The following is a 49308-nucleotide window of genomic DNA, read 5'->3' as shown; positions in this document are numbered from 1 at the left end:
GGCGGGCTCGGGGGCCACGGTGGCCTTGGCGGCGCGCGTGTCCTTTGACGTGTTCAACGGCTGCGTCCGCTTGCACCCGTCGCGGTACACGGCGATGGCCTTGAGGCCGCGCTTCCACGCCTCCAGGTAGGCCTTCTCGATGTCCTCCACCGTCGCGTCCGACGGCATGTTCACCGTCTTGGAGATGGCGCCGGAGAGGAACGGCTGGCAGGCCTCCATCATCTGGATGTGGCCCATCCAGTGGATGCTGCGCTCGCCCTGGGCCGGCTTGAAGGCACAGTCGAACACCGGCAGATGCTCGGGCTTCAGGTGCGGCGCGCCCTCGATGGTGTCCTGCTTGTCCAGGTAGCTGATGATGTCCTGGGCCTGCGTCTGCGGGTAGCCCAGCTTCTCCAGCGCCAGCGGCACCGTCTGGTTGACGATCTTCAGCATGCCGCCGCCCACCAGCTTCTTGTACTTGATGAGCGCGATGTCCGGCTCGATGCCGGTGGTGTCGCAGTCCATCATGAAGCCAATGGTCCCCGTGGGGGCCAGCACCGTCACCTGGCTGTTGCGGAAGCCGTGCGCCTCCCCCTGCGCGAGCGCGCGGTCCCACGCGTCCTTCTGCGCGGCGAACAGGCCCTGGCTCACACCCTCCGGCGCGATGTGGTACGCGGCCTTGCGGTGCTTGCGGATGACGCCCAGCATCGGCTCCGCGTTCTTCGCGTAGCCAGCGAAGGGGCCCTGCTTCTCCGCCAGGCGGGCGCTCATCGCGTAGGCCTCGCCGCACATCAGCGAGGTGATGGCGCCCGCATAGTTGCGGCCCGCGGGCGAGTCATACGGCAGGCCCGACGCCATCAGCAGCGCGCCCAGGTTGGCGTAGCCCAGGCCCAGCGGCCGGTAGTCGTGGCTGTTCTTCTCGATGCGCTCGGTGGGGTAGCGCGAGTTGCCGACGATGATCTCCTGCGCCATCAGCAGGATGTCGACCGCGTGGCGGAACGCCGTCACGTCGAAGTCGCCGTCGATGGTGCGGAAGTGCATCAGGTTCAGGGACGCCAGGTTGCAGGCCGAGTCGTCCAGGAACATGTACTCCGAGCACGGATTGGACGCGTTGATGCGCGCCGTCGTCGAACACGTGTGCCAGCTGTTCACCGTGGTGTCGAACTGCATGCCCGGGTCACCGCACAGGTGCGCGGCCTCGGAGAGCTCCCGGAACAGCTCGCGCGCCTGGTAGGTGTCCACCGGCTGGCCGTCGCGCACCGACCGCGTCGTCCAGGTGGCGTCATCCACCACCGCCTTCATGAACGCGTCGGTGACGCGCACCGAGTTGTTCGAGTTCTGGAAGAACACCGACGAGTACGCCTCGCCGTTGAAGGACGCGTCGTAGCCGGCCTCGATGAGCGCCCAGGCCTTCTTCTCCTCGGCCGACTTGCAGCGGATGAACTCGAGGATGTCCGGGTGCTCGGCGTTGAGGATGACCATCTTCGCCGCGCGGCGCGTCTTGCCGCCGCTCTTGATGACGCCGGCGAAGGCGTCGAAGCCGCGCATGAAGGACACCGGGCCGGACGCGGTGCCGCCGCCCGCCAACAGCTCCTTGCTGCCGCGGATGGTGGACAGGTTGCTGCCCGTGCCGCTGCCGTACTTGAAGAGCATGCCCTCCGTGCGCGCCAGCGTGAGGATGGAGTCCATGTTGTCCTCCACGCTGTTGATGAAACACGCGGAGCACTGGGGCTGCGCCTCCACGCCGACGTTGAACCACACGGGCGAGTTGAAGGACGCCTTCTGGCGCAGCAGCAGGTGGGTCAGCTCCGCGTGGAAGGCCTCGCGGTCCGCGTCCCGCGTGAAGTAGCCACCTTCCACACCCCAGCGGGTGAGGGTGTCCACCACCCGCGCCACCAGCTTGCGCACGCTCGTCTCACGCTCCGGCGCGCCCGGCGTGCCGCGGAAGTACTTCGACGCCACGACGTTCGTCGCCAGCATCGACCAGGACTTCGGCACCTCGATGTCCTTCTGCTCGAAGACGGCCTTGCCATCCTCGCCGGTGATGCTGGCGCTGCGGTATTCCCACGCCAGCTCATCCGCGGGGTCCACGCCCGGCGTCGTGAAGAAGCGCTCCACCGTCAATCCCGTCGCCGCCACGCGCGCCTTCCGCCCGCCGCGCCGCTCCTTCCCGTTCACCGTGGACTTCGAGCTCAGCTCTTTATCCATGTCGCCACCCTCCACGAATTCACTGTGAGTTCTGATGCAAAATTTTGCAAAACGCTAACGTCGCGAGATCCCAATGGATCCGATGGATCAGCCCGGAGCGAAGCGCGGGTGACCTCGGAGTGGATTCGCGACGACGAAGCAGGGGCGCGCCCGGCCCCTCGGCTGTGCTTGGGGGGTGCCCGCCAGACTGCCGGACGAGGCCATGGATAGACCCCTGTAGCACCTCCGTCAAAGAATCTATCGGTACAACAAATGGTAGTCGTCAAAGTCATGCCCACCACAAATTGTGTGTAGTCGCGAAGTGGGCGCCCGGTGTCTGCCTGCCTGCCCTGCTGCTACTGCGTTCAGCGAGGGAGCCCGATCTAGAGGGCCGCGCCTGCCCTGGCAACACATGCTTTGCAGTGCCTGAGTCCAGATGGCGAGCCATGTAGCGTCACTTCAAGCCAAGCAAGCGTGATCACTGGGAGACGTTTGCTGTGAGTCTGTGCACGACTCGGGCGGGTGCAACCGTGCTGATCCGCTACGGACGGTGGAACCGCCCGGGGCGCGGTCCATTGGTGAACGAGGCCGTCGATTTTGGCCTGGACGCGCGTTAGGAGGCGGACATGGCTCCTCCCTACCAGCGCCACGTCTTCGTCTGTACCAACCGTCGCCCGGACGGAAATCCCAAGGGGTGTTGCGCCTCCAAGGGGGCGGAGGAGGTCCGCGCCGCCTTCAAGGCGGAGCTCGACAAGCGCGGCCTCAAGGGGCGCATGCGCGCCAACGCGGCGGGGTGCCTGGACACGTGCAGCTTCGGTGTCGCCGTCGTCGTCTACCCGGAAGGCACCTGGTACGGCGGCGTGAAGGTGGAGGACGTGAAGGACATCGTCGAGCAGCACCTGATGGAAGGCCGCCCCGTGGAGCGGCTGCTGATGCCCTTCTCTCGCAAGGCCCCGCCTCCGGGCTGAAGCGCGCTTATCGGTATTAACCCGAAATAATCGACGCCTGCCTCTGACTGCGTGAACCCGCAGACGAGCCGCGCGGAACCGACGTTGGGGAGCCTGGGGCAGGCCTGCTCCGGACCTGGGCCCGGCGTATGTCCAGCGCGGCGAGGAGCACATGCATGCGTCGCAGTTGGTGGGCCTCTGGCCTGATCGTCACCGCCTTGTCCATGGCTGGCTGTGATTCCGAAGTCCCGTCGTCCCACGTCCCGGACATGACGGCGTTCCAGGATGCGGCGCTGGCCGCGGAGTGGGCCGTGGGGGTCGCGTACTCCGTGGGGACGCGCGTCACCTATCAGGGGCGCCTCTATGAGTGCCGGCAGGCGCACACGTCCCAGGCGGACTGGACACCGGTGGCGGTGGCCGCGCTGTGGTTGGACCTGGGGCCCGCGGGCGGTGGTGAGCCAGATGCGGGCAGCGGTGGGACGGACGCGGGCACCGGCGGGGATGTCACCGCGCCCACCGTGGGCTTGAGCGCCAGCGCCACGCGCATCAGCGCCGCGGGGCCGTTGAGCCTGACGGCCACGGCGACGGACGACGTGGGCGTGACGCGTGTGGAGCTCCTGGAGAACGGCGCCGTCGTCGCCACCGGCTCACAGTTCAGCCGGGCCTTCAGCGGCTGGGAGCAGAACGGCACGTATGTCTACGCGGTGCGCGCCTACGACGCCGCGGGCAACGTGGGGACCACCACGCTCACCGTCGTCGTGGAGATTCCGGGCGGGCCGCCGCCGGGAGGAAAGCGCATCGTCGGCTACTTCACCGCGTGGGGCATCTACGCGCGCAACTACCACGTGTCCAACGTGCAGCCGTCCAAGCTCACGCACATCAACTACGCGTTCTCCAACATCTCCGGGGACGGGCGCTGCGTCCTCGGCGATCCGTTCGCGGACATCGACAAGGGCGGCGGCTGGCAGGGGGAGTGGAACCCCGGCCAGCTGCGCGGCAACTTCCGCGCGTTCAAGGAGCTGAAGCGGCAGCACCCGCACCTGAAGCTGCTCATCTCCGTGGGCGGCTGGTCCTGGTCCACGCACTTCTCCACCGTGGCGTCCTCTCCGGCCTCGCGCGCGGCCTTCGTGAAGTCCTGCGTGGACCTCTACATCCGCGGCCAGTACCCCGGCGTGGACCCCGTCAACGGCGAGGGCGTGTTCGACGGCATCGACATCGACTGGGAGTACCCCGTGGGAGGTGGTCTGCCGGGCAACAGCAACAGCCCCGCGGACAAGCAGAACTACACGCTGCTGATGCAGGAGTTCCGCGCCCAGCTCAACGCCGTCACCACGCAGACGGGCAAGCCGTACCTGCTCACCATCGCCACGGGCGCCTCGCCGGACCTGCTGGAGAACAAGCAGGAGACGAAGAGGCTGTCCGACGTGCTCGATTGGATCAACGTGATGTCCTACGACTACCACGGTGCCTTCGAGAGCACGGTGAACTTCCACTCGGCGCTCAATCGCGTCACGGGTGACCCGGGCGCGGCCACGGGCTTCTACACGGATGGCTCGGTGGCGAAGATGCTGGCGCTGGGCGTGCCGCCCGCGAAGATTGTCGTCGGCGTGCCCTTCTACGGCCGGGGCTGGGGCGGCGTGCCCAACGTGAACAACGGCCTGTTCCAGAGCGGCGTGCCCACGCGCGGCACCTGGGATGACGGCTCGTCGGGCCTGACGGGCGTGTTCGACTTCAAGGACATCAAAGCCAACTACGAGCGCGCCGGTTCCGGTTACACGAAGTTCTTCCATCCGGAGGCGAAGCAGGCCTACGTCTACAGTCCGTCCACGGGCATCTGGATTGGGTATGACGACGTGCAGAGCATGAACGCCAAGGCGGACTACATCCTGGACAAGAACCTGGGCGGAGCGATGTTCTGGGAGTTGAGCGGTGATGACGGCTCGCTGCTCGATGCGCTGGCGCGGAAGCTGCGCTGAGCATCTGACAGACATTGTGAGCGTGTCGTGAAGCCATACGCCGGGGGACTTCTGTTCCCCGGCGTATGGCGTTAGGGTTTGCCGCATGTCCTTCGCGGCGGCCCTCCTGCTGGTGGCGCTCTCCAGCTCTTCCGTGGCCGCCGAGCCGTGGACCGCCGTCGTCCGGGTGGCGTCCGACGAGGACACCGCCTTGCTCGGGCGGGTGCGGGGGCAGAGCAGCGACCTGCCCGTGCGGCTCGAGGTCTCTTCCGGCGCGCCGCTCGGGGGATTTCGCGAGGGCCCATGGCTGGCGGCGGAGCGGCTGGCCGGACGCCACCAGGCCCGCGCCGTCCTCTGGTTCGTGCGAGAGGGCAGCGACGTTCGCGTCCAGGTGGCCGAGTTCGACAGCCGGCGTCTGTTCACCCGGGCCGCGCGGTTGGGACAGTCGCCAGGCTCGCTGGAGTGGTCCACGGGGGCGGAGGCGCTGGCGCTGGCCGCGCGCTCCGCGCTGCGCGCGGTGGAGGCCGGTGCGCCGCTCGGTGTCGTGGTGGAAGTCGCGCCGCGCCAGGCCTCGAGCGGCGAGGAGGGCGTGGCGCCACCTCGGGAGGACCTGGGGCTGGCTTCGGCCGAGGCGCACCCAGCGCGCCCGCTGTGGCTCACGTTGGGGGGCCATGCCGCGCTGGATGGATACACGCGCATGGGGCACCAGGGGCTGGTGGTAGGCGTTGGCGTGCAGCCGGGCCGGTGGCGGCTGCGCGCGCAAGTCCTGGCCAGTGTGCCGGCCCGGCTTCGCGATGCCCGCACGGAGGTGACGTTGGGGCAGCACGCGGCGTCGGTGTGGGCGGGGCTTCCCTGGGCGGCGGCGGCGCGACTGGAGGTGGAGGCCGGGCTCGGCCTGGGGGCGGTGGTCTTCACGCGCCGGACGCAAGCGCTGACGGAGGAGGTGGAGGCGGCGCCCCCGGGCACGATGCTGGCCCTGCTCATGGGCCCCGAGCTTCGCGCGCGGTGGCGGATGGGGGCGCGTGTCGGCCTGGAGGCGAGCCTGGCCGCGGAGGTCCTCCTGGGGCGGCCCGAGCTTCGCTACGCCATCGACGGGAACTTCGTATCTCGCGGTGCGGGCTGGTCCGTCCGCCCTCGGCTGGGGCTGGTGATGGTGGTTTTTCTGTGAGCGCGGATGACCCGAATGGCCCGGTGCCGTCCTCCATGGCGGCAATGAGGAGCTCGGGCTCACACGCAGCGGACCCACGTCGTGCGGCGGTAGACCCTCGCATCCAGGCGGCCATTCAGGGCGAGCGCGAGGCAACCGGGGCGTTGTTGTTGGAGGTGCTCCCCCGGGTTCGCAACCTCGTGCGCTACCTGGTGCGAGGGGATGGGGACGTGGAGGACATCGCCCAGGAGGCGCTCATCGCCCTGGTGCGAGGGTTGCCGTCCTACCGCGCCGAGGGCCGCTTCCAGTCCTGGGCGGACCGGGTCGTTGCGCGGACGACGTTCGCATGGCTGAAGCGCTCCCGAGGCCGGGAGGCCCAGCACGCGGATGCTCCGGTGGAGCTGGTCGCGGTTCCCTCCGAGGAGGCGCTGCCGGACGAGTATGTTCATCGCCGGCACATGGTGACACTCCTGGACCGGCTTTCAGATGAGCAGCGGCATGCACTGGTGTTGCATCACGTGCTGGAGTTGAGCGTGCCGGAGATTTCGACGGAGCTGGGTATTCCCTTCGAGACGGTGCGCAGCCGGCTCCGCTTGGGGCGGGCGGCGCTGCGCTCGCTGGCGTCCGCGGAGGGTGACGGAGGGGAGGAGCGGGGATGAGTGACTTCAGGGACGAGGCAGATGACGCCCTGAACGCGCGGGTCCTGCCGTTGGACGAAGGCGCGGGGCCGGCCCGGCGCATCTCCCGGGAGCGGTCCGCGCAGATGGTGCTGGCCGCGCTGGAGGCAGGTGCGTTGGTGTCACGGCCCGCGCCCCGGCCACGCGGCAAGCGGCCTCCCGTGTGGTTGATGACAGGCGCGCTCCTCGTCGCGGGCGCCGCGGCCGCGGCGGTCTGGAGCTTCACACGCTCGGGCCGGGCGTCGACGTCGCAGCTTGAAGCGCCTGCGCTGGCAGGGCCCCCGGGGTTGAACACGGAGTCACGACGGAGCGGCGGCGCGGTGGTGGACGCGGCACCCTCGCGGCAGGACGCCGTGTCCGAAGTGGCTCCGCCCGAAGCGCCGGTGGTGCCTGCCGCGCCCATCGCTGCCGCCACGGTCGCATCCCAGCCGGTGCGTCCGCGAGCGCCAGCGGCCACCGTGAAGCCGGCTGCTCCGGAGGACCTCTTGCTCAAGGCCAATGGGCTCCGCTCGGAGGGGCGGTGGGCGGAGGCCGAGGCGCTCTACTTGCGCGTCATCCGCGCCGAGCCCGCGTCGCTCGCGTCCTATGTCGCGCGCGTCGCCTCGGGCTCGCTTCGACTGGAGCACCTGGGGGACGCGCGAGGCGCCCTGCATCAGTTCAAGGCGGCGCTTCACGTCCAGCCGCGCGGTGTGCTCGACCAGGAAGCGCAGCACGGCATCGCCGAAGCGCACCGTGTGCTCGGCGACCGGGACGCGGAGCGCGGCGCGCTGGAGTCCTTTCTCTCCAGCCATCCGGATTCGCCGCTCGTGCCCTCGGCCCGTGCGCGCGTTCGGGAGCTCACCGCGCCATGAACCGGCGATGGACGTTGGCTGTGCTGTTGGCGGCCTCGATGGGAAGCTGCACGCGGGGAGACCTGGTGGCCACGGTCCAGTCGCCGGACGCAGGCCCGGTGGGCTCCTCCGCGGATGCTGGTGGGCCGCCCGACGACTGGGAGGCCTACTGCGCGGGGCGCGGACCTCCTGTCGTCGTGGGGGATGCCGATACCGATTCGCAGGTGTGCAGTGGACGTCTGGCGGAACGAACCTTCCGTCACGCGCTGTGCACCTGTGAGGGGCTCGCCCTGGGCGCGTCCTTCGAAACGGATGCCTTTCGCGGCACCGTAGGGACGTATCAGCCAGGAGGCGCGGGGGGCGACGTCGGGGTGAATGGCGCGCTGTCGGCCAATGACGCGGTATCGGTGGGCGGCTCGCTGAGGATTGGCGGTGCGGGAGGAGCCCGGCTCGGGCAGACGTTCCGCGTGGGCGAGGCGTTGCACTGCGGGGGGCCGCTTACCGGCAACCCAGCCTCGGCCACCGTAGTGGGGGACGCCCGCGTACTCGGTGACGTCGCGTTGCCCGCCTTCAGCGTCGGCGGCGTGCTCACGGTTCCAGCGGGCCATGTGCTGGGGCCGGTGGACGCGGCCGAGGTCCGCCGCGAGCCCGTGGACCCAGTCATCCCCTGTGCGTGTGACGCGGCGTCCCAGGTGGATGTCTCCGGGCTCATCGCACGGCACGTGCTCGACAATGACAACGCGGCCATCGGCCTCGACGCCACGGCGCTGGAGGACATCGAAGGTGAACGTGCGCTGGAGTTGCCGTGTGGCCGCTTCCACCTGACGCGCATGACCGGGACGGGCCGCGCCACGCTCACGATTCGCGCGCGCACGGCGCTCTTCGTGGAGGGCGTCGTCGACCTGGGTGGAGGCCTGTCGGTGGACGTCCAGGCGCCCGGAGCGCTGGACCTGTTCCTTGGAGGCTCCGTCGCGGTGGCGGGACCGCTCACGCTGGGGTCCACCGCCACGCCTTCACGCGTGCGCGTGTACGTCGCGGGCTCGAACGTGCTGGCGCTGTCCGCGGGCAGCACCCTGGCGGGCAATCTCTATGCGCCCCGTGCCGCACTCAGCCTGAGCGGGGGCGCGGAGGTCTTCGGTTCCGTCTTCGTCCGTCACGTCGAGGCTTCCGGACCGCTCCGCCTGCACTACGACGCGGACATCCGCGATGCGGGCGCCGAGTGCACGGACGATTGAGACACACGCCACCGGCCCCGCGTCTCCGTGCCGGGCCGCCGTCGGTTGTTCGAAGGCCCTGAGCCCCGGAGTCCGGCGTCGCGCGCCCAGGGGCGGCGGCTCGATGCTCCTGTCCACCGCCTTATCCGGACTGCGCCCCACGGGGGGCTGGTGACGTGCGTGCAGGTCCCCAGCTTTGCGCCGCTGTTCGCGAAGGGGAGGCTGCACATGAGGCGGGAAGTGAAGGCCGGCATCGCTGGGCTGCTGTTCGGGGCCGTGGTGGCTGGCTGCGGGGTGGCGCCGGAACAGGAAGCGCAGGTCGGAGTGGAGGACATGACGGCGGAGGTGTCCGCGAGCACCGAGGCTGAGCTCGATGCACCTCGTGGCTACCCCGCGCCAGCCGCGGTGGCGCGCTTCGGCCCGGCGGTCGCGTACGGTGGCGGAAAGTACTTCGCCGTCTGGACCGACGTGCGGACCGGCGGCATCTACGGCACCCGGGTGAAGCCCGATGGCACCGTGCTCGACACCGAGGGTATCCGCATCAACATCAGCGAGGATGATGGCGTGCGGCCGGCCATCGCCTTCAACGGGAAGTACTTCTTCGTCGTCTGGGAGTCCCGGGACGGTGTCGACGGCGTGCGCGTGAAGCCGGATGGCACCGTGGTGGGCCCCGTGTTCCGCGCCATCCAGACGGATGAGTCCTTCGGTCCGGCGCGAGTCGCCTGCTCTCCGAAAATCTGCCTGGTGACGTACACCATCTCCGGTGACGACGAGACAGTCATCTTCTTCACGCGGGTGACGAAAGACGGCGTCGTCCTCCCAACGGCGGACCGGACGCTCAGCGGCTTCCCTTTCAACTTCGCGGAGGAGGCGTCGTCGACCTGGAACAACAGCAAGAAGGAGTTCCTGGTCGTCTGGTCCGACGACCACGGCGAGGGCCCGGAGAACGCGGACATCTACGGCAACAGGGTGAAGGAGGACGGCACCATCCTGGACGGCGACGGCTTCCCCATCTCCTCGGCGGCGGGCGCCCAGACGACGCCCGACGTGGAGTGGACGGGCAAGAGCTATCAGGTGGTCTGGTCCGATGACCGGAATGGGAACCCGGATATCTACGGGGCGCGCGTGAATCGGAAGGGCATCGTGAAGGACCCCTCCGGCATCCCCATCTCCACCGCCGCGGGCGCGCAGACCGCACCGCGCATCGCCCACCACAATGACAAGTCCCTGGTCGTCTGGGACGACACGCGCGACGGTCCGCACAGCGTGTGGGGGGCGCGGTGGGACGAGGAGGGTGACGTGTGGGACGGCTCGGGCTTCGCCATCTCCTACGATGAGCTGCCTGAGCAGTACCTGCCGGACGTCGCCTACGGGGCTGACAGGTTCTTCACCGCCTACGCCGCCCAATTCATCTACGACCCCCCCGAGCCGCACTACATCCTGGGCACGCGGGTGACGCACCAGGCGCAGGTGAAGGACGTTCCCCCCCTGACGCTCACGCGCTGAGGGGAGCGGACGCGCCAGGGGCCGGCCACCACGCGGACCGCTGCCTTCAGGCCGCGTGCTTGCGCGGCGCGCCTCGGGGACCCAGGCCGGCGCATCCACGCCGGCCTGGGCCGCGCGCGGGCTCACGGGTTCAGGCCAAGCTCGCGGTTCTCCAGGGATGTCAGCCGAGCGGAGTCGTACAGGCCCCGGAGGACGGGGTTGAAGATGCTCTCTCCGAAGAGCTGGTGGAACGGAATGGCATCCTGCGGATCATCCGGATTCTCCTTGAGCGCCTCCGTCACCCAGTCCTGGATCTGGTCGATGGTGAGGTCCTGCAGCGTGCCCAGTCCCGGGATGCTCGAGGAGGGGAGCAGGTCCTTGAGCTTGAAGAGCAGCCCCGTCATTCCCTCGACGGCCTCGTTGCGCTTGTTCAGCTCCTCGACGGAGAGGAGGAAGCCACCCTCGATGGCGCCCACCAGGCTGCCCATGGACCGCGCCAGGCGCTGCGCATCCTGGGATGGCGGATTGGTGCGCGCCTCCGCCTCCAACTGCGTCTGCATGTCACCCAGCTTCGAGGTGATGAACGCGTGGAGTTCTTCCTGGCCCTCGAAGGAGGGCTCGGTGAAGAGCGTCCGGGTGAAGAACTCGGACAGCCTGCCCGCGCCCTCACTGCCAATGGAGCCCGAGGCGTCGCTCGCCGCGGCGAGGATCGCGTCCGCGTGCCGCATGAAGAAGCGCGCCGCCGCCGCGCGGGACTCCGGGTTGTCTTCCAGGTGCCCGATGCTGTCCATGAACAGCTTGATGGACTCCGGCGTGGCGGGCTGGATGGCGCTGGCCGCGTCCAACAGCCTTCCAAGCGCCTCAGAGCCGGCGACGTCGGGGTCGTTGAGGTTCTTGAAGACGTGGCCCAGGGCGTCTGGGTTGTCCTTCAGGAACGCCTGGAGTTGGTCCGGCGGCAGGCCCGCCAGCGCCGTGGCGATGGCCACCGAGCGCACCGGGTCCGGAGCGTTGCTGTCCATCATGACTTCCAACTCGCGCTGGGCGTAGGCGGTGATGAGCTCCGGGTTGCCCGTCCCGGCGACGATCTTCGCCAGCGTCTCGTGCGTCTCGCCGTTCACGGAACCCGCGAGGTGCGAGCCGACGGCCGCCGTCAGTTCATCGAGCGTGACGGCACCCGAGCGGTAGGCCGCGTCGAGGGCGTCGGAGAGCACCGGCAGGTCCTCTTCGCTGGCCAGGTCGAGCAACTGGCCCGCCTCGGTGCCGTACACCTCAAAGAAGCGATCCATGAAGGCCGCCTGCTGCGCCGGGTCGGGGTGGGCCTTCAGCCAGTCCGTGAGGTAGGACGGGTCCTGATGGTTGGTGGCTTCAACCTGCACCTCCTCCGCCGATGCCTGCTGCTCGGGCGTCAGCGCCGGGGCCTCCACCGGGCTCGTGTTGAGGGCCGCCACGGTGTCCCCGAGCACACCCCGCGCGAGTCCAAGCGGAGCAGCACCTTGGAAGACATCCGCGTTGCGCTGCGTCTGGTATCTGACAGCGGAGGCCGTCGCCGTGGGCGTCCGGGCCTGGGCCGGCCCCGCGTCCTTCTGGAGCTTCGCGCCGAGCTTCGAGAGCGCGCGCTGGTCGATTCGGGGGGACATACACACACCTTTCTTGGAGATGGCTTGAATGTCGGGGGCACCGGGATTGTCTGCCGTGACGCGAACATGTTGCGTCTGGCGTTGTGGCATCCCGGTGCCTTCACTCCGAAGCGGCATGTGTTTCGTCAACCGGTAGGCCTCAGGGAATGCGCTCCCAGGCGTCCTGCCAGTTCAAGCCCGTGCCCGGTGCGTAGTGCAGCGCGGCGCCCTTGCACCAGCCGGAGTAGGGGAAGGGCTTGCAGCGATAACGCAGGCCGTCGGTGCCCCGCACCACGGTGCCCGCGGCGTAGCCTTCAATCCCAGACGGGTAGACAGGCTCGCCACCGCCATCCGGAGGCGGCTTCACGATGTCGACCTGGAAGGTGTAGCCCGTCTCACGCGCGTAGACGCGGTTGCCCAGCGCGTCCTGCACGGGGGTCACGTGCCCCGTGGTTTGGAGCACGCCCACCTGCACGAGGCTGGACGCGCCGTTCACCCGCTGCGCCAGCGCGTGAATCCACTGGGCCGCGGGCGTGGCCGTGGCCAGGGGATGCACATGGGCTTCGGCGTCAGCGCCCCGCGCGTCGAACACGCGCAGCGTCACCGAGCTCCCGGCGGGCAGGTCTTCACGCGCCTGCACCTGGCCCAGCTCCTTCCACGCCGTGGGCGGCGGCGGGGTGTTGGTGAACTTCACGTCGGTGCAGGCGTAGAAGGCCTCCGGGCTGTCCGAGCGCTGCCAGATGCCATAGATGACATGCGCGCCCGTCTTCCCCTGCGGGAAGGGGCAGTCGAGCCGGTAGCGGTTGTTCTGGGCGGAGACGTGGGTGATGGAGCAGAAGGGGTTCGCTTCCAGGTCCGACCACTTCAGCGGCAGCGCCGGGTTGTAGCCCTCGCGCGTGACGTAGAGGCGGAAGTAGCCCGTGGCGTGCACAGCGGTCGCGTGAAAGACGAACTCGAAGCGGCCCTGGGTGTCCGGAGTGATGAGCGTGGAGGGCCAGTCCGCGCGCGCGAGGTCCAGGCCCCGGTGGCTTTCATTCGCGGCGCTACACAGCTTCCCGTCCGGGATGATTTCGCGGTGCCTGTCATTGGCGTTGCCCTGCCGCACGCCATTCCAGTCGTAGAGCGCCTGCGTGCCGCCGGCTTGGATGAGCGCCTTGCACGCGTCTGACTTCGGCGTCTCCGGCCCTTCCTTGAAGCAGGTGTAGACGCGGCTGAGGGGTACTTCCATGGAGCCATGCGCCAGGGCCACGCTGGCGCACGACATGAAGACAACGGCGAGCGACGCGCCGAGACACCGCTGCACTGCTGAGGTCATCCCTTCCTCCTGTGGTGCGAGGAGGGAGGGCGCGGCCCCCGAAATCGGGTCAACGGCCTAGATGGCCTTCCACGCCATCAGGAGCTTCGAGGCGACTTCGGAGGTGATGAGCGGCAACACGCCGCCGCCGCCGACGATGTTGACGATTTCCGACATCGACCCGCGGCACACCCCGCCCCACGCGGGCTGCCGCGCCAGGCCCACGGAGGCATAGGCGGAGTAGTCCACGAAGAAGGACGTGGGCAGCACGGTGCCGTTGGGCTCGCAGAGCAGGTGCGCCTCGGGGGGCGAGTCCACCGCCTCCTGCACCACGAAGCCTCCGCCGGCCGTGTCCGCCGCCGTGCGCGCGCACAGCTCCGCCCACGTCATCGGCGCGCCATAGGCCGCCTGCACCCGCTCCGTGTAGGGGACGGTGCCCGCGGAGCGGCCCAGGAAGACGGCTCGGCCGCCGTAGTCCCAGGACCGCTTGAGGACGAAGCGCGCTGGCGTCGCGGCGACCAGGGCCACCAGGTCCTCCACGCGCTCGCCGTCGGGGCCCTGCGTGGGTCCGGGCTGGAACATCCGCGTCCACGGCACGGACGCGCGCACCGCCTCCAGCTCTTCGCCCGTGAGCCGCGCGGCCTCCGCCAGGGCGGGCTCGGCCAGGGCCTGCGACAGGCGCGCGAACGTCAGCTTCACCTCCACCTGCGAGGCGGGGGGATTGAGGAACACCGCCTTCTTGCCGGGCACCGTGCCCAGGAAGTCCTCCACCCAGGGGGAGGGGGACTCCTCCAGGCGCCGGACGAAGAGGTGCCGGTACACCAGGTCGTACTTCTTGCCGTGGGCCACGAAGGCGTCGTCACCGGACACCTCGTCCGGATGGACCAGGTCCGCGTCCGCGCCGAAGTCGCGGAAGCGCTCGCACAGCCAGCGCAGCTCCGTGATCTGGGCGTCATTGCGGCGGCACAACAGGGCCACCGTGTCCGGCATCCTGCCGTTGCGCTCGGCCGCGTAGCCGTCCAGCAGCGCGCGGTACAGCGCCAGCGCGTTGCTGCCGTTGAGCGCCAGCAGGGCGGGCAGGGCCTTCTCCGGATAGCGGAAGTAGCGGCCCACCACCTCGATGAAGGTGCGGGCCGCGATGTCGGAGTACCCCTGCATGGCGGGGATGGTGGCGTTGACCTCCAGCGCCCACGGCGTGCCGCCGGCGACGAAGTAATCCACGCGGGTCGTGGCCAGGCGGGTGGACTGGCGCCAGGTGCGCTCGGCGAGCACGCGCTCGACGGGGGAGAGGGCGCCCAGCAGGGTCTCCGCGTCCGCGCCCTGGAGCTGCGCCTGCGCCATCTTCACCGTGGCGGAGGACAGGCGAGCGGACAGCTCCGAGCGGCGGCGAATCTCCGCGGCGTCCAGCACCACGGGCGTGGCGGTGATGGGGATGGGGCGGGTGGTCCCGTCCGGTCGCGTGACGGCGAGGCCCCGCTGGTAGGCGATGCGCGCCAGGTCGGGCGCGATGTGGCGTGCCTGGCTCCTGAGCACGTCGATGAACTCTTGCACGAAGGCGTGACCTCGGTGGTACGCCCGGGGTTCTCCGGGCGGCGCGCACCCTACGCCTGGACGGGTCCACCGGTCCACGGGCCCGGAGCCTCCCGTCGGAGAGCGGGACGCACCCCCGGTGGCCAGGGTACGCCCGCAGGGCCTGGGGCCGGCCGCTCCGGTCCCCCAGGAACAGCGGCGCTGGGAAAGGCCCTTGGGTTTCTTTTGTTCCTGTGTTGCTGTTGTTGTTTCGCGCGGGGAGTGTTTCCTGGCGAAGGTCGCGTGAGACAGTCTGACTTGCGCGAACGGCCTGTCTGGCTTACAACCGTGGGCGCCGTCTGACCGGGAATGCCCTGACGTGAGCCGCTCCACCCATCGCCAGTCCGTGAGTTCCGTCCGGTCGCGCCGTCTGGCGCTGCCGTTCGCGCTCGTGTGTGTGCTGGCGTACATGGGGAGCGTGATGCACTTCGCCCTGGTCCAGCACGCCACGTGCCTGGAGCATGGTGAGGTGATGCACGTGGAGGCCCGTGACGCCCACGGCGCCGGTCACGTCGAGGTTTCCTTCGACGACGTGCGGGTCGCCTCCAAGCGCACGGAGGCGGACTCCCACGGCGCCGACGCCCACTGTGTCCACGCCTTCTTCCGGCGGGAGGCTCCGCCTCCGCAGCAGGACACGCCGTCCCGCCTGGTCGCGCCCGCTCGCTCCGAGCCCGCGCTGGCGGTGTTCCGCTTCCACGCGGAGCCCGTCGCCCGTCTGCACCTGGCTCCCAAGGCGTCTCCGCCGCGCGCGTGAGGCCCGGGAGTCTGCTCGCTCACGCGGCCTGTCGCGCCGTGTGAGGCTGCCCGTCCGCTAAAGCCATACAGACTCTCGTCCGCTCCACGCGGGCTGTGAGTCATTGCGGCTTTGCGTCCACGCCGGCTGAGCTGTCTCACGGCGCCCGTGTTTCGTGCCCCGCGCACACCCCTTCCATTCCCACGCTCCCGTGGCGGCTCCTCCATGTCCTGGCGGGGTCCGTTGCTGGCGCGCGGGCGTGGCACACCCGCAGTCCAAACCCGTGGAGTAGCACCATGACGAAGAAGCTCCTTGCCGCGCTCCTGCTGTCCACCGCCCTCGTCTCCGCCGGCTGCGGCGACGACGACCATCCCGAAGAAGAGGGGGTCGACGCCGAGGCGTGCGAGCACCTCCAGGAAGGTCCCGCCACCACCGTCACCGCCACCCTGGGCACGGACGCGGCCCCCGCGATTCGCGCTGACCACCGCCGCTACGACATCACCTTGGCGGATGGCCCGGACGGGAAGCAGGGCGCCGTGTCCTTCGCGGCGAGCGAGGCCGCCGACTACGTCATCTACACCAACGCGGACGTGCCCCTCTCCATCACCACCGCGAGCGGTGACGAGGTGGAGATCGAGGAGAGCACCAGCAGCTCCGAGGGCTGCACCGACATCAAGGGCCGCCACGTGGTGCCCCTCGCGGTGGGCACGCACATCCTGACCTTCGGTCCCACGTCGACGGCGACCGTCTCCGTCATCGTCGAGGAGTCGCACGACCACGGCCACGAGCACTGACGCTGTTCCCGGGCTCCCTGGCCCGTTCACCCGGGGGCCGGCGCTGTCGGTGCCGGCCCCTCGTTCCCCGAAGAGAGATGACCATGGGTTCCTTCCAGCAGTTCCTGACGGACAAGAACATCCCCTCCGAGAAGCTCCTCCGCCTGTCGCGTCAGCTCGAGTCCTACGGCTCCGAGGGCCGCACCCTCCTGAAGCAGCGGAGCGCCCGTCGCCGTGACAAGGACACGCAGGGCAAGAGCTACGAGTCGCTGTCCATCGGCAAGCCGAAGAGCGGCCGGGGCATCAGCACGCAGCAGCTCCAGGCCGCGCTGGGTGACCTGCCGCTGACGGCCAGCGTGCGCGGAAAGCTGGTGCGCGCCGTCAACGCGGTGCTGGGAAAGCAGGGCGGAAGCCCGGTGGATGCGCCCGCGCTCTTTGGTGCCAGCCCCGTGCGCCGTGGCGCCACGGCGAAGAAGTCCGCGAGCTGAGAGGAGCGCGCGCCCATGTCCGGCAATGCCATGTCCACCGTGCTTCCCTGTGAGCTGCGACGCGATGGAGACCGGCTGTTCGACGTCTCCATGTGGTGCCTCGGGCGGGATGTCCTCTGTCCGGAGGGGAACCTCCTCGTTCGACGAGGGCTCGTGCGTCACGCGCGCCCCGAAGGCGCGGAGGGGCAGAGTCCCTACACGGTGGGCCTTCCGGGCAGCGGGCGCCTGACGCTGTGGGGCTTCGGCGCGCTGTGCGAGTGCGGCGAAGCCATCTTCGTCCCGCGGGCGGGCTTCGCGCCCGTCCTGCTGGAAGGGGTGCCGGGCCGCCTGCCGTTTCGCGCGGAGGAGCTGGGCCCGGCGCGCCTGCCGACCACGGGGCACGAGCGGCGGGCGCTGCGCGTGGGGCTGGCCTCGCTGGCGGGGTGGCTGGCCGAGCACGAGGACTGGGTGTCCTCCGAGGTGGGGCCGTCCTGGCGGCGCGAGTGCTTCGAGGCCCGGCGCAAGGCGCCCCCCGTCGCCGCGGACGGACTGGCCGCGGCGTGGCGGCGCTTCGCCTCCCGCCTTCGTTCCCTGGAGTCTGGATTCAACGTCTGCACCGCCCCGGTCGCCGGGGTCTGAGGAGGACATCATGTTGGCGCGACTGCTCCGAGCCGATGAACCTTCCGTCCATGCCCGCGCGCCGTGGGAGGACGTCGCGGATGACGCGCTCCCCACGCCGCGCCTGCGGGAGGGCCTGGGTCACGCACACCTGGAGGTGACCACCGCCCGGCCCCAGGCCCAGGCCTGGTTCGACCAGGGCCTTCGGCTTCTGCACCTGGGCTGGGGCGGTGAGGCCCGCCGCGCCTTCGCGCAGGCCACGCGGGAAGACGCGTCGCTGGCCATGGCCTGGTGGGGGCTCGCCCTCGCGCGAGGCTCTGGCGCCCGCTTCGCCACCGCCCGCGCGGAGGCCATGGGCCGCGCGCTGGCGCTGAGCGAGGGCACCTCGGACCGCGAGCAGCGCTACATCGTCGCGGCCAGCCTGCTGGCGGAGAAGGGCCCGGCCAATGGGCGCCACGCCTTCGTGCGCGACATGGAGTGCCTCATCGACCGCTATCCCGAGGACGGCGACGCGCGGCTGCTGCTCGCGGGCTTCCTCCTGGACGGCTACGAGCCGGATGGTCGGCCCGGACAGGGGCAGCCGTATGCGCAGGCCCTGCTGCGCGAGCTGCTGCGTTCACACCCGGACCACGCGGGGGTCCACCAGGCGTGGGTGCAGGCCATGTTGAATAGCGGCCGGCCGGAGGCTGCTCGCGACAGTGCTCGCCGGTTGGTGACGTTGGCGCCTGGTGCCAGTCCCGCGCTGCTCTCCGCGGGGCGCCTGCTTCAGCGGGTCGGGCTGATGGCGGAGGCTCAGCGCGTGCTGGAGGCCACGGTGGCCGCGGATGATGCGTACCTGGCCGAGGAAGGACTGCCCACCTCCGATGCGCCGAGCGCCGAGCCCGCCATGCGGCTGCTCAGTCAGGGCTGCGCCGAAGTGGGGCAGTACAGTGAGGCCCAGGCGTGGGCCCGTCGCCTGCGGCAGCGGGTGGAAGGCGCGGGAGGCGACGACCAGGCGCTGCTGTTCGCCGCCGCGACGATGGTGTCCGCGCACCTGCGCTTCGGTTTCTGGCGCGCGGCGGCGGACGTGCCCATGGAGCTGTCCGACACGGCCAGCCCGGCGGAGCGGGCGCTGCGGGACGGGATGCGCCAGTACACGCGGGGGCTCAGCCTGCTGGAGGCCGCGCGGCTGGGCGAGGTGGAGCGGGTGTGCAACGCGCTGGATGCGCGGCATGCGCTGCTGGCGGAGGCTCGCCGCTCGGAGGACCTGTCCCTGTGTCCACGGGATGTGGCGCGCGTGGTGGAGGTGGCCGCACAGGAGCTGCGCGGCGCGCTGGAGGCTCGCAGGGGCGAGGTGGGCCGCGCCGAGGCCACGCTGACGCGTGCGTGGCGGTTGGAGCGGCGGCTTCGGGCCGCGGGGCCCACGGCCTTCTCCCGGCCCGCGCGCGAGGCCCTGGTCCGGCTGCGTCTGCGGACCCATCGCGAGGACAAGGCGGTGGAGCTGGCGAAGACGCTGGTGGCGGAGCGGCCCGGCTGTGGACACCTCCGCCTGCTGTCCGCGGAGTCCCAGGTGGCGCTCGGCGCCTGGAGCAGCGCGGTGGAGGACTTCACCGCGTTCCTCGACTGCTGGCGGGACGCGGACCCGCATCAGCCGGAGCTTCGCCGCGCCCGGGCCTTCATCGCCGGCCGAGGGCGCCTGCTGCGGCTCGTGCACCCGCCGGAGCTCCTCGCGCCGCGGGAGACCGGAGCGCCGGCGCTGGCCGCGCAGGCGACGGTGTCCTGCTGAGCCTTCGCCCGAATGGCACGGGGGCCGCCGCTTGTCGGCGGTCCTCATCGAGCATGGGCCCCAGTGCCCGCGCGACGCGGGTGGACTGTCACCCGGTGGAACTCCGCGCCGCGTCGGTGTTCCACCCTCGGCGCTGACCGCGCCCACCGCTTGACGGGGCCGCGCCGTTCGCGCGAGGAGGGGGCATGGCTACCTTCCGCCTCAAGCAGGACCAGGCCGCGTTGCTCGTCGTGGACATCCAGGAGCGCCTGTGCGCCGCCATGGACCGGGACGCGCTGGACCGGATGCTCAGCCGCACCATCGCCGCCATCGAAGGGGCGCGCGCGCTGGGCCTCCCCATCCTCCTCACCGAGCAGTACCCCAAGGGGTTGGGCCCCACGCACTCGCTGCTCCGCATGCGCGCGCTCAAGGACGTCAAGCCGGTGGAGAAGCTGGAGTTCAGCGCCGCCGTTCCGGACGTGCTGGCCGCGCTCGGCGGGCGCACGCAGGTGCTGGTGGCGGGCATGGAGGCGCACATCTGTGTCTTCCAGACGGTGCGTGACCTGGCCGAGCGCGGGCTGTCCCCGTTCCTGCTGGCGGACGCCGTGCTGTCCCGCGCGCAGGAGGACCGGCAGGTGGGCCTCCAGCTGTGCCGTGACGCGGGCGCGCACGTCGTCACGGTGGAGGCCGCGCTGTTCGACCTGCTCGGGCGCGCCGGCACGCCCGAGTTCAAGCAGGTCTCCGCCGCGGTCCGTTGACGCTCAGCGCGCCTTCTGCGCCGCGTGGACGAGCATCCGGAGGACGGTCGCCACGGCCACCATGGCCGCGGCGAACACCGTCTGCGAGCCCCCCACGGGGAAGTCGTAGAAGAAGGCGAAGAGGTAGCCGCCCACGCCCGCGATGGCGCCGAAGAGCGTGGCGACGAAGAAGGTCCACGGCAGCCGCAGCTCCAGCATCAGCGCGGCGATGGCGGACAGCGTGGAGAAGGCGAACACCGGCAGCGCGCCCAGCGCCCGGGCGCACACGCCCACCATGACGCCGATGCTGACCATCAGCACGCCGTCCAGCAGGCGCACCGGCAGCCCCTGCACCAGCGCGCCCGTCCGGTCGAAGCTGGCGAAGGTGATGCCCCGGTACCACCACAGCTGGATGAACATGACGGCCCCGCCCGCGATGGTCACCGTGTGGAGCTGTTCGGGCGTCACCAGCACCGCCGTGCCGAAGAGGATGCCCTGGATGTCGTGCGCCTCCTGCGCGATGCGGTCTCCCACGAGCACCGCGGCGCCGCCCGCCAGCGCGTAGGCCAGGCCCAGCAGGCTCTCCCGCGTGAGGCGCAGCTTCGCCGGCTCCGTCATCAACAGCAGCGTGGCCAGCAGGGCCAGGGTGGTGGCGCCCAGCACGGGCTCCACGTGCGTGCCCAGGTGGATGGCGGCGTAGAAGGCCAGCGCCACGCCCAGGCCCGCGGATTGGGCCACCGCGGCGCTGACGAACACCATGCGCCGCAGCACCACGTACACGCTCAGGAAGCCCAGCACGCCGCCGGCGATGAGCGCGCACAGCAGCGGGTCCCTGAACAAATCGAACGCCAGGTGGAACTGCTCCCACTTGGACGGTTCAGCGAGCGTCGTTTCCACGGTGAGGTCCCAGGGGCGCGCGTTGGCAGTACTCGTCGCCGTACTGGCGGCGGAAGGCGGGGTGACAGAAGACGGTGCGGGCATCGCCCATGACGAAGGCGGACGTCTCGCGGTCCACGAAGACGAGCACGTCCGCGTGCTCGGCGGCGACCTCCAGGTCGTGGCACACCACCACCACGCCCAGGCCCCGCTCACGCGACAGCGTGCACAGCCGCTGCATCGTCTCGCGCTCGGCCACCGCGTCCATGGCGGCGGTGGGCTCGTCCAGCAGCACCAGGTCCGCCTCGGTGGCCACCAGCCGCGCCAGCAGCGCGCGCTGCTTCTGGCCCTCCGACAGCTCGCGGTAGGGCCGCGCCGCGAAGTCCTTCGCGCCAGCCGTCTCCAGCGCGCTCTGCACGGCCTGCCGGTCCGCCTTCCGGGCGAAGGGCCACAGGAAGCTCCAGCCGCGCAGGCGTCCCCACGCCGTCAGCTCGCCCGCGCGCAGTGGCAGCAACGAGTCGATGGCGGACGTCTGCGGCACGTAGGCGCTGCGCACCTGCGCGGAGGCGCGGGAGATGGTGCCGGACACCGGCGGCTGCATGCCCAGCAGCGTCCGGAACCAGGTGCTCTTGCCGGAGCCGTTGCGGCCCACCACCGCCACGAACTGGCCGCGGCGGATGGTCAGGTCGATGGGCGGCAGGATGGCCTTGCCGTCGTAGCCGATGACGAGCTTCTCGCAGGTGAGCAGCGCGTCTCCCGGTGCGAAGGTGGCGGGCACCGCGTGCGCGCCGTCCGTGGGCTCAACGGTCTTCACGCCGCACCTCCGCCTGGGGCTCCAGGGTGGCCAGTGCCTCCACCATCGCGGTCCGGAGGGCGGCGTTCTCGGGAGCGGTCAGGTCCACCACGCCGTCGGGACCGGGCGTGGTGGACGCCCAGTCCAGCGAGTCGAACAGCGTGGGCGCCAGGGCCAGCCGCAGGGCCAGCTTCACGCGCGGCCTGTGCTCCCGGTCCGCGGGGATGTCCACCGTGCCACGCAGCACCAGCAGCGGCGTGGCCTCCGCCGCCGCCAACGCGAGCCGGAAGCGGCGCTCGTCGTTGAAACGCGGCGTGGGGCGGCTGTCGCGCACGACGCCTTCCAGGTGCACCGACGACACGTCCCACTGGTAGCGGCTGACGTTGGCGCGGTCCAGCTCGCAGGACGGCTCGCAGCCGGGCGACAGCGTCTGGTCCGCCAGCAGGTCCAGGTCCGCGTCCACGTGCAGGCTGGCCACCGTGGCCTCCGCGCCGCCGCCACCGCCATCCAGCTCCGCCTGGATGTCCTCGTAGTCCACCAGCGCGCCGTCGTCGCGGTGGCAGTGGCCGTTGTGGCAGTTGCCGTAGCCCGGCGGCGGGTTGGCCGGGTCGAAAGTCGCGGGGCCGCGGGTGCCGCCGCTGGCCACCAGGTCGATGTGGTCCACGCCCAGCGCGGCGCCGTCCAGGCGAAGCTCGAAGTCGGAGGCGAGCCGCTGGAAGCCGTTGCCCACGTCGCGCCCGGCCACCGGTGTGTAGTCCGCGCGGACGGTGGGTTCCAGCACGGCGAAGCTCTCACCGGAATCCAGCGCGCAGCCGGACAGGAGGAGCAGGGGAAGGAGGAGGGTCCGCATGGCTCAGGTCCCCTTGCCGGCGAGCCCCTTCTCCAGGCGCTCGACCATCTCGTTGATGTGCTGGAGGTACGTCTCGTTCGCCTTGAAGTCCGTGCCGCCGTGCAGGGTGACCAGCGGCGCGGGAATCTTCGAGGCCACCAGCCGCGCGGTGGTGTCCGGGTAGTAGCTCTCCATCAGCACCATGCGCGCCTTGCGCTGACGGCCCTGGGCCAGGACGCTCGCCACGTGGGACGGGTTGGGCGGGATGCCGGGCTTGGGCTCCAGGTAGATGATGGTGTCGAAGCCCAGCCAGTCCGCCAGGTACGCCATGGTCCGGTGGTAGGCGATGACGGGCTGGCCACGCAGCGACACCAGCCGCTTCTCCCAGTCCGCGCGCGACTTCTCCAGCTCGGTGGCGAAGGTGGCCAGGTTGGCGCGGTAGGCCTTCGCGTTCTTCGGGTCCAACTGCGCCAGCCGGTCGGTGATGCCACGCGCGACGGACAGCGCCTGGCGAGGGTCATAGAGGAAGTGCGGGTTGCCGCCCGGGTGGACGTCGCCCTGGCCCCGGTCCACCTGCACCGTGGGGACCTCCAGCAGCTTCACGAACTGAGAGGCCACCAGGTAGCCCGGGTTGCCCACGAGGACCTTCGAGTTGCGCGCGCCCACCTGGAGCGTGGGCAGCCAGCCAACCTCCAGGTCCAGCCCCACGGCGATGAGCAGGTCCGCGCGGTTGAGCGCCAGGGCGAGGTTCGGCTTGGCGTCCACGAAGTGCGGGTCCTGGCTGGACAGCGCCAGGGCCTGCACCTTGACGTGGTCCCCGCCCACGGCCTTCGTCAGCGCGGCCAGGTCCGGCAGGGTGGTGACGACGTTGAGGTCCGCGCGAGCGGGGGAGGCGACGAAGAGGGTGAAGGCGGCGCACACGGCCGCGAGCAGACGGGAGAGACGCATGGTCATGGCTCCTGCGAAAGGGTTTAGAAGGCGTGGGCGCCGTGGGCGCCGGTCACCAGCTCGAGCGCGAGCATCAAGGAGTAGCCGGGCTCATCCCGCCACCCGGCCCTGTCCCGTGCGCCCTGGAGGCGCAGCCGGGAGAACTCGGTGGGCCAGAAGGTGACGTTGGCGGACACGCGGTTGCGTGACTCCGTCCACTCCGGGTCCAGCGGGTCGATGACGCGCTCGCCGTCTTCGCCGCGCGCCGCGGTCCCCAACTCGTAGCGCAGCGCGGTGGCCCACCGCGGCGAGAAGCGCCAGGCGGCCTGCGCGTAGGTGTTGAAGTCCGTCAGCACGTCTCCGGGCACCTGGCGGCGGCGGTAGTAGGCCTCCGCCTGGAGCGTGATGAGCGTGGTGTTGTAGGCCTGGGTGATGGGCCGGTAGCGCAGGTACAGGTCCGTGCCGAATACGTCCGTGCGGTTGCGGTAGCCGGTGGGGTTGGGCCCGGTGGCGGTGGACAGGCCCCACATGAGGGACACGTCGTCCGACAGTGGGAAGAACTGCTTCAGCGCGCCGGTGAGCTGCAAATCGAGCGGGGACTGCACCCGCTCGTTGGTGGCGCCCAGGAAGCTGCGCGCGGTGGCCTCGCCGGTGGCGTCGGTGGTGCTGCCAATCACCTCCACGTACCAGGGCAGGGGCGCCAGCCAGGACACCTCGGCGCCCAGGCCGCGGTTGCCTTCGCCTCCGAAGATGCGGCCCACGGCGAAGGGCTGGTCCACGAAGTCCCACGAATGCGGGTGCGTGGGGTTGATGCGGCCGAAGCGCGTGAGGAACTGACCGGCGCGCACCTGGAGGTTGTAGGGCAGCGTCAGCGTGGTGCCGTAGGCCTCTTCGATTTCCACGCCGAACTGGCTGAAGACGATGTTGGCGTCGAAGCGGAAGTAGGGGTCCACCACCGAGCCGATGGACAGCTCCAACTGCTGCAGGTTGAAGCCGTTGCGCGTGGGGTCATGCGCGCCGCTCTGCAGGGGCTCCTTGTCCGTGAAGGCCGCGGCGGCCACGTCCAGGATGAAGCTCAGGTCCAGGAAGTTCGCGCCCGTGTTGGGGTTGTTCACCCCGGGGATGGAGAGCGCGGAGCCACCGCCGGGGCTGGAGGTTGGCGGCGCCGCGGTGCCGGTGGGCGCGTTCTGCTGCGCGGCCGCGGCGTCGCTGCCAAGCGCCTTCTCGATTTCCTCCAGCTCCTCGGGCGTGAGCGCGGGCGCGGCGTCTTCCTGTGACGCCTGCAAGGGGGCGTCCGCCGGAGGCGCGGAGGCGTCCTGGGCGCTGGCGCCGCTGGCGAAGAGGAAGGGCGTGAGTGAAACGACGATGAGAGCGCCGTGAGCACGGCGCGAACGGGTTGCCACCTGGAATGCTCCTCGAACGGGGCGCCCGCGAAGCGGCCACGCCCACCAATGACCTGCCAGACCTCAGACGACGCACGTCACGCGTGCGCGGGAGGCGAGGCCTTGGGGGCGGTGTCGAGGATGGAGAGGGGGGGCTGGACGCGGGGCGGCGCGGTGGCCGGGCGGCTCACGGCGAGCAGCGTCAGCACCAGGGACGTGCGGTAGGGCGTCAGGAGCTCCGAGCGGGAGCCGGACGTCACCAGCGGACATTCCTCATGGGGGAGGGCCGCCGAGTCCGTGACGGCCTCGGGCAGGGCGGACAGCTGCGGGCTCTGTTCAATCGCGAGCCGGGACAGCCGCGCGCCCGTGCCGAGCGCCGTCTCCTCGAACGTCTGATGCTGCGGACAGAACCGGTGCGCGTGCTCGTCCCTCGCGTGCATCAGCGCGCCCAGCGGCTGACACACCCACAGCGCGACGAGCAGCGTCGCGGTGCAGCGGGCGAAGGTGTGGGCTCGCTGATTCATCGGAAGGGGCGGTTGCCCGGGTGCTCTAATGAGGCGGCACGGCGGGTGTCAAGGGACGGTATCACGCTCTGATTCGTCCGGGTGGGGATGTGTCGGCCCCGGCCGGGCGTTGGGGGACATCGGGATGAACGGACAGCCGGACGGAGGATTCATTCCAGTGGCGACGCTGGACGCACTCGACGCGCGGGGTCGCGCGGTGGTCCAGGTGGACGGGGTCGCGGTAGCCCTCTTCCGCGTGGATGGGGCGCTCCACGCGGTGGCGGACGCGTGTCCCCACCGGGCCGGGCCCCTGTCCGAGGGCGACCTGGTGGGATACGTGGTGCACTGTCCGTTGCACACCTGGCCGTTCGACGTCCGGACGGGGCTGTGCCCGCGGCACCCCGGAGTGCAGGTCCGCACCTATGCGGTGCGTGTGCAGGGACAGCACATCCTCGTGTCCGCATCGGGTAGGGTCCACGCCCCCTGAATGCTGGCCCCTTCCAGGAGCGATTCCGCTGTGACTTCGTCCCGAGCCCGCCGCAAAGCCCCCGCCGCTGCCGCCCCCGCTGGTGTCCCGGATAGCTCGGCCATGGCGCGCGCCGTGGCGGACTTCCTGCGCGCCGCCGGCCTGAACCTCCAGGACATCCACCTGGCGGACACCCCGGAGCGCGTGGCCGAGGCCTGGACGGCCGAGTTCCTCGACGGCTACAGCCGCACCCCGGAGCAGGCGCTGGGTGAGACGTTCCCCGCGCCGCCGGGCTCCTCCGGCGAGCTGGTGGTGGTGACGGACCTGCGCTTCCACTCCATGTGTCCGCACCACCTGCTGCCGCTCACCGGACGGGCCCACGTGGCCTATGTGCCGGGCAAGCGGGTGGTGGGCTTTGGCCGCCTGTCATCGCTGGTGGACTGCTTCGCGCACCGGCTCATCCTCCAGGAGGACCTGGCGCGGGAGGTGGCGCGCTCCCTGGCCCAGGTGCTGGGCAGCCCCGCCACCGCGTGCATCATCGAAGCGGAGCAGGCGTGCCTGCGCCTGCGCGGGGACAAGCAGCGCGACGCCGTCACCCACGCGGAGGCCTATGAAGGCACCCTGCGGCGCGACGGCCCCCTTCGCCGTGAGCTGTGGGCCCGGCTGGGGGCCCGGCGATGAGCACGCCCGTGCCCGGGCCTCGCGTGGCGCCCGAGCGCGTGGTCCGCGTGCGCGAGGCGCTGGCCGCCGTCCTGGCCCCGGAGCAGCTGCGCGCGGATGACGCCTCGCTGGCAGCCTATGCCCGGGATGAGTCCGACAGCGGCGTCCATGCGCCTGACCTCGTCGTCTTCCCCGCAGACACGCGGCAGGTGTCGGAGGTCTTCAAGGTGTGCGCGGCGCACGGCGTGCCCTTCACCCCTTGCGGCGCGCGGAGCGGCAAGAGTGGTGGCTCGCTGCCCTTGCACGGTGGGGTGGCGGTGAGCCTGGAGCGGATGAACCGCATCCTCTCCATCGCCCCCGAAGACCTCACCGCGGTGGCGCAGCCCGGCGTCATCACGGGTGACTTGATGAAGGCAGTGGAGGCGGTGGGGCTCTTCTATCCCCCGGACCCGAACTCCTGGGAGCTGTGCACGCTGGGCGGCAACGTGGCGGAGAACGCCGGCGGGCCTCGCGCGCTGAAATATGGTGTCACGCGCGACTACGTCATCGGACTGGAGTGGGTGCTCCCGGACGGTGAGGTGGTGCGGGTGGGGCGGCGCACCATCAAGGGCGTGGCGGGATATGACCTGGTGGGCCTCTTCGTCGGCTCGGAGGGCACGCTGGGGGTCGCCACCGAAATCACCGTCCAGCTCATCCCGCTGCCGCGCGAGGTGCTGACGGCCCTGGTGGTGTTTCCGTCCGTGCTGCACGCGGCGCGCGCCGTGTCCGCCGTGCTGGCCGCGGGCCTCCTCCCGCGTTGCCTGGAGCTCATCGATGACGTGGCCCTGCGGGCGGTGAACGGCCGCGGCTTCCAATTCCCCCCGGGCGCGGGCTCCGCCGTCATCGTGGAGGTGGACGGCAACGGCCGCGAGGGCTTGCTCGCTGAGCTGTCTCAATTGGGTGACCTCTGTACCAGTCAGGGGGCCACCGAGACGCTGGTGGCCCAGGACGCCTCCCAGCGCGAGAAGCTCTGGGCCGCGCGCAGGGCGATTTCCCCAGCCCTCCGGGCCCTCAAGCCTCACAAGATTTCCGAGGACATCGTCGTGCCCCGCTCCAAGATTCCCGAGGTCATCGAGCGCCTGAAGGCCATGGGCGCCGAGCTGGGACTCACCGTGGCCACGTATGGCCACGCGGGCGATGGGAACCTGCACGCCAACGTCCTCTACGAGGGCGCCCACCAACGGCCGCTGGTGGATGAAGCCCTGCGGCGCATGCTCGTGATGACCGTGGAACTGGGCGGGACGATCACAGGCGAGCACGGTGTGGGCCACGCGAAGCGGGAATATCTTTCGCTGGAGCAGTCCCCCGCGCTCATCGACTTGCAGCGTCGGCTCAAAGCCTTCTTCGATCCATCAGGGTTGCTCAATCCCTCGAAAATCTTCCCCGCGCCCAAGCGTTGTTGATGCGTAGCCGGCGCGGCTCGTTTTTGTCCCGGCGTCGAGCGGCTTACCGTCCAAGTCATGGGAAGGGCTGGGAATGTCGCTCGAAATGCCGAATCGAACCTGGAATGAGAAACCCTTTCGCTCGTTGCGCGTCTTAGTTCCAGGTGGACGCGAGGCGGCGGAGGAGCGCGCGTCCGGCATCGAACGGAGGACGGGAAATCATGGCCAATTCGACGAAGTACGCAGCGGAGGGCCTGTCGCACTACCTTCGGAACCTGGGCGGGCACCAGCAGCTGACGCGTGAGCAGGAGTACGAGCTCGCGCGCCGCGCCCGCCAGGGTGACGAGTCCGCGCGGCAGACGCTCGCCAGCTCCAATCTGGCCTTCGTTGTCGCCGTGGCGAAGAAGTTCGCCAATCGCGGCGCGCGCCTGGATGACCTCATCCAGGAGGGCAACGTCGGTCTCATGAAGTCGATCGAGCACTTCGATCCGAAGAAGAACGTGCGCTTCGCCACCTACGCCGTGTGGTGGATTCGTGCCTACATCACCCGGTACCTGAAGGACAACCGCAGCCAGGTGCGCGGCGGTGAAGCCGAGCGCGGCAGCATGGTGGACTTCTCGCTGGACGCCACCATCGACGAGGACGGCGAGACGACCTTCCTCGACCGGCTGGAGGACAACGGCCCTTCGCCTCAGCAGGTGTTCCTGTCGCACGAGCAGGACACGGAGATTCAGGAGGCGCTCGCCAAGGTGCGCAAGCGCATCGGTGACCTGGGCTGGGACATCCTCACGGAGCGGCTGACGCAGGACAAGCCGCTGACGCTGGAGGAGCTGGGCCAGCGGTGGGGCGTGTCGCGTGAGCGCGTGCGTCAGGTGGAGCTGAAGACGAAGAACTTCCTCGAGCGCTACCTGCAAGCGTTCAACGAGAACGAGGAGCACCTGGGCGAGCTGACCGCCGACGCGGCGGCATGAGCGGCCCTCCAGGGTGCTTCCCACCTGGGAAGGCGCGTCATCGGGGCGGGACGGACCGGGTCACTCCGGGCCGCTCCCGCCTCTTGTCGTTTGGCGGATGTTTGACCCGCCATGGTTTGCTAGCAGGCAAAAGCGCGTGCTAAGCCCGGCGCTTATGCGCCTGATTTCATTTGCTTTGAGCCTCCTCCTGAGCCTGCCTGCCTGGGGGGCTGAGGCCTCCCTGCTGTCCGAGCTTGACGGGCTGTACGCGAAGCGCGGCGAGCCCGGCGGGGAGAAGGCCTATGAGGGGGCGTTGAAGACGGCGCTGGACGCGGCGCCGGAGGACTACGAGCTGGTCTGGCGCAAGGCGCGCATCCTCCAGTGGCAGGCGGACGGGGCGGCAAGCGAGAAGCTGAAGAAGGTGCTGGGCCGCCAGACGTGGGACTGGGGTGAGAAGGCGGTGAAGCTCAACCCCGGCCGGGTGGAGGGCCACTACTACGCGGCCACCGGCATCGGCGCCTACTCCCAGGCCGTGGGCATCATGAAGGCGCTGGGCGAGGGGCTCGAGGGCAAGTTCAACGAGCGGCTCGACAAGGCCATCCAGTTCGACGCGGACTATGACCGGGGCGCGCCGCTGCTGGCGAAGGGCCGCTACTACTACGAGCTGCCCTGGCCCAAGCGCGACCTGGCGAAGTCCGCCAGCCTCTACGAGAAGGCCATCGCGAAGCACCCGCGGATGCTGCGCGCCTACTACTTCCTGGCGGAGACGCTCCTCAAGGACGGCAAGGCGGAGAAGGCGCGCGAGGCCATCCAGAAGGTGAAGCAAGGCAGCATCGCGTACGACCCGGCGGAGGGGCGGCGCGTGCAGGAGTGGTCCAAGAAGGTCGAAGCCGATATCGAGAAGGAGCTCAGATGAGGGCAGAGAATCAGGTGGCGGTTCCCGCTGCCGCGGGGGGGGATGCGACGCTGGTCCAACTGCTCATCCAGCGCGCGAAGAACGCGTCGACGGTGGGCGCATGCCACAAGAAGGACGGCCGCTGGCAGGACGTCACCTTCGCCCAGTTCCTGGACGAGGTGAAAGCGCTCTCCGCGGGCCTGGTGGCCCAGGGGGTGAAACCCGGGGACCGGGTGGCCATCTTCGCGAACACCAGCCTGCAGTGGCTCATCTGCGACGTGGCCATCAGCGCCGCGCAGGCCATCACCGTCCCCATCTACGCGTCCAACACGCCGGATGAGTGCCGGTACATCCTCAACCACTCCGAGACGACGCTCGTCTTCGTGGACAACGACGAGAAGGACGCCCGGCAGGCAGGCCGGCTCACGCGCCTTCGCCAGAAGCTGGCGGAGTGCCCGGCGCTCCGCCGCATCGTCGCCTTCGAGGGCCCCGTCGCTGGCGGCACCGAGCTGTCGCTCGCCGACGTCGTCGCCCAGGGCCGCACCGAGCACGCGGCCCGTCCGGACGACTTCGACGCGCGGGTGGCGGGCGTATCCACGGAGGACACCGCCTCCATCATCTACACCTCCGGCACCACGGGTGACCCCAAGGGCGTCATCCTCACGCACCGGAACTGGGCCTTCGAGGCCATGGCCGCCCAGTCGGTGGGGATGATGACGCCCGGCGACTCGGTGATGTTGTTCCTGCCGCTGGCGCACGTCTTCGCGCAGGTCGTGAAGGCGGGCTGGCTGAGCATGGGCTACCGGCTCATCGTCGCGGAGTCGGTGGACAAGCTGCTGGCCAACCTGGTGGAGACGCGCCCCACGGTGCTGCCGTCGGTGCCGCGCGTCTTCGAGAAGGTCTACAACAACGTGGTGGCCAACGGCTCGGCCGCCCCGGGCCTCAAGGGCCGGCTCTTCCGCTGGGCCTTCAAGCTGTTCGACGAGTACGTCGAGGCGCGCAGCCAGGGCCGCGAGTACGCCACACTGGGCTTCGCGCTGGCGAAGAAGCTGGTGTTCTCCAAGGTGCACGCGGCCATCAGCGAGAAGCTGGGCGGCAACATGCGCGTGTTCATCTCCGGCGGCGCGCCCCTGGCCCCGAAGATTGGCTACTTCTTCGACCTGCTGGGCCTCAAGGTGCTGGAGGGTTACGGCCTGACGGAGACGTCCGCCGGCACCACCATCAACCGCGAGCACAAAATCAAGATTGGCAGTGTGGGCTCGCCCCTGCCGGGCATGGAGGTGATGATTGCCTCCGACGGCGAAATCCTCATCCGCGGCCCGTCCGTCATGAAGGGGTACTTCAAGAACCCCGAGGCCACGGCGGAGGCCATCGACGCGGAGCGCTGGTTCCACACCGGGGACATCGGCGAGCTGGACGCGGACAACTACTTGCGCATCACCGACCGCAAGAAGGACCTCATCGTCACCGCGGGCGGGAAGAACGTGGCGCCGCAGAACCTGGAGAACGCCCTCAAGACGCACGCCATCATCAGCCAGGCCATGGTGTACGGCGACAAGCGGCCGTACCTGGTGGTGCTCGTCACCGTGTCGGAGGAGGGCGCGCGCAAGCTCCTGCAGGACCAGGGCGCCCCGGTGGGCACCTACGCGGAGAACGCCCGGCGTCCGGAGGTCCACGCGGCGGTGAAGGCCGCGGTGGATCAGCTCAACACCCAGCAGCCGCCCTACGCCACCCTCAAGCGCTTCACCGTGCTGGAGAACGACTTCAGCCAGGAGACGGAGGAGCTGACGCCCAAGCTCAGCGTGAAGCGGAAGGTCTGCACCCGGAAGTACAAGGCGCAGCTCGACCGGATGTACGAAGGCACCGCCGTGGTCGACTGAGGCTCACGCCACACACGGCCAAAAGCGAACGCCCGGCCCACCCCTTGTTCCAGGGGCGGCTCGGGCGTTGCGCGTTTCAGGGCACGGCTCACGTCCTGCCGGGAGCCACGGCCGCCCGGCGGAGGCTCAGACGTGACTGCTGGGCGTCTGGCTCTTGGCGACGTCGTTCTGTACGCCGGAGGCGCTGGAGAGCGAACCCGAGGCCTTCTTGTCCCCGGGGGCCGCCGCCGCATCCTCGCCCTCACCGCCGAAGCCGCGCTTGAAGTTGCGGATCGCACTTCCCAGCGAAGAGCCCAGCTGTGGCAGGCGCGACGCTCCGAACAGGAGCAGCAGCACCCCCATGATCAGCAGGATTTCCATTCCCTTCAAACCCATCATTCGGCTCCTTCGCGAAGACGCCAGGAGCATACCGATGGCCGCCGCCGACCGCTAGCAAGACCGGCGGACGATTCAAGCCTGCATGGTTGCTGGAGAACCGAGCGCCGCGATGGGGGCCTGGGCCAGGGTGAGGAAGAGGGTGCTGCCGCCTCGGTCCGACTCGACGCCCACGCTGCCTCCATGCGCCTCCACCTCCTGCCGGGCCAGGTAGACGCGCAAGGGGTCCTCCAGCCGCTTCTCCCGGAAGGCGCGCTCCTCGCGCTGGAAGACGGCGGCGGCGTCCTCATCCGTCAAGGGCGCCCCGTCCCGGCGGACCTCCACGCGCACCCTGGGCGCGAAGTCGCGGAGGCCCAGGCGGATGACCTCACCCGGCTGGGCGCGGGCCAGCTGGTACTGGATGAAGGACTCCACGGCGTGCTGGATGCGGGCCCCGTCCACGATGACCTCGGGCACCGCCTCCGCCGGCTTCAGGTCCAACACGAGCGCCACCTGGGCCGCCGTGGCCGCGGCGCGCTGCCGCTCCACCGCCGCGTCCAGCAGGGGCAGCAGGGACTGGCGCTCCTGCTCACAGGGCAGGGAGCCCAGGTCCGCCCGGCTGGCGTCGAAGAAGTCCTGTGAGAAGGCCAGCGAGCGGTCCGCGTTGCGGAGGATGGTCTCCAGGCCCCGCTGCACCTTGGCCTCCAGGGGCACGCGGCCGTTGAGCAGCAGGGCCGCGTACGAGCGCACGTTGGCCAGCGAGCCGCGCAAGTCGTGCGACGCCATGGACAGGTAGCGCACCCGCCTGCGCACCCCAGCCTCGTCCCACGCCAGGGGCGAGGTCCACAGCAGCACCGCGCCGTCCTCCAGCGTCTCCTCGCCCGCCATCAGCACCTGGCCGGCCCGCTCCCAGAGGCTCCCGCTGCCGGAGCGCCGCTGGAAGCCCGCCACCGCCATGAGCTCCGGCAGGGAGCCCACGCGGCTGGGGAGCGCCTCCAGCCCCAGCTGCTCCAACAGGGAGCGGCCGAGCAGGCGCGGGCTGCCTCCTCGAGGCAGCAGCAGCAGCCCTGGTGCCGCCATGTCGCCTGCCTTCAGCTCCCCCACGCTCGCCACGTTCCACACCCCCAGTCCATCAGGTCACGGAAAGGGTGGGCAGCGACTGTCGGTTTTGCAACGTGGGACCATGTCTGGCGGCGTGGGCGCATTTTCTTGCGCGGCCGTGTGGGAGGATGGTTGAAGAATCCCAGCGACGCACCTCGGGAGACGGCTCTGACCTTGCACAATGCGCAGCATGCGAGGGCCCCGGTGGTCCTGGTCGTTGATGACGACCCGGACATCCTGGAAGCCCTTTCAGAGATTCTGGAAGCCGAAGGCTTCGAAATCCGCCGGGCGCGGAACGGGAAGGAGGCGTTGGACCGGCTCGAACCCGAACCGCCCAACCTCATCCTGTTGGACCTGATGATGCCGGTGATGGACGGTTGGGAGTTCGCCCAGCGGATGCGGCAGAAGCCACCCGAGGTGGCGCGCATCCCCCTCATCGTCCTGAGCGCGGACCGCAACGTGGGCAGCAAGGCCTCCGACATCGGCGCGGTGGGCCATCTGGCGAAGCCGTTCGAACTCAACGACTTGTTGGACATGGTTCGCCGCTCGCTGAATCCCACCGCCGCGTCCACCAGCGCGTGACAGATGCCGCATCCGTGTCTTGACCTGCCAGGGGGGGCGCCATTACGGTCCCCCCTGTCTTTGATTTTCAAATCAACGATCAGGCCAAGGAGTGTGTCGTGAGCGCGAAGGACATCATCGAGAACCAGATTCCGGAGACCCTCAAGGCGAAGCCGGAGCTGGCGAAGGAACTCAACGCCGTCATCGTCTTTGACGTGTCGGGTGAGGGCGGCGGGAAGTGGACGCTGGACGCCACCAAGTCCGAGGGCTGGGTGACGGAAGGTGCGGCCGACAACGCGAAGATGACCATCTCCGTGAGCAACGACGACTTCGTGAAGATTCGCGAGAAGAAGCTCAACGCGCAGATGGCGGCCATGCAGGGCAAGCTGAAGTTCAAGCCCATGGACATGGGCCTCGCGATGAAGCTCGCGAAGCTGCTCTGAGCAGACTCCGCCCGCTGACTTCCGTCGCACGCGGCGCGTCTCCTTCACAGGGGCGCGCCGCGGCCGTTTCCACACCCCTGACGCGCAGCTTCCGAGGAATGTCCCATGTCATCGCTCCCGCTCACTGGCCTGCGCGTGCTGGACCTGTCGCGTCTGCTGCCCGGCCCCTACGCCACCCTGGTGCTGGCCGACCTGGGGGCCACCGTGGACAAGGTGGAGGAGCCGGGGGGCGGGGACCCTGTCCGCCAGATGCCGCCCCTGCGGGACGACGTCAGCGGCCTGTTCTACGGCCTCAACCGGAACAAGCGCTCCCTGACGCTGAACCTGAAGCAGCCCGAGGGCCGCGAGGCGCTGAAGCGGCTGGCGCGCCACTACGACGTGCTGGTGGAGAGCTTCCGGCCCGGTGTCATGGACAAGCTGGGCGTGGGCGAGTCCGTGCTGCGCGCGGAGAACCCCCGGCTCATCTACTGCGCCATCTCCGGCTACGGGCAGACGGGGCCGGACCGGCTGAAGGCGGGGCACGACTTGAACTACGCGGCCCGCGCCGGCCTGCTGGGCTACGGCGGTGAGTCCGGCGGCGCGCCCGCCTTTCCCGGCGTGCAGATGGGCGACATTGGCGGCGGCAGCCTCTTCGCGCTGGTGGGCATCCTGGCGGCGCTGCACGAGCGCGAGCGCACGGGGCAGGGGCGCTTCGTGGACGTGTCCATGACGGACGGCGCGCTGGCCTTCCTGCACATGCACCTGGCGTCGCGCCTCTACATGGGGACGGAGGGTGCCGCCCTTCAGCGGGGCACGGAGGCGCTCAACGGGGGCTACGCGTGCTACGGCCTGTACCGCACGTCGGATGACCGGTGGCTCGCGGTGGGCGCGCTGGAGCCCAAGTTCTTCGCGGGCGTGTGTGAGCGGCTGGGGTGTCCGGAGCTGCTGGAGGACGCCTACGCCCCGGGCGAGCCCGGCGCGCGCGTGAAGGCGGAGCTGACGCGCCTGTTCGCCGAGCACCCGCTGGCGTACTGGCAGGAGCGCTTCGCGGGCTCCGACCTCTGCATCGAGCCGGTGGCGGAGGGGGACGACGTGCTGAAGGACGCGCAGCTCCAGTCGCGAGGCCTCTTCGTGGAGGCGGAGGACGCGGTGCTGGGCCGCGAGGTGACGCACCTGCTGACGCCGCTGCGCATGGGCGAGACGCCGCTGCGCGCGCCGCCCGCGTTGGGGCAGCACTCGCGGGAGATTCTGGAGGAGGCGGGCTTCACCGCGCAGGAACTCGCGCGGCTGGGGCACTGACGGCGGGCGTGCGCCACAGGGCCTCGCCGTGCGCGGCGTGGCAGGTGTCGCCCAGCAAATCCAGCGCGAGCTGCGGCTGCCGCTCGGCCAGCGCCTGCCACCCGTCGAAGGCGCCACCGGCGTCCAGCCGGCGCACGGTGTGCTCCAGCGCCGTGCGCGCCCGCTCCACCGTCTGCTGCTGGGCCTTCGTGGGGCGCCACCCGGTGTCGTCGCGGTAGCGTCCGAGCGTCTCCAGCAGGTGGCCCTGGAACTTCAACATCTGCACCAGCAAGGGCAGCCGGTGCGCGAACGGCGCGTTGACCAGGGCCGCCTCGTACTGCCTTCCTTCGGAGTCCAGCCGGTACAGCAGCACGTCCACCTGCGCGTCCAGCCGCTTGCGCCACGCCTTGCGCACGGAGGCGTGCCGGGCCCAGCCCGCCACGGCCTGGAAGTAGTGAAGCCCGCCGCACGGGTGGGCGTAGATGCCCTGCTTGCGCTTGGGAACCTGCGGTTTCCCCTCGCGCATCGCCACGGCCAGCTCGGCCTGGGCGGCCTCCAGCCTGGCGAGCGCGTCCCGCATCACCGCGTCGATGTGGACCGTCATGCCCTCGCTGTTGCGGAACGTGGCGCCGGGCTCCAGCGCCAGGGACAGGGCGTCCAGCGCCCAGGCGCCCTCGGGACTGGCCCCGAGCGATGGGCGGAAGTCGAGCTGCAGCTGCTTCACCAGCGCCTGCACCATGACGGGGCCCCAGGACGCGTTGAAGCGGTGGCGCACCGGGTAGCCCGCGTGCAGCAGGCCCTTGAGCTGCAGGGCCGGGTGAGGCTCCACCGGCGTGCCGTTGGCGGTTCGGGTGTCGAAGTAGAGCCGCTGCGCGGCGGCGGGGGAGGTGGACGGGGGCGGTGTCCGGCGCAGGTAGCGCGCGATGAGGGCGTCCGCCGCGGGCTGGCCGTCGCGGGTGCGGAAGTCCCGGCCGTCCAGCGCCAGGCCATGGGCCAGCGCCCAGGGATTGTCGGGCGTGGACGCCCACTGCCTGCACCGGGAGGCCAGCAGCGAGGCCACGTCGGGTGGGGAGGCCGCGCGGGCGGGGGCGGCTGCGCCCAGGCCCACGGCGAGGCTCACGAGGAGGATGGCGGTCATCGTCATGCGGTGTGCATCCGGGGAAGCGCATGCGCACGGTCGCGCCAGCGACACCCTCGGCGTCTTGCGCGCGCCGGCCCGAACCATGGGCCGGCGCGCGAGAGGAAAACGCTCAGCTCGTCTGGGAGTCGCGGTTGGCCGATTCCGCCTCGGCCGTCAGCCGCGCCAGCATCCGCTCCAGGATGCCGAACACGGCGTCGCGGTCATCGGAGCTCATCAGGCTCAGCACGCGCCGCAGGCTCGCGTCCAGGCCCCGGTCGATGCGGGCAAAGACGCTGCTGCCCTGCTCGGTGAGGCGCACGACGACAGCGCGCCGGTCCTCCACGTCGCGGGTCCGCTCCACCAGCCCCATGCTCTCCAGGCGGTCCACCACGCCGGTGATGGTCTTCCGGGTGATGCCCACCCGCAGGGCCAGGACGCCCACCTGCACCGGGCCGTCGTTCCCCAGCCACGACAACGCATGCATCTGCGTGGGCGTGAGCTGGAGGTCCTCGCAGATGCCCGCCAGCGGGTTCTTCAGGGAGCGGTAGCGGCTGAACTCAATCAGCAGCTCGTGGAGGCGCCGCGACTCGGGCGTGGAGGCTCCGACGTCTTCCTCCAGCAGACCGTGGCTCTCCTCGGAGCCACCGTCCTCGGGAAGGTCCTGGCCCTCCGCGCCCGGGTCGCCTCGCCGATTCGCGAGCGCGGCCGGCCTGTCATCCGGCCGCCGCATCAGGCGGTCTCCACCCGGGCCGCGGCGGCCACGGAAGGCGCTTCAGCGCCGTGCTTCGGACCCACCGCGTGCGGCGTGCCGGAGGTCGCGTCCGGACCCTTGCGCCGCTTGAACTTCTCGGTGAGCTGATCCATCAGCGAATACACCACCGGCACCACGCCCAGGGTGAGGAACGTGGACGTCACCAGCCCGCCGATGATGGTGATGGCCATGGGCGCGCGCGTCTCCGCGCCGTCACCCTTGGCGATCGCCACCGGAATCATGCCGGCGATCATCGCGATGGTCGTCATCAGGATGGGACGCAGCCGCACGGGCGCCGCCTGGAGCAGGGCCTCCGTCGCCGTCTTGCCTTCCTCACGCAGCTGCAGCGTGAAGTCCACCAGGAGGATGCCGTTCTTCACCACCAGTCCCATGAGCATGATGATGCCGATGAGGGCGAACATCGACATGGCCTGACCGGTGACGAGCAGCCCGCCAATGGCGCCGATGAGGGCGAAGGGCAGCGACATCATGATGGTGAAGGGGTGGATGAAGCTCTCGAACTGCGCCGCCAGAATCATGTAGATGAGGATGATGCCCAGCAGCAGGGCGGAGCCGAAGGCCGCCACGGCCTTGCCCATCTCCTTCGCGTTACCCTCGAAGTCGTAGATGACCGTCTTGGGCAGCTCCTTCTCCGCGTACGCGTTGAGGAAGTTGATGCCGTCGCTCAGCGCGTAGCCCGAGGCCAGGTTCGCCAGCAGGGTGATTTGCCGCTTCTGCGACTCGCGGTCGATCTGCACAGGGCCGTCCGCCGGGGTGATGGTCGCGATGTTGCGCAGCTCCACCAGCTGGCCCGTGGTGCTGCGCACGGTCAGCTTGCCCAGCGCGTCGGCGGAGGCCAGCGTCCGCGACGGCAGGGCCACCTTGATTTCGTACGTCTCGCCACCCTCGCGGTAGTCGCCGAACTTGTCGCGCCCCAGGAAGGCGCGCAGCGTGGCACCCAGCGAGGCCGCCGGAACGCCCAGGCTGGCCGCGCGCTCGCGGTCCACCTTCACGTCGTACTGCGGCTTGCCAGAGCGGAACGTCATGTCCACGTCCACCAGGCCCGGGTTCTGGCGCATGGCGGCCTGCACCTTGTCGGCGGACTTCACCACCTCGTCCCAGTCGTCACCGCGGATGTTGAACTGGATCTGCTGGGTGCGGGCGCCGCCTCCGCCCACGGCCGAGATGTCCTGCACCGTGACGCTGACGCCGCTGCGAGGCTTGACGGCGCCGCGCAGGTACGTCTTCAGCTCGCCCTGGTTGAAGGCGCGGTCCTTCAGCGGCACCAGGTTGATGAGCAGCTCACCCTTGTGCACCTCCTCCTGCACGCCGCCACCGGCGGTGGCGAAGGTGGAGTCGATGCCGGGCAGGGCGCGGACCTGCGCGTCCAGCGCGTCGAGCTCCGCCTGCGTCTCCTGCAGCGTGGAGCCGATGGGCAGCTCCACCGCCAGCTTGATGTTGCCGTTGTCCTGCTCCGGGATGAACGTGAACTTCAGGAAGCCGGCCATGAAGAGGGTGAGGAAGAGCACCGCCACGGCGACCACCAGGGTGATGGCCCGGTGCCGCAGGATGCTGGCCAGGATGTTCCGGTAGCCCGTCTCCGTGGCGACCAGCACCTTCTCCACCGCCGCGGAGATGCCCGTGGGGCTGCCATGGTGGCTCAGCATGCGCGACGACAGCATGGGCGTGAGCGTCATGGACACGGCGTAGGAGATGAGCACCGCCACGGCCACCGTGACGCCGAACTGGTAGAAGAACATGCCCATCGTCCCGTCCATGAAGGCCACGGGGATGAACACGGCGACGATGGCGAGCGTCACGGCGAACACCGCGAGCGCGATCTGCCCGGTGCCCACGAGCGCCGCCTCCATGGGCGTCTTTCCCTCTTCCAGGTGACGGACGATGTTCTCGATGACCACGATGGCGTCGTCGATGAGCAGGCCGATGGACAGCGTCAGCGCCAGCATCGTGACGATGTTGAACGTGAAGCCCAGGGCCGCCATGACGGCGAAGGTGCCGACGACGGACACCGGCAGCGCGATGGCGGCCACCAGCGTGGAGTTCAGGTTGCGCAGGAACACCAGCACGATGAGCACCGCCAGGAAGCCACCGAGCACCAGGTCGAACTGCACCGCGGCGATGGACGAGCGGATGAACCGCGAGTTGTCCGTCACCATCTCCGTGCGCACGCCCTCGGGCAGCAGGCTGTTGACCTCGCCCAGGGACTCCTTGATGGACTCGGCCACCTGCACCGTGTTGGAGCCGGACTGCTTGCGCACCACCAGCGCCACGGCGTTGCGGTCACCGCTCTTGGCGCTGGAGCGCGCCTCTTCCGGACCGTCCACCACGTCGGCCACGTCACGCACGCGCACCGGCGCGCCGTTGGGACTGGCGATGATGATGTTGCGCAGCTCGTCCACGCTCTTGGCCTCGGACGTCAGGCGCACCACGCGCTCACGGCCGCTGTCCATGGTGCGGCCACCCGGGACGTCCAGGTTCTGCGCCCGCACGGCCTGGCTCACGTCGCTGACGGCCAGCCCGAAGCCCCTCAGCCGCTCCGGATCCACGACGACCTGGATTTCGCGCTCGCGGCCACCGACCACGTCGATGCTGCCCACGCCCGGCTGACGCTGCAGGGCCGGCTTCACCACGTCCTCGGCGACGCGCGTCATCTCTTCGATGGGGAGCGCGCCGGACAGCGACAGCGTCATGATGGGCGCCGCGCCGATGTCGAACTTCTCCACCACCGGCGTCTCGATCTCCGCCGGCAGCTTGCTCAGCGTGGCCTGGACGCGGTCACGCACGTCCTGGGACGCCACGTCCACCTTGGTGTCCAGGGTGAAGCGGACGACGATCTGGGACACGCTCTCCAGGTTGATGGAGCGCAGCTGCTCCACGCCGTTGAGGGTGTTGAGCGCCTCCTCCAGCGGGTCACTGACGTTCTTCTCCATCGACTCCGGGTCCGCGCCGGGCAGCACCGTGGTGACGGTGACGACGGGGAACTCGACGTCGGGGAACTGGTCCACGCCGATGCGTGGGTAGGCATTGACGCCAAAAACGACCACCGCGAGCATCAGCATCGCGGTGAACACAGGGCGGGTAATGAATGTCTTGAGCATTCAGGGGCTCCGAAGTTGAAATGGGCGGGCAGGCGTCACTGCACTACGCGGACGGCCGTGCCCTCCTTCACGTCCAGGGAGGAGTCGGCGAGCACGCGCTCGTCGACCGCCAGGCCCTGGAGGATGCGGACGTAACCAGGCAGCACTCGCTCGACGCGCACATCCCGCTTGCGCACCGTGCCGTCCTGCACCACCCACACGAAGCCCTCCTGCCCCCGGGCGCTGACGGCCTGGGTGGGGAGGAAGAGGCCCTTGTCGTCGGCCTCGCCCGCGCTCGAGAAGTCCAGCTCCACCAGGGCGCCGGGACGCAGCGCCGTGGAAGGCTCGCCGACCACGTCCGCCAGCACCTCCACCGTGCGGTTGGAGGCGTCCACCACCGCGCCCACGACGGACACCTGCACGTCGAAGCGCGCGCCGCTGGGGCTCAACGTGCCCTGCGTCTTGCTGCCCACGCGGACCTTGTCCACCACGGACTCGGGGACCTGCGCGCGCACCTCCAGCCCCGTCGTGTCGACGATGCTGAACACGGGCGTGGAGGGCGTCATCGCCACCGAGTCACCGATGTTCTTCGTGCGGGCCGTGATGACGCCGTCGAAGGGGGCGGTGATGGAGTGGTCGCGCAGCATCTCCTCCGCCAGCCGCAGCCCGGCGGCGGCCTGGGCGGCCTGGGCGGCGGCCTGCTTCTGGCCAATCACGGCCTGATCCAACCCCGCGGCGGCCACCCCGCCGGACTCCGCCACCCTCCGGGTGCGCTCCAGGGAGGACGTGGCCAGCTCCAGCGCCGCGTCCGCCGCCTGCTTCACGGCGCGCGCCTGCTCCACGCTGATGGCGACGTTGGAGGCGTCCAGCACCGCCAGCACCTGGCCCTTCTTCACCTTGTCGCCCACCCGCACGTTCATCTTCGCGATGGTGCCGGTCGCCTGGGGCCCCAGGACCGCCTCGTTCTTCGAGCGGATCTGCCCCGTCACGCGGGTGACGTCGGCGCTCAGCTCCGTGGCCGGAGTGATGGCGCGCACACCCAACGCCGCGGGACCCGTCTGCTCGGGGAGGGCCGGCTTGTTGCTGGCCTTGCCACAGCCCGTCGTCACCACCGCTGCCACTGCCGCGGCCATCCACATGCGTCGAATCACGGTCGTCCTGCTCCTGCCGGTCGCGGGGCGCTTGTCCCCTGGGAGACACTTCCGGGCCGGCTTCTACATGGAAAGTCTGCGGCCCGGAAACTACAGCCTCTGAACTGTCTGTCAAGAGGATACTCCGGAGTACGGACTATCTTCTCCCCGGCACGTCTAACGGCCGTCCGCCGAGCGGGCAGGAGAAAATGACACGACGCGGTGCGTTCGTCCCCTGGCCTCGGGGAGGGGCGCGGTGTGCCTGGGCGGCGGTGCTTGTGGCACCTGGGGGCCCCTGTTATTGATTCCAGAATCAATCCTTTTGCATCAAGGACTCCCCATGCCCCACCCGTTCACCGAGGAACACGAGGCCTTCCGCAACACGGTGCGCAGCTTCGTGGAGAAGGAGATGACGCCGCACGGCCTGGAGTGGGACCGGGCGGGCATCTTCCCCAAGGAGCTGTTCCGCAAGGCGGGGGAGCTGGGCTTCCTGGGCATCAGCCACGACCCGAAGTACGGCGGCAGCGGGCTGGACTACTGGTACGTGACGGTGTTCGCGGAGGAGCTGAGCCGCAGCCTCAACGCGGGCGTGAACATGGCGCTGCTGGTGCAGAGCCAGATGGCCACGCCCATCATCAACGAGATTGGAACGGACGAGCAGAAGCGCGAGTTCCTGGAGCCGGCGCTCAAGGGCGAGAAGATCGCCGCGCTGGGCGTGAGCGAGCCGAGCTGCGGCTCGGACGTGGCCAGCATCAGGACGACGGCGCGCCGGGACGGGGATGACTACGTCATCAACGGCTCGAAGATGTGGATCACCAACGGCACGCGGGCGGACTTCATCACCCTGGCGGTGCGCACGGGCGAGGCCGGCTACGGCGGCATCTCCCTGGTGACGTTCCCCACGGACGTGAAGGGCTTCGGCGTCTCCAAGAAGCTGGACAAGGTGGGCAACCTGTCCTCGGACACCGCCGTCCTCTACTTCGAGGACTGCCGGATCCCTGCCCGCTACGTGCTGGGCGAGGAGAACGAGGGCTTCTACCACATCATGACCAACTTCCAGGGTGAGCGCCTGGTGGGCGCCATCACCACGGTGGCGGGCATGGAGCGGATGATGGAGGACTCCATCCAGTACGGCAACGAGCGCGAGGCCTTCGGCCGGCCGCTGATGAAGTTCCAGGTGTGGCGCCACAAGTTCGTGGAGCACCTGACGGCCATCGAAGCGGCCAAGCGGTTGACGTACCACGCGGTGGACCTCTTCGACCGGAAGGAGAACCCGGTGAAGGAGGTCTCCATGGCGAAGCTGTTCGCGGGCGACCTGGCCCAGCGCGTGGCCTACGACTGCCAGCAGTTCTACGGCGGCATGGGCTACGTGGAGGAGACGTCCATCGCCCGCATGTGGCGCGACGTGCGCCTCATCACCATCGGCGGTGGCACCTCCGAGGTGATGAAGGAGATCATCTCCAAGCTCTACGGCTTCTGAGCGCGCGCTCAGGCGCCGTGGCCCAGGCTCAGCCCTTCCAGGGGCTTGGGCCCGCTGTCGAGCGCGGCGTGCATGACGGTGTCGTCACGCACGCCCTCCCACCTGGCCACCACCAGCGTCGCCACCGTGTTGCCGATGACGTTGGTGATGGCCCGGGCCTCGGACATGAAGCGGTCCACGCCCAGCAGCAGCGCCACGCCTTCCACGGGCACCTTGCCGTTGAGCGCCGCCAGCGTGGCCATCAGCGTGATGAAGCCCGAACCCGTCACGCCCGCGGCGCCCTTCGACGTGAGCAGCAGCACGCCCAGCAGGGTGAGCTCCTCGCCCAGCGTGAGGTCCACGTTCACCGCCTGGGCGATGAAGATGGCCGCCATCGTCAGGTAGATGCACGTCCCATCCAGGTTGAACGAGTACCCGGTGGGCAGCACCAGCCCCACGGCGCCCCGGTCGCAGCCCAGCGTCTCCAACCGCTTGAGCAGCCGGGGCAGCGCGGACTCCGATGACGACGTCCCCAGCACCAGCAAGAGCTCGCTGCGCATGTAGCGCAGCAGCTTCCACAGCGAGAAGCCGGACAGCCGCGCCACCAGCCCCAGCACCACGAAGACGAAGAGGGCGCAGGTGACGTAGACGGCGATGAGCAGCCGGCCCAATGAGCTGAGCGCTTCGACGCCGAACTTGCCCACGGTGAAGGCCATGGCGCCGAAGGCGCCCAGCGGCGCCAGCTTCATGATCATCCCGACGATGCCGAAGAAGACCTGCGCCAGGTCATCCGACAAGTCGAGCACGCGCTGGCCCATGGGCCCCAGGCGGGTGAGCGCCACGCCCGTCAGCACGGCGATGAGCAGCACCTGGAGCAGCTTCCCCTCGGTGAAGGCCGACAGGAAGTCATGCGGGATGATGTCCAGGAGGAAGGGGATGGTGCCCTGCTGCGACGCGGACGCGCGGTACTGGGTGATGCCAGAGGTGTCGATCTGCGCCGGGTCGATGTTCATCCCCACGCCGGGCTTCAGGGTGTTCACCACCACCAGGCCCACGACGAGCGCCAGCGTCGTGAGGACCTCGAAGTAGATGAGCGCCTTGAGGCCGATGCGGCCCACGTGCTTGAGGTCGCCCATCTTCGCGATGCCCGCGACGATGGTGAGGAAGATGACCGGTGCGATGATCATCTTCACCAGCTTGATGAAGCCGTCGCCCAGCGGCTTCATGGACTCGCCCAGGTCCGGCCGCAGCCAGCCGAGGAGGACGCCCACGGTGATGGCCAGCAGCACCTGGACGTACAGATTCTTCAACCACCGCATCCGCACCCCGCTCTCAGGAGGCCGCGGACTATAGCGCCCCGCCTCGGGGCTTCGTTGGCGGCGGGCCGCGTCACTTCTTGCGGAACAGCGCCTCCGCGGCGCTCAGCAGGGCGTCCCGGCTCTCCTTTTCATGGAGGCCGCCCTCGCCAATCTGGAACAGCTCACAGAAGTTGGCGCAGTCCTTGTCCTTGGGCACCTCGGCGAAGGGCTCCTTGCACTCCTTCGCCACGCCCAGGTCGAAGTGACGGCAGTTGCGGCAGGAGCGGATGTCCTCGCCGCAGTGGGGGCACTCATCACGCCGGCCCACCTGGTTCGCGATGATGTCCAGCCGGTGTCCACAGTGCGCGCAGCCGGGCATGGCCTCCTCCATGAAACGGGGACGCCATTGTGCCAGCGGGCCACGCCCCGCGGCGAGCGCTCAGCGCTGCGGGCTGGGCATCAACGCCTGGACGGGCTCCGGGGAGGCGGGCTCCCGTGCGGCGGCTTCGTGCGCTCCGCTGCCCGTGGCATCGAGCAGCTGGTCGTTCAGCCGCTTGAGGAGGAACAGGAGGTACGCGCAGACGGTGGCCAGCGAAGCGACCAGCACGCCCAGCAGCATCCCGCGCTGCCACACGTGCGCCTTCTCCAGGATGGCCCGGCGCTCCGCGAACGTCTTCAGTTGGGCATCCGCCGCGGCGCCGTCGAACCGGGCCGCGTAGTCCTCCGCCTGGGCGGTGCCGCGCTCCATCAGCCACTGGCCCTGCACCTGGAGGGCGTCCGCGCGGGTATAGCAGTAGGCGGCGCCCCCAGCCGACAGCAGGGAGATGCACAGCGCCGTCATCACGCTCCGGGTCGTGCCCATCCAACGTCCTCCGGACTGGCCGTTGCACGGGTAGTGACACCCGCGACTGCTCCAGCTTCCCGAAGACAGTAGCGGATGCTAGGGAGCCCCCCTGACATGGGCAAGCCCTACCGTCCTAAAGACCACTATTTCCAGAAGGCCAAGCAAGAAGGCCTGCGGGCACGTTCGGCCTTCAAGGTCGATGAACTCATCAAGCGCTTCCCCATGGTGAAGAAAGGGCACGTCGTGCTCGACCTGGGGGCGGCGCCCGGAGGTTTCCTTCAGATATTGGCGGACGCCGTGGGGCCGAAGGGCCGCGTCATCGGCGTGGACATCGTCGCCATCCGTCCCTTCAGCCAGCCCTTCGTGCAGACGGCGGTGCTGGACGTGCTCGCGGACGACTTCGACGCGAAGTTGACCGAACTCCATGCCGGCCCCTTCGACGCCGTCATCTCCGACATGGCCCCCAAGACGAGTGGCATCAAGGCCACCGACGAGGCGCGCAGCCTGCGGCTGGCGGGCAAGGCGCTGGAGCTGGCCGCGGCGCGGGGCCGGCCCGGCTCGTCCTTCGTGGCCAAGGTCTTCATGGGCCGGGACTTCGAGGACTTCCGCGACCAGATCCGCGCCCTCTTCGAAGAGGTGAAGGTGGTCCGGCCGGAGGCGACGCGCGGCGCCAGCATGGAGGTCTACCTGGTGGGGCTTCGCCGCCGTGCGCCAGAGGCCCCGGAGGCGAACTGACGTTCATTGTGGAACGTTCGGGTGTCCAGCTGTGTCTAGAGTGCCGACATGCACCGGACCCCCTGGACCCGCGCACCCTTCGTTCGCTTCTGGTTGTTCGCCCTGCTGCTGCTGACCTCGCCCGCGCTGGGGCAGGGCAAGGCGCCGCCTTCGTGGAAGGCCATCGACGCGATGGTCGAAGCGCAGAAGCTGGAGGCCGCCGCGCAGGCCGCCGAGGCCCGCCTGGCGCAGGCGAAGGCCAAGGGCGACGAGGCCGAGTGGACGCGCGCGCTGGTGCGCACGGTGCAACTTCGCACGGGCCTGCATGGCTACGAGACGGCGGTGCGCTTCCTGCGCGAGCAGCCCTGGCCCAAGGGCACGCTGCCTCGCGCCACGCTGAACCTCTTCTACGCGAACGCGCTCGTCACCTACGCGCAGGCCTACGGCTGGGAGGTGCGCCAGCGCGAGTCCGTGGCCTCCTCCGGGCCGGTGGACCTCAAGGCGTGGACCTACGCGGAGATTCTCGCCGAGGCCCAGCGGGCCCACGAGGAGGTGTGGAAGCAGCGGCAGCAGCTCGGCGGTGAGCCCCTCAAGGCGCTGGCCGAATACGTGAAGCCCAACACCTACCCGGCGGGGCTGCGCTCCACGCTGCGGGATGCCGTGTCGTACCTGCGCGTGTCCCTGCTGGCGGACAGCTCGCACTGGCCGCCCGAGCAGGCCAATGAGGTGTACCGCCTGGACCTGGGCACGCTCCTGGAGGGGACGCCCAAGGTGACGCTGACGGACCCCGGCGTGCATCCGCTGATGAAGGTGGCGGCGGTGCTCGGGGACCTGGAGGCGTGGCATCAGGGCGCGGGGCGGCGCGAGTCGGCGCTGGAGGCCCGCCTGCAGCGCTACGCGGTGCTGCACCAGCACTTCACGGACGCGGCGGACCGGACCCGCATCCGGCGGCACCTGGCCGCCTTGCTGCCCGCGTTCCGCGACGTGCCCTGGTCGACCATGGGGCAGGCCCAGCTCGCGGAGCTGGAGCGAGCGGCGGACCACGCCGTGCGTGCCCATGCGCTGGCGAAGGCGTGCGCGGCCACGCACCCCAAGTCCCTGGGAGCCGGGCGCTGCCGCGTGCTCATGGCCGCCCTTGAGGCGCCCGAGTTCAGCATGGGGGCCCTGGCGTCGGACGGGCCGCGCCGCCGCTCCGTCGAGGTCACCCACCGCAACGTGTCCATGCTGCACTTTCGCGCGTACTCCATTGACCTGGAGAAGCGGCTGACCCAGGTGAATGACTACAACCTCATGCCGGAGGGCGCGCCGCTGAAGGCCCTGGTGAAGGGCCAGCGTCCGGTGGCCACCTGGAGTGTTCCGCTGCCGAAGACGGAGGACTTCCGGGAGCACCGCACCTTCGTCACGCCGCCGCTCACGGACCGGGGGACGTACGTCATCATGGCCTCCGCCCACGAGGACTTCCGCGCGACGAACAACCGCATCATCGCGGTGTACCTGACGGTGACGCCTTGGGTGATGGTCGCGCGGCCCTCGAAGGGGAGCCTGCTGGAGGTGCGGCTGGTGGACGGGGACACCGGCGAGCCCGTCCCGAAGGTTCCGTTGCGCCTCATCCGCGTCGACTACGGGAAGGGCTTCAAGGAGGCGGCGCGCATCCTCTCGGACGCGGACGGCGCGGCCACCTTCGACTCGGTTCCGGGCGAGGGCTACCGCAACTTCGTCCTGGTGGCCGGCGCCGGGCGGGACGCGCTGCTGCACCCAGGCCAGGTGCCGTTCTACGTGCGCTATCCGCGCGCGGACACCGATTCGGCGCTCGTCTTCACCGACCGCGCGGTGTACCGGCCCCAGCAGAAGGTGCTGTGGAAGGCGGTGGCCTTCCACGGACAGGGTGAGCAGGCGCGCTACAAGACGCTGGCGGGCCGCACGCTCCAGGTGACGCTGGTCGACCCGAACCACCAGGTGGTGGAGTCCCGGGAGGTCCGCACCAACGACTTCGGCTCCGCCGCGGGCGAGTTCACGATTCCCACCGGAGGGATGCTGGGGGCGTGGGCCGTGCGCGTGAACGCGGGCGGCCGCGCGGGGATTCGCGTGGAGGAGTACAAGCGGCCCACCTTCGAGGTGACGCTGAAGGACGCGAAGGCGCAGCTGCGCCTCAACCGGCCCGCGACGTTCCAGGGCGAGGCCCGCTACTACTTCGGCATTCCGGTGACGTCCGGCGCCGTGCGGTGGCGTGCGTACCGCGAGCCGGTGCTGCCCTGGTGGTGGTGGGGCCCGCGGTCCGGGGCCTCGCAGCGGCAGGTGGTGGCGACAGGCACGTCGCCGCTGGGCGCGGACGGGGGCTTCACCATCGGCTTCACGCCGGAGGCGGACGAGCGGTCCTCGGCCACGCCGGGGCTGACGTGGAGCTACCGCATCGAAGCAGACGCGACGGACGAGGGTGGCGAGACGCGCTCGGCCAGCCGGGCCTTCCGGCTGGGCTTCGTCGCCGTGGAGGCGCGCGTGGACCTGGACAGGGGGTTCCTCCGCGAGGGCGTCGCGGCCGAGGTCCGGCTGACGCGCTCCACGCTGGACGGCGCGCCACAGCCGGGCGCGGGCACGTGGCGGCTGGTGGCGCTGAAGCAGCCCGCGCAGCCCCTGCTGCCCGCCGATGAGCCCTACAGCCTGTCGGAGTACAAGGACCCCGAGGCGGTGTTCACGCCCACGCCTGGAGACGCGCTGCGTCCCCGGTGGTTCGGGTCGTATGCGCCGGAGTCCACCCTCCGCGCCTGGGCGGACGGGGCCGAGCAGGCGACGGGCTCGGTGCGGCACGACACCGAGGGCCTGGCCGTGCTGAAGCTGCCGTCGCTCAAGGCGGGCGCGTACCGGCTGCACTACGAGACGACGGACGCGTTCGGTCAGACGTACACCGTGGGGCGCGAGCTGCTGGTGGCCGGGAAGACGACGCCCCTCGCGGTGCCCGCGATGCTGGTGGCCGAGCGGGAGACGGCGCGGGTGGGCGAGGTGGTGCGGCTGATGGCCGTCTCGGGCTTCAAGGGACAGCCGCTGCTGCTCGACATCTACCAGGGAGAGCGGCGCATCTCCCGGCGCACGCTCACCGCGGGCCAGTCCTCCGGGGTGGTGGAGGTGCCGGTGACGGCGGAGCTGCGCGGCGGCTTCACCGTCGCGCTGTCCACGGTGCGTGACTACCAGTTCCTGCTCTTCTCGAAGTCCATCTTCGTGCCCTGGGACGACAAGGAGCTGCAGCTGGAGTTCGCCACCTTCCGCGACACGCTGCGGCCGGGCGCGAAGGAGACGTGGCGCGTGACGGTGCGCGGGCCGAAGGGCGCGAAGGTGGAGGCGGGCACGGCGGAGCTGCTCGCGTACATGTATGACCAGTCGCTGGATTTGTTCGCGAAGCAGACGCCGCCCAGCGTGGCGTCGCTGTATCCCCAGCGGCACGCCTACGTGGACCTGCGGCCGTCGGTGCGCCTGAGTGACACCCGGTGGGTGGTGAACACGCGGTATGGCGAGGTGCCGAGCTGGTCACCGCCCGAGCCTGACGCCTTGCGCTTCGAGGAGGCCTTTGGCGTCGGCGGCCCGGGCGGGCGGAGGCTACGGCAGATGGTGCGCGGTGGGATGGGGGGCATG

44 protein-coding genes are annotated in these 49308 nt (G+C 70.0%); 25 read left to right on the top strand and 19 right to left on the bottom strand.

From position 1 onward, the window contains the following. Positions 1–2187 (bottom strand): vitamin B12-dependent ribonucleotide reductase (locus tag HV824_RS15750; RefSeq protein ID WP_176423638.1); only part of this gene is annotated, 2187 nt, incomplete at its 3' end. Between the two features lie 605 nt (positions 2188–2792). Between HV824_RS15750 and HV824_RS15745 the strand changes: the two genes are divergently transcribed. The 7 genes from HV824_RS15745 to HV824_RS15715 all read left to right on the top strand — a co-directional run bounded on the left by HV824_RS15745 (position 2793) and on the right by HV824_RS15715 (position 10442). Continuing rightward, a complete protein-coding gene (locus HV824_RS15745; protein ID WP_176418988.1) occupies positions 2793–3134 on the top strand; it encodes a ferredoxin in 342 nt (113 codons plus the stop codon). A 155-nt stretch (positions 3135–3289) separates the two neighbouring features. Continuing rightward, on the top strand, positions 3290–5089 hold the full coding sequence (locus tag HV824_RS15740; RefSeq protein WP_176418989.1) for a glycosyl hydrolase family 18 protein: 1800 nt from the start codon (positions 3290–3292) through the stop codon (positions 5087–5089). Between the two features lie 85 nt (positions 5090–5174). Continuing rightward, positions 5175–6236, top strand: a complete 1062-nt coding sequence (locus tag HV824_RS15735; RefSeq protein WP_176423637.1) for a hypothetical protein — start codon at positions 5175–5177, stop codon at positions 6234–6236. Between the two features lie 44 nt (positions 6237–6280). Next, positions 6281–6874 carry an RNA polymerase sigma factor gene (locus HV824_RS15730; RefSeq protein ID WP_255208072.1) on the top strand — a complete coding sequence of 198 codons (594 nt, stop codon included), beginning with the start codon at positions 6281–6283 and terminating at the stop codon, positions 6872–6874. Continuing rightward, the gene (locus HV824_RS15725) at positions 6871–7743 is read left to right on the top strand and encodes a tol-pal system YbgF family protein (protein ID WP_176423636.1); all 873 of its coding nucleotides are present in this window, start codon (positions 6871–6873) and stop codon (positions 7741–7743) included. Before HV824_RS15730 ends, HV824_RS15725 begins: the two co-directional genes overlap by 4 nt. Then, on the top strand, positions 7740–8957 hold the full coding sequence (locus HV824_RS15720; RefSeq protein ID WP_176423635.1) for a hypothetical protein: 1218 nt from the start codon (positions 7740–7742) through the stop codon (positions 8955–8957). Before HV824_RS15725 ends, HV824_RS15720 begins: the two co-directional genes overlap by 4 nt. Before the next feature lie 207 nt (positions 8958–9164). Continuing rightward, a complete protein-coding gene (locus tag HV824_RS15715) occupies positions 9165–10442 on the top strand; it encodes a hypothetical protein (protein WP_255208071.1) in 1278 nt (425 codons plus the stop codon). 122 nt (positions 10443–10564) lie between these two features. Here HV824_RS15715 and HV824_RS15710 read toward each other — a convergent pair whose 3' ends face one another. From HV824_RS15710 to HV824_RS15700, 3 genes are all read right to left on the bottom strand, one after another. After that, positions 10565–12058: a hypothetical protein gene (locus tag HV824_RS15710; protein ID WP_176423634.1), complete on the bottom strand. Its 1494-nt coding sequence runs from the start codon at positions 12056–12058 to the stop codon at positions 10565–10567. 139 nt (positions 12059–12197) lie between these two features. Beyond that, complete coding sequence (locus HV824_RS15705; RefSeq protein ID WP_176423633.1) at positions 12198–13352, bottom strand: lytic polysaccharide monooxygenase; 1155 nt, start codon at positions 13350–13352, stop codon at positions 12198–12200. Positions 13353–13409: 57 nt separating this feature from the next. Further along, positions 13410–14882 (bottom strand): hypothetical protein, encoded by a 1473-nt coding sequence (locus tag HV824_RS15700; protein ID WP_176418995.1) that lies wholly within the window; start codon positions 14880–14882, stop codon positions 13410–13412. 337 nt (positions 14883–15219) lie between these two features. Here HV824_RS15700 and HV824_RS15695 point away from each other — a divergent pair, with 337 nt between their 5' ends. The 6 genes from HV824_RS15695 (at position 15220) to HV824_RS15670 (ending at position 19993) form a co-directional block, all read left to right on the top strand. After that, positions 15220–15654: a hypothetical protein gene (locus tag HV824_RS15695; protein WP_176423632.1), complete on the top strand. Its 435-nt coding sequence runs from the start codon at positions 15220–15222 to the stop codon at positions 15652–15654. Between the two features lie 275 nt (positions 15655–15929). Continuing rightward, positions 15930–16427 (top strand): hypothetical protein, encoded by a 498-nt coding sequence (locus tag HV824_RS15690; RefSeq protein ID WP_176418997.1) that lies wholly within the window; start codon positions 15930–15932, stop codon positions 16425–16427. A gap of 83 nt (positions 16428–16510) precedes the next feature. Further along, positions 16511–16894: a hypothetical protein gene (locus tag HV824_RS15685; RefSeq protein ID WP_163781550.1), complete on the top strand. Its 384-nt coding sequence runs from the start codon at positions 16511–16513 to the stop codon at positions 16892–16894. 15 nt (positions 16895–16909) lie between these two features. Next, the gene (locus HV824_RS15680; protein ID WP_176423631.1) at positions 16910–17512 is read left to right on the top strand and encodes a hypothetical protein; all 603 of its coding nucleotides are present in this window, start codon (positions 16910–16912) and stop codon (positions 17510–17512) included. 10 nt (positions 17513–17522) lie between these two features. Then, the gene (locus HV824_RS15675; RefSeq protein ID WP_176418999.1) at positions 17523–19256 is read left to right on the top strand and encodes a hypothetical protein; all 1734 of its coding nucleotides are present in this window, start codon (positions 17523–17525) and stop codon (positions 19254–19256) included. 185 nt (positions 19257–19441) lie between these two features. Next, entirely contained in the window at positions 19442–19993 is a 552-nt protein-coding gene (locus HV824_RS15670; RefSeq protein WP_176419000.1) for an isochorismatase family protein, read from the top strand. 3 nt (positions 19994–19996) lie between these two features. Here HV824_RS15670 and HV824_RS15665 read toward each other — a convergent pair whose 3' ends face one another. The 6 genes from HV824_RS15665 to HV824_RS15640 form a co-directional block, all read right to left on the bottom strand. Beyond that, positions 19997–20869 (bottom strand): metal ABC transporter permease, encoded by an 873-nt coding sequence (locus tag HV824_RS15665; RefSeq protein ID WP_176419001.1) that lies wholly within the window; start codon positions 20867–20869, stop codon positions 19997–19999. Continuing rightward, on the bottom strand, positions 20850–21662 hold the full coding sequence (locus HV824_RS15660; protein WP_176423630.1) for a metal ABC transporter ATP-binding protein: 813 nt from the start codon (positions 21660–21662) through the stop codon (positions 20850–20852). The genes HV824_RS15665 and HV824_RS15660 overlap by 20 nt, the downstream gene beginning before the upstream one ends. Continuing rightward, a complete protein-coding gene (locus HV824_RS15655) occupies positions 21649–22491 on the bottom strand; it encodes a hypothetical protein (RefSeq protein ID WP_176423629.1) in 843 nt (280 codons plus the stop codon). The genes HV824_RS15660 and HV824_RS15655 overlap by 14 nt, the downstream gene beginning before the upstream one ends. A 3-nt stretch (positions 22492–22494) precedes the next feature. Beyond that, positions 22495–23424: a metal ABC transporter substrate-binding protein gene (locus tag HV824_RS15650; protein ID WP_176419004.1), complete on the bottom strand. Its 930-nt coding sequence runs from the start codon at positions 23422–23424 to the stop codon at positions 22495–22497. Positions 23425–23441: 17 nt separating this feature from the next. Next, the gene (locus HV824_RS15645; RefSeq protein WP_176423628.1) at positions 23442–24800 is read right to left on the bottom strand and encodes a zinc-regulated TonB-dependent outer membrane receptor; all 1359 of its coding nucleotides are present in this window, start codon (positions 24798–24800) and stop codon (positions 23442–23444) included. Positions 24801–24877: 77 nt separating this feature from the next. Further along, complete coding sequence (locus tag HV824_RS15640; RefSeq protein WP_176419006.1) at positions 24878–25303, bottom strand: hypothetical protein; 426 nt, start codon at positions 25301–25303, stop codon at positions 24878–24880. A 157-nt stretch (positions 25304–25460) separates the two neighbouring features. Here HV824_RS15640 and HV824_RS15635 point away from each other — a divergent pair, with 157 nt between their 5' ends. From HV824_RS15635 to HV824_RS15610, 6 genes are all read left to right on the top strand, one after another. Beyond that, positions 25461–25769, top strand: a complete 309-nt coding sequence (locus HV824_RS15635; RefSeq protein ID WP_368670969.1) for a Rieske (2Fe-2S) protein — start codon at positions 25461–25463, stop codon at positions 25767–25769. A 102-nt stretch (positions 25770–25871) separates the two neighbouring features. Beyond that, positions 25872–26429: a GTP cyclohydrolase I gene (folE, locus tag HV824_RS15630; RefSeq protein ID WP_217917439.1), complete on the top strand. Its 558-nt coding sequence runs from the start codon at positions 25872–25874 to the stop codon at positions 26427–26429. Next, on the top strand, positions 26426–27850 hold the full coding sequence (locus HV824_RS15625; RefSeq protein ID WP_176419009.1) for an FAD-binding oxidoreductase: 1425 nt from the start codon (positions 26426–26428) through the stop codon (positions 27848–27850). Before folE ends, HV824_RS15625 begins: the two co-directional genes overlap by 4 nt. A gap of 200 nt (positions 27851–28050) precedes the next feature. After that, positions 28051–28800, top strand: a complete 750-nt coding sequence (locus tag HV824_RS15620) for an RNA polymerase sigma factor RpoD/SigA (protein ID WP_176419010.1) — start codon at positions 28051–28053, stop codon at positions 28798–28800. Between the two features lie 97 nt (positions 28801–28897). After that, the gene (locus tag HV824_RS15615; protein ID WP_176423627.1) at positions 28898–29695 is read left to right on the top strand and encodes a tetratricopeptide repeat protein; all 798 of its coding nucleotides are present in this window, start codon (positions 28898–28900) and stop codon (positions 29693–29695) included. Then, positions 29692–31554 carry a long-chain fatty acid--CoA ligase gene (locus HV824_RS15610; RefSeq protein ID WP_176419012.1) on the top strand — a complete coding sequence of 621 codons (1863 nt, stop codon included), beginning with the start codon at positions 29692–29694 and terminating at the stop codon, positions 31552–31554. The genes HV824_RS15615 and HV824_RS15610 overlap by 4 nt, the downstream gene beginning before the upstream one ends. Positions 31555–31680: 126 nt before the next feature. Here the strand turns inward: HV824_RS15610 and tatA are convergent, their stop codons facing one another. Both tatA and HV824_RS15600 read right to left on the bottom strand, forming a co-directional pair. Then, on the bottom strand, positions 31681–31962 hold the full coding sequence (gene tatA, locus HV824_RS15605) for a twin-arginine translocase TatA/TatE family subunit (protein WP_176419013.1): 282 nt from the start codon (positions 31960–31962) through the stop codon (positions 31681–31683). Positions 31963–32004: 42 nt separating this feature from the next. Continuing rightward, on the bottom strand, positions 32005–33030 hold the full coding sequence (locus HV824_RS15600) for a HAMP domain-containing sensor histidine kinase (protein ID WP_176419014.1): 1026 nt from the start codon (positions 33028–33030) through the stop codon (positions 32005–32007). 183 nt (positions 33031–33213) lie between these two features. On the opposite strand from HV824_RS15600, the gene HV824_RS15595 reads away from it, so the two are divergent. From HV824_RS15595 to HV824_RS15585, 3 genes are all read left to right on the top strand, one after another. Then, entirely contained in the window at positions 33214–33591 is a 378-nt protein-coding gene (locus tag HV824_RS15595) for a two-component system response regulator (RefSeq protein WP_176419015.1), read from the top strand. A gap of 98 nt (positions 33592–33689) precedes the next feature. Beyond that, on the top strand, positions 33690–34013 hold the full coding sequence (locus HV824_RS15590) for an SCP2 sterol-binding domain-containing protein (RefSeq protein ID WP_176419016.1): 324 nt from the start codon (positions 33690–33692) through the stop codon (positions 34011–34013). A 105-nt stretch (positions 34014–34118) separates the two neighbouring features. Next, entirely contained in the window at positions 34119–35291 is a 1173-nt protein-coding gene (locus HV824_RS15585) for a CaiB/BaiF CoA-transferase family protein (RefSeq protein WP_176419017.1), read from the top strand. Here the strand turns inward: HV824_RS15585 and HV824_RS15580 are convergent. The 4 genes from HV824_RS15580 to HV824_RS15565 all read right to left on the bottom strand — a co-directional run bounded on the left by HV824_RS15580 (position 35257) and on the right by HV824_RS15565 (position 41378). Beyond that, positions 35257–36414: a hypothetical protein gene (locus HV824_RS15580; protein ID WP_176423626.1), complete on the bottom strand. Its 1158-nt coding sequence runs from the start codon at positions 36412–36414 to the stop codon at positions 35257–35259. The genes HV824_RS15585 and HV824_RS15580 overlap by 35 nt on opposite strands. 106 nt (positions 36415–36520) lie before the next feature. Beyond that, entirely contained in the window at positions 36521–37120 is a 600-nt protein-coding gene (locus HV824_RS15575) for a MarR family winged helix-turn-helix transcriptional regulator (protein ID WP_176419019.1), read from the bottom strand. Further along, on the bottom strand, positions 37120–40260 hold the full coding sequence (locus HV824_RS15570) for an efflux RND transporter permease subunit (RefSeq protein WP_176419020.1): 3141 nt from the start codon (positions 40258–40260) through the stop codon (positions 37120–37122). Before HV824_RS15570 ends, HV824_RS15575 begins: the two co-directional genes overlap by 1 nt. 35 nt (positions 40261–40295) lie before the next feature. Beyond that, positions 40296–41378 (bottom strand): efflux RND transporter periplasmic adaptor subunit, encoded by a 1083-nt coding sequence (locus HV824_RS15565; RefSeq protein ID WP_176419028.1) that lies wholly within the window; start codon positions 41376–41378, stop codon positions 40296–40298. Positions 41379–41709: 331 nt separating this feature from the next. On the opposite strand from HV824_RS15565, the gene HV824_RS15560 reads away from it, so the two are divergent. Next, positions 41710–42849, top strand: coding sequence for an acyl-CoA dehydrogenase family protein (locus tag HV824_RS15560; RefSeq protein ID WP_176423625.1), 1140 nt, complete (start codon positions 41710–41712; stop codon positions 42847–42849). Positions 42850–42857: 8 nt separating this feature from the next. On the opposite strand, the gene dctA is transcribed toward HV824_RS15560, so the two are convergent. From dctA to HV824_RS15545, 3 genes are all read right to left on the bottom strand, one after another. Further along, positions 42858–44147: a C4-dicarboxylate transporter DctA gene (gene dctA / locus HV824_RS15555; protein ID WP_176419022.1), complete on the bottom strand. Its 1290-nt coding sequence runs from the start codon at positions 44145–44147 to the stop codon at positions 42858–42860. A 70-nt stretch (positions 44148–44217) separates the two neighbouring features. After that, positions 44218–44505, bottom strand: coding sequence for a hypothetical protein (locus HV824_RS15550; RefSeq protein WP_176423624.1), 288 nt, complete (start codon positions 44503–44505; stop codon positions 44218–44220). A 60-nt stretch (positions 44506–44565) separates the two neighbouring features. Next, entirely contained in the window at positions 44566–44988 is a 423-nt protein-coding gene (locus HV824_RS15545; RefSeq protein ID WP_176423623.1) for a hypothetical protein, read from the bottom strand. 75 nt (positions 44989–45063) lie between these two features. Here HV824_RS15545 and HV824_RS15540 point away from each other — a divergent pair, with 75 nt between their 5' ends. Both HV824_RS15540 and HV824_RS15535 read left to right on the top strand, forming a co-directional pair. Continuing rightward, a complete protein-coding gene (locus HV824_RS15540; protein ID WP_176419025.1) occupies positions 45064–45705 on the top strand; it encodes an RlmE family RNA methyltransferase in 642 nt (213 codons plus the stop codon). Positions 45706–45753: 48 nt separating this feature from the next. Beyond that, on the top strand, positions 45754–49308 hold a 3555-nt coding region (locus tag HV824_RS15535; RefSeq protein WP_255208069.1), incomplete at its 3' end, for an MG2 domain-containing protein.

Source organism: Myxococcus sp. AM009 (assembly GCF_013372605.1).
In the GTDB taxonomy this organism is placed as follows: Bacteria; Myxococcota; Myxococcia; order Myxococcales; family Myxococcaceae; genus Myxococcus; species Myxococcus vastator.
The sequence above is the reverse complement of the archived record's forward strand: the minus strand, read 5'-3'. Positions and strand labels throughout refer to the sequence as shown.

Excerpts from the sequence above, each read along its gene's own strand:
- HV824_RS15745 (WP_176418988.1), top strand. The coding sequence starts at position 2,793 with ATGGCTCCTCCCTACCAGCGCCACGTCTTCGTCTGTACCAACCGTCGC.
- HV824_RS15740 (WP_176418989.1), top strand. The coding sequence starts at position 3,290 with ATGCGTCGCAGTTGGTGGGCCTCTGGCCTGATCGTCACCGCCTTGTCC.
- HV824_RS15735 (WP_176423637.1), top strand. The coding sequence starts at position 5,175 with ATGTCCTTCGCGGCGGCCCTCCTGCTGGTGGCGCTCTCCAGCTCTTCC.
- HV824_RS15730 (WP_255208072.1), top strand. The coding sequence starts at position 6,281 with ATGAGGAGCTCGGGCTCACACGCAGCGGACCCACGTCGTGCGGCGGTA.
- HV824_RS15725 (WP_176423636.1), top strand. The coding sequence starts at position 6,871 with ATGAGTGACTTCAGGGACGAGGCAGATGACGCCCTGAACGCGCGGGTC.
- HV824_RS15720 (WP_176423635.1), top strand. The coding sequence starts at position 7,740 with ATGAACCGGCGATGGACGTTGGCTGTGCTGTTGGCGGCCTCGATGGGA.
- HV824_RS15715 (WP_255208071.1), top strand. The coding sequence starts at position 9,165 with ATGAGGCGGGAAGTGAAGGCCGGCATCGCTGGGCTGCTGTTCGGGGCC.
- HV824_RS15710 (WP_176423634.1), bottom strand. The coding sequence starts at position 12,058 with ATGTCCCCCCGAATCGACCAGCGCGCGCTCTCGAAGCTCGGCGCGAAG.
- HV824_RS15705 (WP_176423633.1), bottom strand. The coding sequence starts at position 13,352 with ATGACCTCAGCAGTGCAGCGGTGTCTCGGCGCGTCGCTCGCCGTTGTC.
- HV824_RS15690 (WP_176418997.1), top strand. The coding sequence starts at position 15,930 with ATGACGAAGAAGCTCCTTGCCGCGCTCCTGCTGTCCACCGCCCTCGTC.
- HV824_RS15685 (WP_163781550.1), top strand. The coding sequence starts at position 16,511 with ATGGGTTCCTTCCAGCAGTTCCTGACGGACAAGAACATCCCCTCCGAG.
- HV824_RS15680 (WP_176423631.1), top strand. The coding sequence starts at position 16,910 with ATGTCCGGCAATGCCATGTCCACCGTGCTTCCCTGTGAGCTGCGACGC.
- HV824_RS15675 (WP_176418999.1), top strand. The coding sequence starts at position 17,523 with ATGTTGGCGCGACTGCTCCGAGCCGATGAACCTTCCGTCCATGCCCGC.
- HV824_RS15670 (WP_176419000.1), top strand. The coding sequence starts at position 19,442 with ATGGCTACCTTCCGCCTCAAGCAGGACCAGGCCGCGTTGCTCGTCGTG.
- HV824_RS15655 (WP_176423629.1), bottom strand. The coding sequence starts at position 22,491 with ATGCGGACCCTCCTCCTTCCCCTGCTCCTCCTGTCCGGCTGCGCGCTG.
- HV824_RS15650 (WP_176419004.1), bottom strand. The coding sequence starts at position 23,424 with ATGACCATGCGTCTCTCCCGTCTGCTCGCGGCCGTGTGCGCCGCCTTC.
- HV824_RS15640 (WP_176419006.1), bottom strand. The coding sequence starts at position 25,303 with ATGAATCAGCGAGCCCACACCTTCGCCCGCTGCACCGCGACGCTGCTC.
- folE (WP_217917439.1), top strand. The coding sequence starts at position 25,872 with ATGGCGCGCGCCGTGGCGGACTTCCTGCGCGCCGCCGGCCTGAACCTC.
- HV824_RS15625 (WP_176419009.1), top strand. The coding sequence starts at position 26,426 with ATGAGCACGCCCGTGCCCGGGCCTCGCGTGGCGCCCGAGCGCGTGGTC.
- HV824_RS15620 (WP_176419010.1), top strand. The coding sequence starts at position 28,051 with ATGGCCAATTCGACGAAGTACGCAGCGGAGGGCCTGTCGCACTACCTT.
- HV824_RS15615 (WP_176423627.1), top strand. The coding sequence starts at position 28,898 with ATGTTTGACCCGCCATGGTTTGCTAGCAGGCAAAAGCGCGTGCTAAGC.
- HV824_RS15610 (WP_176419012.1), top strand. The coding sequence starts at position 29,692 with ATGAGGGCAGAGAATCAGGTGGCGGTTCCCGCTGCCGCGGGGGGGGAT.
- tatA (WP_176419013.1), bottom strand. The coding sequence starts at position 31,962 with ATGCTCCTGGCGTCTTCGCGAAGGAGCCGAATGATGGGTTTGAAGGGA.
- HV824_RS15585 (WP_176419017.1), top strand. The coding sequence starts at position 34,119 with ATGTCATCGCTCCCGCTCACTGGCCTGCGCGTGCTGGACCTGTCGCGT.
- HV824_RS15580 (WP_176423626.1), bottom strand. The coding sequence starts at position 36,414 with ATGACGATGACCGCCATCCTCCTCGTGAGCCTCGCCGTGGGCCTGGGC.
- HV824_RS15575 (WP_176419019.1), bottom strand. The coding sequence starts at position 37,120 with ATGCGGCGGCCGGATGACAGGCCGGCCGCGCTCGCGAATCGGCGAGGC.
- HV824_RS15570 (WP_176419020.1), bottom strand. The coding sequence starts at position 40,260 with ATGCTCAAGACATTCATTACCCGCCCTGTGTTCACCGCGATGCTGATG.
- HV824_RS15565 (WP_176419028.1), bottom strand. The coding sequence starts at position 41,378 with ATGTGGATGGCCGCGGCAGTGGCAGCGGTGGTGACGACGGGCTGTGGC.
- HV824_RS15560 (WP_176423625.1), top strand. The coding sequence starts at position 41,710 with ATGCCCCACCCGTTCACCGAGGAACACGAGGCCTTCCGCAACACGGTG.
- dctA (WP_176419022.1), bottom strand. The coding sequence starts at position 44,147 with ATGCGGTGGTTGAAGAATCTGTACGTCCAGGTGCTGCTGGCCATCACC.
- HV824_RS15550 (WP_176423624.1), bottom strand. The coding sequence starts at position 44,505 with ATGCCCGGCTGCGCGCACTGTGGACACCGGCTGGACATCATCGCGAAC.
- HV824_RS15545 (WP_176423623.1), bottom strand. The coding sequence starts at position 44,988 with ATGGGCACGACCCGGAGCGTGATGACGGCGCTGTGCATCTCCCTGCTG.
- HV824_RS15540 (WP_176419025.1), top strand. The coding sequence starts at position 45,064 with ATGCTAGGGAGCCCCCCTGACATGGGCAAGCCCTACCGTCCTAAAGAC.